At 42.4% G+C, this 47,235-nt stretch carries 41 protein-coding genes and 2 tRNA genes; 27 read left to right on the top strand and 16 right to left on the bottom strand.

All coding sequences use genetic code 11. The features are described 5' to 3' along the window. Positions 1 to 99 precede the first annotated feature (99 nt). Positions 100 to 176 (top strand) — tRNA-Met (locus tag ACVBIK_RS15765). 195 nt (positions 177 to 371) lie between these two features. Continuing rightward, positions 372 to 448: transfer RNA gene (locus tag ACVBIK_RS15760), tRNA-Met, on the top strand. 584 nt (positions 449 to 1,032) lie between these two features. On the opposite strand, the gene ACVBIK_RS15755 is transcribed toward ACVBIK_RS15760, so the two are convergent. After that, positions 1,033 to 2,391 (bottom strand): MATE family efflux transporter, encoded by a 1,359-nt coding sequence (locus ACVBIK_RS15755; protein ID WP_447170058.1) that lies wholly within the window; start codon positions 2,389 to 2,391, stop codon positions 1,033 to 1,035. Positions 2,392 to 2,423: 32 nt separating this feature from the next. On the opposite strand from ACVBIK_RS15755, the gene ACVBIK_RS15750 reads away from it, so the two are divergent. Next, positions 2,424 to 3,041: a riboflavin synthase subunit alpha gene (locus ACVBIK_RS15750; protein WP_447159358.1), complete on the top strand. Its 618-nt coding sequence runs from the start codon at positions 2,424 to 2,426 to the stop codon at positions 3,039 to 3,041. Positions 3,042 to 3,140: 99 nt separating this feature from the next. Here ACVBIK_RS15750 and ACVBIK_RS15745 read toward each other — a convergent pair whose 3' ends face one another. The 3 genes from ACVBIK_RS15745 to ACVBIK_RS15735 form a co-directional block, all read right to left on the bottom strand. Next, positions 3,141 to 3,341 carry a CPXCG motif-containing cysteine-rich protein gene (locus ACVBIK_RS15745; RefSeq protein ID WP_447159357.1) on the bottom strand — a complete coding sequence of 67 codons (201 nt, stop codon included), beginning with the start codon at positions 3,339 to 3,341 and terminating at the stop codon, positions 3,141 to 3,143. A gap of 2 nt (positions 3,342 to 3,343) precedes the next feature. Continuing rightward, positions 3,344 to 4,081, bottom strand: coding sequence for a pteridine reductase (locus ACVBIK_RS15740; RefSeq protein WP_447170057.1), 738 nt, complete (start codon positions 4,079 to 4,081; stop codon positions 3,344 to 3,346). Between the two features lie 169 nt (positions 4,082 to 4,250). Beyond that, positions 4,251 to 4,517 (bottom strand): hypothetical protein, encoded by a 267-nt coding sequence (locus ACVBIK_RS15735; RefSeq protein ID WP_447159355.1) that lies wholly within the window; start codon positions 4,515 to 4,517, stop codon positions 4,251 to 4,253. A 287-nt stretch (positions 4,518 to 4,804) separates the two neighbouring features. Between ACVBIK_RS15735 and thrS the strand changes: the two genes are divergently transcribed. The 5 genes from thrS to ACVBIK_RS15710 all read left to right on the top strand — a co-directional run bounded on the left by thrS (position 4,805) and on the right by ACVBIK_RS15710 (position 8,677). Continuing rightward, positions 4,805 to 6,733, top strand: a complete 1,929-nt coding sequence (gene thrS / locus ACVBIK_RS15730) for a threonine--tRNA ligase (RefSeq protein ID WP_447170056.1) — start codon at positions 4,805 to 4,807, stop codon at positions 6,731 to 6,733. A 3-nt stretch (positions 6,734 to 6,736) separates the two neighbouring features. Then, positions 6,737 to 7,279: a translation initiation factor IF-3 gene (infC, locus tag ACVBIK_RS15725; RefSeq protein WP_220764059.1), complete on the top strand. Its 543-nt coding sequence runs from the start codon at positions 6,737 to 6,739 to the stop codon at positions 7,277 to 7,279. 87 nt (positions 7,280 to 7,366) lie between these two features. Further along, the gene (rpmI, locus tag ACVBIK_RS15720; RefSeq protein WP_012155497.1) at positions 7,367 to 7,561 is read left to right on the top strand and encodes a 50S ribosomal protein L35; all 195 of its coding nucleotides are present in this window, start codon (positions 7,367 to 7,369) and stop codon (positions 7,559 to 7,561) included. An 18-nt stretch (positions 7,562 to 7,579) separates the two neighbouring features. Continuing rightward, positions 7,580 to 7,939: a 50S ribosomal protein L20 gene (gene rplT / locus ACVBIK_RS15715; RefSeq protein WP_012155496.1), complete on the top strand. Its 360-nt coding sequence runs from the start codon at positions 7,580 to 7,582 to the stop codon at positions 7,937 to 7,939. A gap of 153 nt (positions 7,940 to 8,092) precedes the next feature. Beyond that, on the top strand, positions 8,093 to 8,677 hold the full coding sequence (locus ACVBIK_RS15710) for a GNAT family N-acetyltransferase (RefSeq protein ID WP_447159353.1): 585 nt from the start codon (positions 8,093 to 8,095) through the stop codon (positions 8,675 to 8,677). A 277-nt stretch (positions 8,678 to 8,954) separates the two neighbouring features. On the opposite strand, the gene trxB is transcribed toward ACVBIK_RS15710, so the two are convergent. Further along, the gene (gene trxB, locus ACVBIK_RS15705; protein ID WP_447159352.1) at positions 8,955 to 9,905 is read right to left on the bottom strand and encodes a thioredoxin-disulfide reductase; all 951 of its coding nucleotides are present in this window, start codon (positions 9,903 to 9,905) and stop codon (positions 8,955 to 8,957) included. A 275-nt stretch (positions 9,906 to 10,180) separates the two neighbouring features. On the opposite strand from trxB, the gene ACVBIK_RS15700 reads away from it, so the two are divergent. From ACVBIK_RS15700 to ACVBIK_RS15690, 3 genes are read left to right on the top strand one after another with little or no spacing between them, the layout of a single operon-like run. After that, entirely contained in the window at positions 10,181 to 11,308 is a 1,128-nt protein-coding gene (locus ACVBIK_RS15700; RefSeq protein ID WP_447170055.1) for a M14 family metallopeptidase, read from the top strand. A gap of 23 nt (positions 11,309 to 11,331) precedes the next feature. Then, on the top strand, positions 11,332 to 11,649 hold the full coding sequence (locus tag ACVBIK_RS15695) for a zinc ribbon domain-containing protein (RefSeq protein WP_442529584.1): 318 nt from the start codon (positions 11,332 to 11,334) through the stop codon (positions 11,647 to 11,649). Next, positions 11,646 to 11,927 (top strand): YeaC family protein, encoded by a 282-nt coding sequence (locus tag ACVBIK_RS15690; protein ID WP_447170054.1) that lies wholly within the window; start codon positions 11,646 to 11,648, stop codon positions 11,925 to 11,927. Before ACVBIK_RS15695 ends, ACVBIK_RS15690 begins: the two co-directional genes overlap by 4 nt. 83 nt (positions 11,928 to 12,010) lie before the next feature. Here the strand turns inward: ACVBIK_RS15690 and ansA are convergent, their stop codons facing one another. After that, positions 12,011 to 13,027: an asparaginase gene (ansA, locus tag ACVBIK_RS15685; RefSeq protein WP_447170053.1), complete on the bottom strand. Its 1,017-nt coding sequence runs from the start codon at positions 13,025 to 13,027 to the stop codon at positions 12,011 to 12,013. A 216-nt stretch (positions 13,028 to 13,243) separates the two neighbouring features. After that, a complete protein-coding gene (sppA, locus tag ACVBIK_RS15680) occupies positions 13,244 to 15,085 on the bottom strand; it encodes a signal peptide peptidase SppA (RefSeq protein WP_447170052.1) in 1,842 nt (613 codons plus the stop codon). Positions 15,086 to 15,240: 155 nt separating this feature from the next. On the opposite strand from sppA, the gene ACVBIK_RS15675 reads away from it, so the two are divergent. After that, complete coding sequence (locus ACVBIK_RS15675; RefSeq protein WP_447170051.1) at positions 15,241 to 17,256, top strand: oxidoreductase; 2,016 nt, start codon at positions 15,241 to 15,243, stop codon at positions 17,254 to 17,256. Between the two features lie 589 nt (positions 17,257 to 17,845). Beyond that, positions 17,846 to 18,208 (top strand): NirD/YgiW/YdeI family stress tolerance protein, encoded by a 363-nt coding sequence (locus tag ACVBIK_RS15670; protein ID WP_447164536.1) that lies wholly within the window; start codon positions 17,846 to 17,848, stop codon positions 18,206 to 18,208. A 116-nt stretch (positions 18,209 to 18,324) separates the two neighbouring features. On the opposite strand, the gene ACVBIK_RS15665 is transcribed toward ACVBIK_RS15670, so the two are convergent. The 6 genes from ACVBIK_RS15665 to ubiG all read right to left on the bottom strand — a co-directional run bounded on the left by ACVBIK_RS15665 (position 18,325) and on the right by ubiG (position 25,137). Next, positions 18,325 to 19,212 carry a hypothetical protein gene (locus ACVBIK_RS15665; RefSeq protein WP_447170050.1) on the bottom strand — a complete coding sequence of 296 codons (888 nt, stop codon included), beginning with the start codon at positions 19,210 to 19,212 and terminating at the stop codon, positions 18,325 to 18,327. 243 nt (positions 19,213 to 19,455) lie between these two features. Continuing rightward, a complete protein-coding gene (gene yfaE / locus ACVBIK_RS15660) occupies positions 19,456 to 19,839 on the bottom strand; it encodes a class I ribonucleotide reductase maintenance protein YfaE (protein ID WP_447159344.1) in 384 nt (127 codons plus the stop codon). Next, positions 19,808 to 20,938 carry a class Ia ribonucleoside-diphosphate reductase subunit beta gene (gene nrdB / locus ACVBIK_RS15655; protein WP_447159343.1) on the bottom strand — a complete coding sequence of 377 codons (1,131 nt, stop codon included), beginning with the start codon at positions 20,936 to 20,938 and terminating at the stop codon, positions 19,808 to 19,810. Before nrdB ends, yfaE begins: the two co-directional genes overlap by 32 nt. Positions 20,939 to 21,009: 71 nt before the next feature. Further along, a complete protein-coding gene (gene nrdA, locus ACVBIK_RS15650) occupies positions 21,010 to 23,298 on the bottom strand; it encodes a class 1a ribonucleoside-diphosphate reductase subunit alpha (RefSeq protein WP_447159342.1) in 2,289 nt (762 codons plus the stop codon). A gap of 458 nt (positions 23,299 to 23,756) precedes the next feature. Next, positions 23,757 to 24,434, bottom strand: coding sequence for an HAD family hydrolase (locus ACVBIK_RS15645; RefSeq protein ID WP_447170049.1), 678 nt, complete (start codon positions 24,432 to 24,434; stop codon positions 23,757 to 23,759). Continuing rightward, entirely contained in the window at positions 24,427 to 25,137 is a 711-nt protein-coding gene (gene ubiG, locus ACVBIK_RS15640; RefSeq protein ID WP_447159340.1) for a bifunctional 2-polyprenyl-6-hydroxyphenol methylase/3-demethylubiquinol 3-O-methyltransferase UbiG, read from the bottom strand. The genes ACVBIK_RS15645 and ubiG overlap by 8 nt, the downstream gene beginning before the upstream one ends. A gap of 291 nt (positions 25,138 to 25,428) precedes the next feature. Between ubiG and gyrA the strand changes: the two genes are divergently transcribed. Continuing rightward, positions 25,429 to 28,155, top strand: coding sequence for a DNA gyrase subunit A (gyrA, locus tag ACVBIK_RS15635; RefSeq protein WP_447164535.1), 2,727 nt, complete (start codon positions 25,429 to 25,431; stop codon positions 28,153 to 28,155). Positions 28,156 to 28,320: 165 nt separating this feature from the next. Here the strand turns inward: gyrA and ACVBIK_RS15630 are convergent, their stop codons facing one another. Then, positions 28,321 to 29,478: a serine hydrolase domain-containing protein gene (locus ACVBIK_RS15630; protein WP_447170048.1), complete on the bottom strand. Its 1,158-nt coding sequence runs from the start codon at positions 29,476 to 29,478 to the stop codon at positions 28,321 to 28,323. Positions 29,479 to 29,870: 392 nt separating this feature from the next. Between ACVBIK_RS15630 and serC the strand changes: the two genes are divergently transcribed. Continuing rightward, positions 29,871 to 30,962 carry a 3-phosphoserine/phosphohydroxythreonine transaminase gene (gene serC, locus ACVBIK_RS15625; protein ID WP_447159337.1) on the top strand — a complete coding sequence of 364 codons (1,092 nt, stop codon included), beginning with the start codon at positions 29,871 to 29,873 and terminating at the stop codon, positions 30,960 to 30,962. A gap of 120 nt (positions 30,963 to 31,082) precedes the next feature. Here serC and ACVBIK_RS15620 read toward each other — a convergent pair whose 3' ends face one another. Beyond that, a complete protein-coding gene (locus ACVBIK_RS15620) occupies positions 31,083 to 32,276 on the bottom strand; it encodes an amino acid aminotransferase (protein WP_447159336.1) in 1,194 nt (397 codons plus the stop codon). A 428-nt stretch (positions 32,277 to 32,704) separates the two neighbouring features. On the opposite strand from ACVBIK_RS15620, the gene aroA reads away from it, so the two are divergent. From aroA to ACVBIK_RS15565, 11 genes are all read left to right on the top strand, one after another. Then, complete coding sequence (gene aroA / locus ACVBIK_RS15615) at positions 32,705 to 33,985, top strand: 3-phosphoshikimate 1-carboxyvinyltransferase (protein ID WP_447159335.1); 1,281 nt, start codon at positions 32,705 to 32,707, stop codon at positions 33,983 to 33,985. 178 nt (positions 33,986 to 34,163) lie between these two features. After that, a complete protein-coding gene (gene cmk, locus ACVBIK_RS15610) occupies positions 34,164 to 34,856 on the top strand; it encodes a (d)CMP kinase (protein WP_447159334.1) in 693 nt (230 codons plus the stop codon). A gap of 97 nt (positions 34,857 to 34,953) precedes the next feature. After that, a complete protein-coding gene (rpsA, locus tag ACVBIK_RS15605) occupies positions 34,954 to 36,621 on the top strand; it encodes a 30S ribosomal protein S1 (RefSeq protein WP_447159333.1) in 1,668 nt (555 codons plus the stop codon). Between the two features lie 72 nt (positions 36,622 to 36,693). Next, entirely contained in the window at positions 36,694 to 36,981 is a 288-nt protein-coding gene (ihfB, locus tag ACVBIK_RS15600; RefSeq protein ID WP_447159332.1) for an integration host factor subunit beta, read from the top strand. A 122-nt stretch (positions 36,982 to 37,103) separates the two neighbouring features. Then, positions 37,104 to 37,436, top strand: coding sequence for a LapA family protein (locus tag ACVBIK_RS15595; protein ID WP_447159331.1), 333 nt, complete (start codon positions 37,104 to 37,106; stop codon positions 37,434 to 37,436). 1 nt (position 37,437) lies between these two features. Next, positions 37,438 to 38,598, top strand: a complete 1,161-nt coding sequence (gene lapB, locus ACVBIK_RS15590; RefSeq protein ID WP_447159330.1) for a lipopolysaccharide assembly protein LapB — start codon at positions 37,438 to 37,440, stop codon at positions 38,596 to 38,598. A gap of 67 nt (positions 38,599 to 38,665) precedes the next feature. Next, entirely contained in the window at positions 38,666 to 39,361 is a 696-nt protein-coding gene (gene pyrF, locus ACVBIK_RS15585; RefSeq protein WP_447159329.1) for an orotidine-5'-phosphate decarboxylase, read from the top strand. Between the two features lie 75 nt (positions 39,362 to 39,436). Further along, positions 39,437 to 40,255, top strand: a complete 819-nt coding sequence (locus tag ACVBIK_RS15580) for an SDR family oxidoreductase (RefSeq protein WP_447164532.1) — start codon at positions 39,437 to 39,439, stop codon at positions 40,253 to 40,255. Between the two features lie 39 nt (positions 40,256 to 40,294). After that, complete coding sequence (locus ACVBIK_RS15575) at positions 40,295 to 40,837, top strand: DUF2058 domain-containing protein (RefSeq protein ID WP_447159327.1); 543 nt, start codon at positions 40,295 to 40,297, stop codon at positions 40,835 to 40,837. A gap of 253 nt (positions 40,838 to 41,090) precedes the next feature. Continuing rightward, complete coding sequence (locus ACVBIK_RS15570; RefSeq protein WP_447170047.1) at positions 41,091 to 43,361, top strand: collagenase; 2,271 nt, start codon at positions 41,091 to 41,093, stop codon at positions 43,359 to 43,361. Positions 43,362 to 43,576: 215 nt separating this feature from the next. Then, on the top strand, positions 43,577 to 43,927 hold the full coding sequence (locus ACVBIK_RS15565) for a DMT family protein (RefSeq protein ID WP_202722221.1): 351 nt from the start codon (positions 43,577 to 43,579) through the stop codon (positions 43,925 to 43,927). A gap of 167 nt (positions 43,928 to 44,094) precedes the next feature. Here the strand turns inward: ACVBIK_RS15565 and corA are convergent, their stop codons facing one another. Continuing rightward, the gene (corA, locus tag ACVBIK_RS15560) at positions 44,095 to 45,039 is read right to left on the bottom strand and encodes a magnesium/cobalt transporter CorA (RefSeq protein WP_447170046.1); all 945 of its coding nucleotides are present in this window, start codon (positions 45,037 to 45,039) and stop codon (positions 44,095 to 44,097) included. A 316-nt stretch (positions 45,040 to 45,355) separates the two neighbouring features. Here corA and ACVBIK_RS15555 point away from each other — a divergent pair, with 316 nt between their 5' ends. Next, on the top strand, positions 45,356 to 47,116 hold the full coding sequence (locus tag ACVBIK_RS15555; protein ID WP_447164530.1) for an acyl-CoA dehydrogenase family protein: 1,761 nt from the start codon (positions 45,356 to 45,358) through the stop codon (positions 47,114 to 47,116). The last annotated feature ends 119 nt before the right edge of the window (positions 47,117 to 47,235 follow it).

Below are 47,235 nucleotides of genomic sequence, written 5' to 3'. Positions count from 1 at the left end.
CTCGTCGGGCTCATAACCCGAAGGTCGTTGGTTCAAATCCAGCTCCCGCAACCAATTCTTTTATAACAGAATTAAAACAGTTATTAGCGTCAATATGGACGCGGGATGGAGCAGTATGGTAGCTCGTCGGGCTCATAACCCGAAGGTCGTTGGTTCAAATCCAGCTCCCGCAACCAATTCTTTTATAACAGAATTAAAACAGTTATTAGCGTCAATATGGACGCGGGATGGAGCAGTATAAAAGCTACTCGAACTCAACTCTTTATAAAAGAAGGGCGAAGGTCGTTGCCACGCTTTTGTAAAAAGTAATCCATCTTACGCAACCAATTCTTTTATAACAGAATTAAAACAGTTATTAGCGTCAATATGGACGCGGGATGGAGCAGTATGGTAGCTCGTCGGGCTCATAACCCGAAGGTCGTTGGTTCAAATCCAGCTCCCGCAACCAATTCTTTTATTGAAGAGTGACGTGATATGTAGGCCAGCGAAAGCTGGTTTTTTTGTGTCTGAAATTTGTAATTCCGTCTTCTTTTACACGCGTGAGCCAATTTATATACCTGCACGTTTTCTTTTGTTGGTGCCTATCAGTATAAAGATATGTTCGCTTTGCGAGAGTTCGCTTTACTGACCGGTCATTAATAGCTGATCGGTTCTACCATCCTCGGTCTCTGTATCTGCGTCACCGTACTTCAGGAATCGATTTATTCGTCTTGCATTAGTTTGCCAAAAATACTCTGATCAAATCACTTTCCCTATATTGATAGGAATTAGAGTAACTTCCTCAATAAAAGCGATAAGCTGAAGAGTGGCCGAATTAGACTGCAGTGCAGTCAATGCAGTGTTAATTAGCATAGGTTTGATGCATATTCTATGGCTTGTAACGCCTAGGTGCTTATAAGCATGTTTTACCTGATAAAACTTGCCCATAAAAAAACAGGCTAACTGCAATAGCGTTAGCCTGTTTCATTGTTATGGATAACCAGTGCTGGAACTTAATACTTAGCCATTAGGCTGATATTGTTGTCCTTCCGATTAGATCGCTGAGTGCACAACGCCCAATTTTTGAATGTATCTTAAGCGTGCGGCAAACATTATCGCTGCACTTGTAAGACCTGCAATAAGGCCTATCCAGAAACCTTGGGCACCCATATGCGGTACGATGATATCGGTACGCGCTAAGGTATAACCTAAAGTCATACCCACACCCCAGTACGAAACTAAGGTGATATAAAACGCGCTGCGAGTATCTTTATAGCCACGTAATGCACCTGCGGTAACGACTTGAACTGAGTCTGATAACTGATAGATGGCGGCATAGAACATTAAGCTACCAGCTAGTGCAACGACCTCAGGGTTATCATTATAGAGTAGGGCAATTTCATGTCTAAATAACACGGTAATGATTGCGGTACAGGCTGCTAAAGAAAACGAGATAATGAGTGCGAGTTTGGTCACTAGCGCTGCAATTACTGGTTTATCTTGACCTAGGTAATAGCCGACACGAATTGATACCGCGATACCGAGAGAAAGCGGTAACATAAACACAATCGATGAGAAGTTAAGTGCTATTTGGTGTCCTGCAACGACTGTTGCGCCCAATGGTGCAAGTAAAAGGGCGATGATTGCAAATAAACTCACTTCAAAAAACAGCGCCATAGCAATTGGGAAGCCATGTTTTGTCATTTCAAACATGACTTTGAAGTCTGGTAAGTGAAAAGATTTGAACGGAGCCAGTTCTTTAAACTTATCATGGAACTGCATGTAGATGATCATGGCGATAAGCATTGCCCAGAATACTAATGCAGTGGCAACACCACAGCCAGCGCCGCCCATTGCTGGCACACCAAAGTGGCCATAGATAAAAATGTAGTTAGCAGGGATGTTTACCGCTAAACCGACAAAACCTATGACCATAGTGGGTAAAGTATAAGAGATCCCTTCGCTACAACCTCTTAATACTTGATAAAGCACAAATGCCGGAACGCCCCACATAAAGCCATTTAAATAGCCAATACCGAGCCTTGCCATTTCGGGTTCAAGCTCCATCATGGTGAAAATATTCTCTGCAAATGAGAGGATAAGCACCACACCCACACTGCCAATTATGGCAATATAAGCAGCTTGGTAAGCCAATGGTTGAATTGCCTTTTGATTGTCGGCACCGTGATGGTGAGCAAATACGGGTGTAAAGGCCATTAATAAGCCTTGTACAAACAGTAAAGCGGGTAACCAAAGACTTGCTGCAATGGCAACCGCGGCCATATCTACGGCACTCACGCGACCCGCCATGACGGTGTCAATAAAGCCCATCATGGTTTGTGTTACTTGAGCAATTAGCACCGGTAGTGCTAACTGGATTAAACGTTTGGCTTGAAAGCCAGAATGGTTCATGAATACAGCCCTTAATACTAACGAGAGATAAAATGTTTACAGGTATAGTTCAAGCAACATGCGAAGTGTTGGCGATAGATAAGAAATTAGGCTTAAGCACGCTACAAATCGCAATTGGGCCGGATTTGCGCGAGGGACTTTCACTAGGGGCAAGTGTCGCAAATAACGGTGTTTGTTTAACAGTCACAAGAATAGATGATGATAGGGTGTTTTTCGATGTAATGGAAGAGACCCTTAAGCTAACTAACCTATCAAAACTGAGAGTCGGATCACAGGTTAACATCGAGCGTTCATTAACCTTCGGTAGTGAGATTGGCGGGCACATATTATCGGGCCACGTGCACACTCAAGCTGAGGTCGAATTTGTTAGTGCAACGGATGAGCATTACGATATTTGTTTGAAGGTTGAACCTAAGTGGATGAACTACATTCTTTATAAGGGTTTCGTTGGTGTTAACGGCTGTAGTTTAACGGTGGGTGAAGTGAAAGACACGAGCTTTATGCTGCATCTAATTCCAGAAACATTAAAGCTAACCAACTTAGATGGCTATGTTAAAGGTGATAAAATTAACATCGAAATAGATAGCCAAACCCAAGCGATAGTCGATACCGTTGAACGAGTACTCGCTAAGCGTTTTGAAAACCAATAACTTGACTCGTTACTGATGCGTTGTTGACTCTTGAAAAGCGCTAGCAGATCTAGACTAATACCCTGTGATATGGCCATCTACTGCCATAAGCTTGCTGGTTTAGTAGATCTGCTCGTCGTCTGAATCAATAAAAAACTCAATTTTATGCTGGGCTTCATCCAGGTGCAGACGCATATGGATGGGGTTACAGCACACCCGGCAATCTTCATAGTAATCTTGGTCACCACACGTTGCGTCTATATTAATGTGTTGGTGATGCCCGCAATGGGGACAACTAATCGTTTTGTTGATGAATCTCATGTTTACGCTCCCATAAAACCTACTGCGCTTCGTCCTCCATCTACAGCAATGACTTGGCCTGAGATATAAGACGAACTGACTAAGTGAGAAATAAGCTTGGCGATATCCTCTGGTTGGCCAAGCTTTGCTAACGGGATTGCACTTAACACTGCTTGTTGTGACTGAGTATCTGATTGTTCTGGCCATAAAATTGCACCAGGTGAGACACCATTTACGCGTACATCGGGTGCCAATTCTTGCGCCAGTGATAACGTTGCCATCTCAAGTGCAGCCTTTGATATAGAGTATAGTCCATGATCTTTTAATGGGCGCCGGCCATGGATATCGAGTAGGTTAATTATGCAGCCGTTATTCTTACTTAATATGGGATTCAGTGCTTCGGCTAATAAATAGGGGGTAATAAGGTTTGTCGCAAGCAATTGTTGTGCTTGTGCAAAGGTCGCCTCGCCAGTGGGTGTGGGGATAAAACTAGAAGCATTATTGATTAAAACTGACAAAGACAGTTGAGACGATTTAATTTGTAAGACTAGTTTATTGACAGCATCAGCTTGAGCTAAGTCGGCCTGCATGATAATCGCAGAGTCGGCGCGCTTAGTGTTTAGTTGAGTGCATAGAGCTTGGGCTTGTTTTGCTGATTGCCCATAGTGAATGACAATATTATGGCCTTCATCATGAAGATGAGTAGCGATAGTGCATCCAATCCGTTTTGAAGCGCCTGTGACTAATGCCCAAGTGGTCATATTTAATCCATCCATTGCTGAATAATGAGATGGCTATAACTTAACGAGCGTTAGCTATTAGCCTCTATCGTGACATGATAGCCACAGTAAATGGGTAATAGAAGACGAGTCTTAGTAATAAACTCAATAAAAGCCAACGGGATGCACATGCCAAGGTAACAAAGCTAAATTAATATCGGTCATAATTTTGTTCTCTATTTGTCAGTTTTGTACCATCGAGAGTGTTGATGTCAACTAACGCTTTTTGTCTCATTTGGTCATTTTGATACAAACTATCGGTAATGAGCGTTTTACTCATCAATAACAGTGCTTTGTTGAGCTCGATTTCAAGTTGTACGGCAACAGCCTGTTTATCAATAGAGTTTACCGCAACGTTATTGGGTTGGTTTATATCTGCTTGAAAAAGCACGGCTGCAAACATCAAAGTATTAATCATCACTAGCTCCTTATTAAGTTGTGCGTATGCTAACGGGCGAACGTGAATGAATTGTTACGGTAACCCTCTAGTTTTATTACACTTAACCTTAAATATTTTGCTCATTTAATAAGAAAAACTAATGTGATTGAAAACTTGCATCATACAGTGGCTATCACTTAGAATTAGCAGCTTGCGCGCTGGAAAACACAGACTCCAGTAAGGTCTAGTCCCAGTTGCGTAAACACACACTTAATTTTAAAACCAAGTGGCCCTACGTAGGGGTCACCACTGGAAAAGGAAAAATCATGCCTGTTATTACACTTCCTGACGGAAGCAAACGCGAGTTTGCTAACCCTGTTTCTACTTTAGATGTTGCTGCTGATATTGGTCCTGGTCTTGCTAAAGCGTGTATCGCTGGCCGCGTGAACGGTGAATTAAAAGACGCGTGTGACATGATTGACACAGATTCAGATCTGTCAATCATCACGGCTAAAGATGAAGAGGGTGTTGAAATTCTTCGTCACTCATGTGCTCACTTGCTCGGTCATGCAATCAAGCAATTGTTCCCTGAAACCAAAATGGCTATTGGCCCTGTTATCGATAATGGTTTCTACTATGACATCGACTTAGATCATAAGTTGACTCAGGAAGATATCGATGCGTTAGAAAAGCGCATGGCTGAACTTGCTAAAACTAATTACGCTGTTGATAAGCGTGTTGTTAGCTGGCAAGAAGCGCGTGATACTTTTGAATCACGTGGTGAAGTTTATAAGATGGCGATTTTGGATGAGAACATCCCGAAAGATTCAACGCCTGCGCTTTATCACCACCAAGAATATATCGACATGTGTCGTGGCCCACACGTACCAAACATGAAGTTCTGTCAGAATTTTAAGTTAATGAGTGTGGCGGGTGCATATTGGCGTGGTAACTCTGACAACAAGATGTTGCAGCGTGTATACGGAACAGCTTGGGCGGATAAGAAAGCACTTAAAGTGCACCTTAACCGTCTTGAAGAAGCGGCTAAGCGAGATCATCGTAAAATTGGTAAGCAGCTTGATCTTTACCATATGCAAGAAGAAGCGCCTGGTATGGTGTTTTGGCATAACGATGGTTGGAGTCTGTTCTTAGAGCTTGAGAAGTTTATTCGTCAAAAGCTAGGTCAGTACACTTACCAAGAAGTTAAAGGTCCATTAATGATGGACAGAGTGTTGTGGGAACGCAGTGGTCACTGGGACAAGTACTCAGAGGCTATGTTCACTACTAGCTCTGAAAACCGTGAATATGCGATTAAGCCAATGAACTGCCCTGGTCACGTTCAGATCTTTAACCAAGGCCTTAAGTCATATCGTGACTTGCCATTACGTATGGCTGAGTTTGGTTGTTGTCACCGTAATGAGCCATCAGGTTCATTACATGGCCTGATGCGCGTTCGTGGCTTTACTCAAGATGATGCACATATCTTCTGTACTGAAGAACAAGTACAGCAAGAAGTAAGCGCATGTATCAAAATGGTTTACGACACATACGAAACATTCGGATTTAGTAATATCGTTGTTAAGTTGTCGACTCGCCCTGAAAAGCGCATTGGTGATGACGATATGTGGGATCGTGCAGAAGAAGCGCTTAAACAAGCACTAACTGCAAATGATATCGAATTTGAAATTTTACCGGGCGAGGGCGCGTTTTACGGTCCTAAGATTGAATTTACATTGCATGATTGTCTAGACAGAGCGTGGCAATGTGGTACAGTGCAGCTCGATTACGCATTACCTGGTCGTTTGGGTGCAACTTATGTTGCTGAAGATAACAGCCGTCAAACCCCTGTTATGATCCACCGTGCGATTTTAGGTTCATTAGAGCGCTTCTTGGGTATTCTAATTGAAGAATATGCAGGCAAGTTCCCAGCTTGGTTATCGCCAGTTCAAGTTGTTGTAATGAATATTACCGATAAACAGTCCGATTATGTCGACAATGTCGTTAATTTATTCAAAGAACATGGAATTCGTGCAACTAAAGACTTGAGGAATGAGAAGATAGGCTTTAAAATACGTGAACATACTTTAAGGCGTGTGCCTTATTTACTGGTCGTTGGTGACCAGGAAATGGAAATTAATGAAGTAGCGGTGCGTACCCGTGAAGGCGTTGACTTAGGTAAGATGCAAATCGAAGAATTTGCTACTAAGCTCAAAAACCAGATTTCGCTCCGTAGTCTCAATTTGTTGGAGGATTAGGTCATAAAGATCAAAAAAACAGCAGGGCGCCAGGCGGCCCCGAACAGAATTAACGAGCTCATCGTTGGTGTATCTGAAGTCCGTCTAAACGGTTTAGATGGTGAGCAGTTAGGCATCTTAACAATTAAAGAAGCACAAGAAGTTGCTGATGAAGCCGGTGTTGATTTAGTAGAGATCAGTCCTAATGCTGAGCCGCCAGTTTGTCGTGTTATGGACTACGGTAAGTTCCTTTTTGACAAAGCAAAAGCTCAAAAAGAACAAAAGAAGAAGCAGAAAATTGTACAGGTGAAGGAAATTAAATTCCGTCCCGGTACAGACGAAAACGATTACCAGGTAAAACTACGCAACCTGACTCGTTTTCTAGAAGACGGCGACAAAGCGAAAGTAACGCTGCGTTTCCGTGGTCGTGAGATGGCTCACCAAAGCCTAGGTATGGATCTTTTGAACCGTATCAAAGCTGACTTGGAAGTTATAGCAGTAGTGGAGTCTTTCCCGAAAATGGAAGGTCGCCAAGCTGTTATGGTTCTCGCGCCGAAAAAGAAATAGTAAGGCAACCATAAAAGTAACAGGGGCCTATTAAGGTTTCCTGTTCGCCTTGCGTTTTATTAATTGTCCCAATGCGGAGTTTTAGCAATGCCTAAAATGAAAACAGACAAGGGTGTACAAAAGCGTTTTAAGAAGACCGCTAACGGTTTTAAGCGCAAGCAAGCCCATTTACGTCATATTTTGACAAAGAAGAGCACTAAGCGTAAACGTCACTTACGTGCAAAATGTCAAGTAGCTAAGTCTGATGTGCCAGCAATCGCACGTCAACTACCATACGCTTAATTAAAGGAGCAATGAACAATGCCTAGAGTTAAGCGTGGTGTAACCGCTCGTGCTCGTCACAAGAAAGTACTTAAATTAGCTAAAGGTTATTATGGCGCTCGTAGCCGTACTTACCGTGTTGCTGTTCAAGCAGTAACTAAAGCTGGTCAATATGCTTACCGTGACCGTCGTCAGAAGAAACGTCAATTCCGTCAACTATGGATTGCACGTATCAATGCGGCATCTCGTCAAAATGGTCTGTCTTACAGCCGTTTCATTAATGGTTTGAAAAAAGCATCAATCGAAATCGACCGTAAGATCCTGGCTGACATCGCTGTTTTCGATAAAGTTGTATTTGCAACTTTAGTTGAAAAAGCAAAAGACGCTTTAGCTAAGTAATTAGTTTAGAATCTTTTGAAAAAGGGAGCCTTAAGGCTCCCTTTTTTTATGCCCGTCATTTATTAAGGTATTCTCTAATACACTCTACGGATTAGTAAACCCTAGTTATCTAATCATAAGTCTGCAAACAAACTAAAAAGGATTTTCCAGCTAATGACAACCTTGACAACGGCCCGACTCATAATCTCACCCATGTCATTAGATGACGTTGATCTGCTATTTGAGTTAGATCAAGACCCACTCGTGATGAAATACATTAACGGTGGGCGAATAGTGACTCGTGAAGAAATAGAAAATGTATTTATTCCCCGATTTGCAAAGTTTTCAAACTTAGATAAAGGCTGGGGCTTATGGAAAGTGTTTGCAAAACCTACAACAGACAAGGGATCCAAACCGCTGCTGACTATAGCGCCGACGTTCGCTGGGTGGATTTTAATTAGACCCATGTATTATTTTACCGATGAGCCTTATTTTAATGATCTTGAGATTGGCTGGCGTTTTAAGCAAAGTACATGGGGAAAGGGTATTGCAACAGAAAGCGCTAACACCGTCGTTAAGCATCTAGCCGAGACGCAATTGAATATCGAAAGGTTCTCAGCTATTGCCGACGATAGAAATCTAGCTTCAATTAACATTATGACAAAGCTTGGTATGAGCTATGAGGGTAAGCTAGAACACCCTGATGCAGGCGATGATGTTGAGGTTGTTTTGTATTCTAAGCGTATAGCGCGTGACTAATTATTTGCTTATAGCGTATTCGAATGACCATAAATAAAGCATAAAACTATACTTATGCCAATGCTACTGGCTGAAGTAGTTGCTTTAGCGCTAATAGCTCAATCACTAGTACATTGAATTGTTTTTAAAGATTAAAGCTTGTGAAAGTTTGTAGCCTGTCATTACGTATCTATAAGTAAAAAAAGATAGGCAGTCTATACGAATTAATCCAATAAAAAAGCCAACTGATGCAGTTGGCTTATATTTTCTGATAAAGCGCGGGCTTTTTATCAGGTTATTAAAGTGCGTCTAAGTAACGCTCTGCATCTAAGGCAGCCATACAACCGGTGCCTGCAGAGGTAATGGCTTGGCGGTAATGTTGATCCATTACATCTCCAGCCGCAAACACGCCTTTAATGCTCGTTTGAGTTGCATTGCCGTTTAAGCCGCTTTCTACTTTGATATAGCCGTTGTTCATCTCTAATTGGCCTTCAAACATAGAAGTATTTGGCTTATGACCAATGGCAACAAATACACCAGCAACGTCTAGATCTGTGATTGCTCCGTCTTTAGTGCTCTTCATTTTTAGGCCTGTAACGCCCATCTGATCGCCAACGACTTCTTCAAGCGTGTTGTCTAAGTGAAGTACGATATTACCGTTCTCAACTTTATCCATAAGGCGCTTAGTTAAGATTTTTTCACTGCGGAATGTATCACGGCGGTGAATAAGGTGAACTTCAGATGCAATGTTACTTAAGTAAAGTGCTTCTTCAACAGCGGTATTACCACCACCAATAACGGCTACTTTTTGGTTACGGTAGAAGAAACCGTCACAGGTCGCACAAGCTGACACACCGCGGCCTTTAAAGGCTTCTTCAGACTCTAGGCCTAAATACATGGCTGATGCGCCAGTAGAGATAATTAGCGAGTCACAAGTGAATTCGCCATTATCGCCTTTAAGCTGGAAAGGGCGCACGTTTAAATTAACTTCATTAATGTGATCAAAGATAATTTCGGTTTCAAACTTCTCAGCATGCTTTTGCATACGTTCCATAAGTGCTGGACCTGTAAGATCTTCAGCATCGCCTGGCCAGTTTTCAACTTCAGTCGTGGTAGTTAATTGGCCACCTTGTTGAATACCTGTGATCAATACTGGCTTTAAATTTGCGCGAGCGGCATAAACTGCAGCTGTGTAGCCTGCTGGGCCAGAACCCAGAATAAGTAGTTCACAATGTCTAGCTTGGGTCATTAGTTTCTCCGTTCTTTAACGAATGCGGGACGACAAAGGGGAGCTGTTCCCTATTGTTTCAAGAATTGCTGCGATTGTATGGAATTTCCGGGGGCTGGTAAAGCTCTGTATTTGGGTTTAAGTACGGCGTTAGTTCACCTAGGCCGTGATATTTGGCGGTTTTTATTGGGTTTAAGCTGTTCCTTATCACATTTTGGTTTATTCTATAGCGCAAAGATTGGCATCAGGCTAATAAGCCGAGTCATAACGTAAAGCTAAAAGAAAAAGGAAGTGTTATGCGCATTACAGCGAATTTTGATAGTGGCAATATTGAAGTTATCAATCTAGATAACAAAGATGATGTTCAATTAGCGATCCGCCCTGATGAAGGTGGTGAATTTTTTCAGTGGTTTAACTTTAAACTTGAAGGGGTCGTTGGTAATCAATACACCCTTAACATCGTTAATGCCGGCAAAGCTTCATATACAAAAGGCTGGGAAGATTACCAAGCTGTTGCGACCTATGACAGACAAACCTGGTTTAGACTGCCTACTCAATACCAAGACGGTCAATTGAGTATTCAAGTTGATCTTGATTGTGACGCAATTCAAATTGCGTACTTTGCCCCTTATAGTTATGAACGCCATCAAGATCTGCTCGCTGCTGTACAAGTTCATCCACAAGTCAGCCTTGAGCATTTGGGTTTAACTCTTGATGGTCGCGACATGACGCTCGTTAAGATCGGTGATGGAGATGAAGATAAAGCTAATATTTGGATCACTGCACGTCAACACCCTGGTGAGACCATGGCTGAATGGCTAGTCGAAGGCTTGATGAATAACTTGCTTGATAGCGACTGCCCTACTGCGAAAGCACTTTTAGATAAAGCCAACTTCTACATAGTACCCAACATGAACCCAGATGGAAGTGCACGTGGACATCTACGTACTAACGCTGTGGGTACCAACTTAAACCGAGAGTGGAAAACCCCTTCACTAGAGAAAAGCCCTGAAGTGTTATACGTGGTCAATAAGATGAAAGAGACTGGCGTTGACCTTTTCTATGATGTGCATGGCGATGAAGGACTGCCATATGTATTCTTAGCAGGTTGTGAAGGCGTACCAGCATTTACAAATCAAGATGCTGAACGTCAGCAAGCGTTCGTTGATGCTTTATTGATGGCAAGTCCTGATTTTCAAAATGAATTTGGCTATGACAAAGATGAGCCAGGTCAAGCAAACTTAACCGTTGCATCAAATTGGGTTGCGCATACCTTTGGTTGCCTTTCAAATACACTTGAAATGCCGTTTAAAGATAATGCCAACATGCCAGATCTGATGGCGGGTTGGTCACCAGAGCGTTGTATTTATCTTGGTGAAGCGTCTTTGATTGCCATGAACGCTGTTGTTGATAAGCTTAAGTAATAGCAATAACTAAGAGGTAGCCAATGGCATTAGTTAACTGTCCTAGCTGTAACAAACGTATTTCGAGTATGGCTAAAAAGTGTAATCATTGTCAGGCGGCGATTTCGGCTGACAATGAAAGTCTTAAAGTCATCAGTCATATTAAGCGTTCAAATCAGTTAATGAATCAAAGCTTTTTAGCGTTAACTTTATTTATCGGTGGCGTGGTAACTTGGTTTTGGGGCGGTGAGCCAGCGGAAGGACTTAGAGCAAATATTGCACTGGGTGCATTTGCGCTGGGCTTTGTGGGCTACTTGATCACTAGAGTGCAAATCGTACTGCATAAACGGAAGAAAGTATGACAGATATAAATAAAGTCATCGACGAGATGCCTGATGAGGTCTATCAACGCTTACTTAGCGGTGTTGAGCTAGGTAAATGGCAAGATGGTACCGTTTTGACGCCTGGGCAACGGGCATCGACACAACAAGTTGTTATGCTTTATCAAGCAAGAAGGCTACAGCAAACTGATCATTTCACGATTAACAGTGAAGGTCAGGTTAATGAGTTGTCTAAGTCTGAACTTAAAAAGCAGTTTAAAGGCGAGTCGATTGCCGAGTTTAAACAAGACGAGCTTTAATTAACCGAGCTTAATTAAACATTCGTGCATAAAAGAGCCCCAAGCATCACTGCTATGGGGCTTTTTTATTATATACATCGTTGCTAGTCTGAGGTTAACTCGCCAGCGATAGAAATCTTCATTGCGGTGCGAATTTCTTCTGGTGACAGCTCGGTCGATAGTAAATAGTGCAACTTAGTCAGCGCCGCCTCAGTCGTCATATCATAGCCACTAATGACACCTGCCTCAGCTAAAGCATTACCCGTAGCGTAGCCGTCCATATTCACACGACCCTGCATACATTGGGTTAAGTTAACTAATACTATGCCACGCTCATGTGCATCTTTTAGCGTTTTAAGCAATGCAGGAGTTTGAGGCGCATTACCAACACCAAAAGTAAGTAGAATAAGTGCCTTTACCGGTTGCTGTAAAATATTGGCAAAGATTTCAGTATTAATTCCTGGGTAGAGTGTCACAACGCCAATGGGCTGTGGACTTATATTCGCCACATGTAATGGTATAGTGCTATCGATTTGAGCGCGCTTACCTGCATGCCAGCGGATCTTAATGCCTGCTTCGAGTAGAAGTGGGAAGTTAGGCGATGCAAACGCATTAAAGCCATCGGCATGAGCTTTAGTCGTGCGATTACCTCTAAACAGTTTGTTGTTAAAGAATAAACAGACTTCGGCTACTGGATAGTTGGCTGCAATATACAGTGCGTTAAGCAGGTTTGTTTGACCATCAGATCTAAGCTGCGCCAAGGGGATCTGCGAGCCCGTAACGATTACAGGCTTTTGTAGGCCTTGCAACATAAAGGATAGGGCTGAAGCGGTGAACGCCATGGTGTCGGTGCCATGGAGGATCACAAAGCCATCATATTTATCATAATTGGCTTTAATATCATCAGCGATCATCAGCCAATCGGTTGGCGCCATATTTGATGAATCAATTAATGGTGTGTATTCACTAATCACAAAATCTGGCATTTCATCATGGTAAAACTCGGGCATAGCTTTGACACAGCCTGTGAGAAAATCTGCAACAGGTGCAAAGCCTTGTTCGGTCTTTTGCATGCCAATGGTACCGCCTGTATAGGCGACATAGATAGATCGTTTAGTCATTTGATTTTGTTTTTTAGTTTTGGATTAAATCACGATGCAGGGATTATATACCCAAAGTGGTTACAGATGCAGGGGATAAGGGCAATTAGCTGAGGTAAGTGGGGGTTATATGTCAGTAATGAGAGCTGTTACAAAAGTTGGTAGTGATAAGCTTAAAATGAATAAGCCCTGAATCTACAGGGCTTATTTATGGTCTATACCCATGCTAAGCGGTATTTAGTTATTACAGGTATCGCAATACAGGTAAACACCGTTTGGATCATCAAATGATTTAAATTCATCAATCACAGTTGACCACTGCTTTAAAACGGATTCAAGCAAACTTGATTGAGCAAAACTTTGTGGCATATAGCTCGAAGCTGAGGCAAGCATTTCTTGGATGAACAGCTCTTGAGGAGAAAGCTCCTTTTCAATGATTTCGGTGTCATACTGCTCAAGTTTGGCCATTTGCGCTGCCTTTGTTACTGCATCTTGAAGCTCACCCAACCCATCTACAAGGCCTAGTTCTAATGCCTTTCGTCCGGTCCACACGCGGCCCTGAGCAATGCTGTCTACATAGTCTAGGCTCATATCACGCTCTGATGCCACGAGAGAGATAAAGTCTTGATAACCCCGTTCTATGTGGCGTTGAATAATGGCTTCAATTTGAGGAGAGAGACCTTTGGTTACTGAAAACCCTGCCCATTCGGACGTGCCCACACCATCGGTGTGAACGCCAATGCTTGCCAATGAGTCCTCGAATGTCGTGATCATACCAAAAATCCCGATAGATCCTGTTAACGTGGTTGGGGTTGCATAGATATAATCGGCGCTCGCAGAGATCCAATAACCACCTGATGCGGCATAACTGCCCATGCTGACAATAATTGGTTTGTTTGCAGCCTTTATCGCTAACACTTCTTGTCTAATTTCTTCAGAAGCGAAAGCGCTACCACCAGGACTATCAACACGCAGTACTACGGCTTTAACTGAATCATCAAAGCGGGCTTCTCTTAACAGCTCAGAGGTACTCTTGCCGCCAATTTGACCAGCAGGTTGCGAGCCATTAAGAATATTTCCTTTCGCGACAATAATACCCACTTTGTCGTTAAGTGATAGAGTTGGGTGAGTTTGCGTGACTGATAAATAATCATAGAAGTCGACATGTTTATAAGAGTCACCGTCTGCAGATTTACCAACGGCATCAACCATGGATAACCTAAACTCATCATAAGTTTTAAGCTCATCAACCCACTTCATGTTCAGCGCCATTTCGGCCGATTTACCGTTTGCCTTATCGAGCTGGGTAAGATAATCATCAGCACTGAGTGACAAGTCATGACTATCAATGCCTCGATTCGCCGCAACAGTATCAGAGTAGCTTTGCCACAAATCGTTTAAAAGTACCAAATTGGCTTCTTTAGCTGCATCTGACATATCGTCACGGATAAAAGGTTCAACCGCTGACTTGAAGGTGCCGACTCTAAAAACATGTGCGTTGATCTTGAGTTTCTCTAACGCCGATTTAAAGTACAGGCGATAACGGCCTAAGCCTTCAATTTCAACACTACCTTGCGGGTTGAGATAAACTTTATCGGCAAAGCTGGCAAGAAAATATTGATTTTGACTATACCAATTACCGTTTGCAACGACGGTTTTACCCTCAGCTTTGAAAGACTCTATGGCATTACCGATAGACTGAAGCTTACTGATCCCGGTGCCGTGTAACATGGCCAGATCTAATACCATCAGTTTTATTCGTGTATCCGTTGTTGCGTTTTCAATAACGGTTAGTACATCAGACAATAAAATCTCGCCGCTTCCGTCTGCCTCATTGCCACTTTTCATGGCAGCTTCTAACGGGTCAACTTGACGTTTTTGATCAACGATCACTCCAGATAGATTAAGTACCAGTGCAGTACCATCTTCAACTTTTACACCGTCATCGGCACTCAGGCTTACGATGATAATAGCAATCACGCCAAAGAATATAAGATTAAGAAAAAGCTTTCTTAATCCATTGACGGTATTCCATATAAGTAGGAATATCCTTTTAAATATTGAGGGTTTAGTGGACATTATCCACTCCTATATAGCTTAGTTAGCATAATGCTAACTGAAATCTCATCGGAAAGGAAAACTCAATTGTAAAGGAATCTGTTGTTTGGCTTATTGAGCTTATTGTTTACACAGGGTATGCTGGATTAAATCACTTGTTTAAAAAGGATGTTTGAATGTCGTTTCCGCATTTATTAGAACCCTTAGATCTGGGTTTTACCCAGTTAAAAAACCGTGTATTGATGGGCTCAATGCATACAGGTTTAGAAGAAGAAAAGGGCGGCTTTGAGAAACTGGCAGCGTTTTACAAAGAACGTGCACTAGGTGGTGTGGGCCTTATCGTTACCGGCGGTATTTCGCCTAACTTGCGTGGCCGCTTAGCGCCAAATGCCTGTCAGCTTAGTTTTCCGTGGCAAGTAAAGAAACACACTAAGGTCACTCAAGCTGTCCATGAGGCTGGCGGCAAAATTTGTATGCAGTTATTGCATGCTGGTCGTTATGGTTATCATCCTTTCTCTAGTGCGCCGAGTAAAATCAAATCACCTATCACCCCCTTCACTCCCTCAGCGATGTCGACAAGACAGGTTGCTGGCACTATCAAAGATTACGCAACCAGCGCAGCCTTAGCTAAAAAAGCAGGTTATGACGGCGTCGAAGTGATGGGAAGTGAAGGTTACCTGATAAATCAGTTTATTAGTTCTCGTACTAATAAACGTACTGATAAGTGGGGCGGGGCGTTTGAAAACCGTGCACAGTTTCCAATAGAAATTGTAAAACAAATACGCGCCAAAGTTGGCGCTGACTTTATTATTATCTTTAGATTATCGATGTTGGACCTTGTCGATAATGGCTCAACTTGGGAAGAGGTGGTCAAGCTTGCTAAGTGGTTAGAGCAAGCTGGTGTTACCATTATTAATACTGGGATAGGTTGGCATGAAGCCAGAGTTCCAACAATTGCGACCAGTGTGCCTCGCGGCGCATTTGCTTGGGTAACCGAGCGATTAATGAAAGAGATGTCAATTCCACTGATTGCGACGAACCGTATTAACACACCAGAAATTGCAGAGCATATTATTTCATCCGGTCAGGCTGACATGGTATCAATGGCGCGCCCTTTCTTGGCCGATCCGGACTTTGTTAACAAAGCGGCGGCGAATACGCCTGAACTTATCAATACCTGTATTGGCTGTAATCAGGCTTGCCTTGATCATACCTTTGCGCTTAAGCGTGCAACGTGTTTAGTGAACCCTAGAGCCTGTTATGAAACTGAGCTTAATTTTACACCCGCTCAAAATAAGAAACGCATTGCAGTGATGGGCGCAGGACCTGCTGGAATGGCATTTTCTATCTACGCAGCAAGTCGTGGTCACGAGGTTGTTCTGTTTGAAGCTAAATCTGAAGTCGGTGGTCAATTCAACTTAGCACGTAAGATCCCTGGAAAAGAGGAGTTTAATGAAACCATTCGTTACTTCCTTAATCAGATTAAGCTGCATAAGGTTGAATTACGCTTAAACGCTCGACTCGATGCCAGTGTGGTACGTGATGAGAAGTTTGATGAAATTGTTATTTCTTCAGGCGTGAAGCCAAGACCAATCGAGTTAGCCGGTTTTGATAGCCCTAAAGTGGTTGATTATCAGAAAGTACTCAATGGTGAAGTGCAGATTGGCCAGAAAGTCGCACTTATCGGTGCGGGTGGAATTGGCTTTGATATGGCGCATTACTTGTGTGAGTCAGAATCTTCAACCCTCGATTTAAACCGTTGGTTAAAACAATGGGGCATAGATAAAGACTATAAAGAGCCCGGTGGTTTGACAGAGCCCGTTCCTGAAACTGAGCATAGAGAAGTGTATTTACTGCAGCGTAAAGCGACCAAGATGGGCAAGGGGCTAGGAAAAACGACTGGTTGGATCCATCGCTCTGTACTTAAACAGCACGAGGTGTCGATGAAAACCGGTGTCAGTTACGAGAAGTTTGACGACCAAGGTCTACATATCAAAATTGATGGGCAAGACGAGGTGCTTGATGTCGATAATGTCATCTTATGTGCAGGGCAAGTGTCAAACACTGAACTCGTCGATGAGATGAAGTCCACCGGTATTCCCGTACACCTTATTGGTGGTGTAGATGTTGCTGCAGAACTGGATGCCAAGCGAGCTATTCGTCAAGGCGCAGAGCTTGCTATTGCGCTGTAATACCTAAGTCAATGGCTAATCAAAAAACCTGCTTACGCTTAATGCGTTAGCAGGTTTTTTATTACAGTTTCAACCACATGTCTTGGGGCGCCTTATCTTTGGTTATTAACTGATTGATATGTTGTTTAAAAATCCAGAACTCGCCGTTTACAGCCATAAATGTTTTTCTGCTGTATTTTGCTATAAATGAAATAAAAACAGTGAATTAGTCCTATTTTAAAGTCAGAATTCACACTTACTTCACGACCTCCAAGCTATGCTATTGAATAAAAGTCAGCAGTAGAAGTTACATGTACTATAGTATTGATTACTAATGATAACGATAGATATAGGCTAATGTTGCCAAATGAAAAGTGATTTGGTTTGTTTAAAAATCGTTTTGTCTATAAATCGCAGATCTTGAGTCTAGTTGAGTCGAGTTTTGAGACTAGCGTGCGCGATTTCGTCATTTTGAAGCACAACTAAGTAGACCTAATCAACTTACTTGCAAAAGGTTGAGTGCAAGGTAGTTCATCATGGACTTCGTTTGCGTGACTTAAAGCAATTCAATATAAAAGTGTTAATTACCGAACCATAGGGGAATTCTTTCATGAAAAAAGTACTACTAATGAGCGCACTGATATTTGCATCATCAAGTGTTTTCGCAGCCCAAACAAGTGATCCAAAGGGCGGATTTATTGGCCCGAGTAATGTCAGCGTGAAGACAGTCGCTGTTGCTTTAGGCGCCAAGGATGACACTCCAGTAATATTAACGGGTTATATCGTGGCAAGTTTGGGAGATGAAGCTTACAAATTTAAGGATGATACAGGGGAAGTCATCGTTGAGATTGACGATCGTGACTGGAATGGCGTTGAAGCGACGCCTGAAACTAAGGTTGTCCTTGAAGGTGAGGTTGACAGCAGTTGGTCTTACACACAAATTGATGTGGACTCGGTTAAATTAGCAAAATAGAGTTGAGTACAACGCTAACACCCAATTAGACCAGTAGTACTTACTACTGGTCTTTTTATTTTAAAGCTTGATGTGATCTAGTGAAGCTCATGTTCAATACTAGGTTTTTAGAAGTACTAGAGCAGCTGTTGCTCCGTAAAGAGCACTTGCTGACAGTATGCTAGTCGGTGCCTTATGGCATCTAAGTACTGAGATGCTTGATTATCAACTAAATACCAAAAAGAGTTTGCTTGCTCTGGGGTTTGGTTGAAGAACATGAGCTCACAATCGAGTAGTTTTTCTTGGCTTGAATGGTGTAACCAGGTTTCGATGGGGCTTGTTGCTAAGTAGTTCAGTAAACAGAGGTTATCTGGCGTCGAGTTTTCATCTGCCACACTTGATTTAGACTGTGCCTGGTTATGTATTTTTTTGAGCAATAGAAAAGGGCAGTGAGCTATGTGGCGCTCCTTATGCTGCTCGTCGTTAAGGACCTGAACGGGCAATAGCTCCGGCTTGGGCAACATCAATTCAGGCCAGTCAAAACTTGCAAGTAAACCTAATGCAATACGACGTTCCCCTAACCAGTTGTGGACCATACAAGCTAAGTGTTCTTCACTTTGCATGGTCAATTGACGTTTAAGACTTGGCAGTAACGACATACGTTTAACTGTTAATTGGCAAGAGAGCTTTGTCATTAGTACCGCGGTCACCAATCCTGTTGATGGCCAGCAGTGAAGCTCTTTTTCTAATGACTCTGCTGTTTCAATAAGCTGCTGTGTTAATAATGCCAGCTCAGTATCAGTAAAATGGCCTGAAACAACAAAGGGTCTCTTTGAGCCAACAAATGGACCGTTAGAGATATTGATCAGCGTACTGGTTATTGGATCTTGTTTGTCTTGAGATGTTGTACCGTTAAAAATGAAGGTCGCTCCACTCGATGGGATCTCCCACTTTCCGTTTGCATTACCGATAATGGTGACTTTACTTAGTATGCTTAATAGCTTAGTAGGACTAACTGTCTGCATTCTCGCCTTCAGATTAAAATTTGTTTGCGCCTATAATAGCAGTCAATTTAACAAAATAACCCAGCTGACCTTGATTGTTTAGCATTTGTATCGCCGCTAGCATGTGGTTATATAGCATTTATGTTGAAAGTAGAATGCACTATAAGCTGACATTTACAAACAACCAGTGTTGGTAGCGCTGTTAAGGCAGATATTAAAAGCCAAAAGGTATGAAGGAAGCTGTGACGAAGTGAAAAAGTGTAATTAAATTGCTTTTGTTGTCGGGGATTGTTGAGCTGGTGCACGTACAACGACTTCAGCCCCTTCGGCAGAGAGTACTAAATCGATATCTTCCTCAGGGATGCAGCAGCAAGGAAGACACTCATCTTGTTCCAGTGTAACAAGTGGTTCACGAAAGTAGCTAACCTTACCGCTTTTTACTTTAGTTTTACACTGTCCACAAAAGCCACTGCGACATTCAGAGAAGATTTTGACTTTCTTTAGCTCTAATGCTTCAAGCAAGCTGATGTGTTGCTCAGTAAACAGCAACACAGGCATGCCTTGAAGGCTCACAATCGGAGCCTTCTTAAAGCGAGCTTGACTAAAGTTTTGTGACTTAAAGGTCAAAGTCAGAGAACTCATCATCATCGATAGAAGAATCGATTTGGCCAACAAGATAAGAAGAGACTTCTACTTCTTGTGGGGCTACTTGTACTGAATCACTTTCTAACCAGTTCTTCATCCATGGAAGAGGGTTGGTTTGCTCTGGATATGGCGATGCAAAATTAACGGCTTTCATGCGCTCGTTGGTGATGTATTCAACATACTGGCACAGAATATGTTCGTTTAGCCCAATCATTGAACCATCTTTGAATAGGTATTTAGCCCACTCTTTTTCTTGCTCAGCGGCTTTGATAAAGATATCGATAGCCGTCTGCTCGCACTCTTTAGCGATTTCAGCCATTTCAGGGTCGTCTTTACCAGCGTGCATGATCTTCAAGATATGCTGAGTGCTGTTTAGATGCAGGGCTTCGTCACGAGCGATAAGACGAATGATTTTCGCATTACCTTCCATGACCTTACGCTCTGCAAATGCGAACGAGCAAGCAAAGCTGACATAAAAACGGATAGCTTCAAGTACGTTGACCGATACCATACATAGGTAAAGGGCTTTTTTGATTTCACGTTTAGTGACTTCAATGATCTCACCATCAATTTCGTGACTACCTTCGCCCAACAAATGATAAGCCTGGCTCAGCTTGATCAAGTGATCGTAGTAGTTAGCGATATCACTTGCGCGCTTTAAAATCTCATCATTTTCAACGATGTCATCAAACACAACTGAAGGATCGTTAACGATATTACGAATAATATGAGTGTAAGAGCGCGAGTGAATAGTCTCAGAAAATGACCAGGTTTCAATCCAAGTCTCTAGCTCAGGTAGTGATACCAATGGCAAGAAGGCAACGTTTGGCGAACGACCTTGGATTGAATCAAGTAGTGTTTGATACTTAAGGTTCGAGATGAAGATATGCTTTTCATGCTCTGGTAGTGCCGCGTAGTCGATTTTGTCACGGCTGACATCGACTTCTTCTGGACGCCAGAAGAACGAAAGCTGCTTTTCGATCAGCTTTTCAAAAACTTCATATTTCTGTTGATCATAACGCGCTACGTTAACTGACTGCCCAAGAAACATAGGCTCTAGCATTGCGTTGTTAGGAGTTTGACAAAATGTTGAATAGGCCATTTTTCTATCTTCCGATAATGGGGGCTAAGCCCCCTTAAATTAACGTTTAATACTAATGATTAACTCTTGGGTTAAATCTTACATGCGCCGCCAGCGCAACTGTCATCTTCTTTCTCAATGGCAGTGATATCGTCATGACTATCTGAAGCCCCATCACGAGTATTGTGATAGTAAAGTGTCTTCACACCATATTTGTAAGCGGTTAATAAGTCTTTCAATAGTACCTTCATGGGTACTCTGCCACCCTCAAATCGAGTCGGGTCGTAGTTAGTGTTAGCTGAAATAGACTGATCGACAAATTTCTGCATCAATCCTACCAACTGCAAATAACCATCGTTATTAGGCATTTGCCATAATAACTCGTAGCTATACTGATATTTTTCAAAGTCAGGTACAACTTGCTTTAGCTGGCCATCTTTACTCGCTTTAACACTAATTAAACCGCGTGGTGGCTCAATACCGTTAGTAGCGTTAGAGATCTGTGAAGAGGTCTCTGATGGCATTAGCGCTGACAGGGTAGAGTTACGTAGACCGTGTGTCTTGATCTCTTCACGTAATGTTTCCCAGTCTAGATGTAATGGCTCGTCGCAGATCTTATCTAGATCACGCTTGTAGGTATCAATCGGTAAAATACCCTTAGCATAAGTTGTTTCATGGAACGAGGGGCAAGCACCTTGTTCTTGAGCAAGCTTCATAGAGGCTTTCAATAAATAGAATTGAATCGCTTCAAAAGTCTTGTGGGTAATGCCGTTAGCAGAACCGTCTGAGTAACGTACGCCTTCTTTTGCTAGGTAATTAGCGAAGTTAATTACGCCAATACCCAGTGTGCGGCGGTTCATCGATGCTTTTTCAGCAGAGATGATTGGGTAGTCTTGATAATCAAGTAAGTTATCGAGTGCACGCACGGCAAGATCAGCTAGTGGCTCAAGCTCCTCTAACTTCTTAATAGCACCTAAGTTCAATGCTGATAGTGTACAAAGTGCAATCTCACCGTCTGGATCGTTAATGTTATTTAACGGTTTAGTTGGCAAGGCAATTTCAAGACACAAGTTAGACTGACGTACAGGCGCAACCTTAGAGTCAAATGGACTATGAGTATTGCAGTGGTCAACGTTTTGAATGTAGATCCGGCCAGTCGAAGCGCGCTCTTGCATCATTAATGAGAACAGCTCTACAGCTTTTATCTGTTTTTTACGAATGCTGCTATCAGCTTCATATTTAAGGTACAGACGTTCGAACTCTTCTTGATCTTCAAAGAATGCATCGTACATTCCAGGCACATCTGATGGGCTAAATAAGCTGATCATGCCGCCCTGAATTAGGCGCTGATACATCACCTTGTTGATTTGAACGCCGTAGTCTAAGTGACGAATACGGTTATCATCAACACCACGGTTATTCTTTAATACCAATAGTGATTCAACTTCAAGATGCCACATTGGATAGAATAGGGTCGCTGCACCACCACGTACGCCGCCTTGAGAACAAGACTTAACCGCTGTTTGGAAGTACTTATAAAATGGTAAGCAACCTGTGTGGAAAGCTTCACCACCGCGAATAGGGCTACCTAGTGCGCGAATACGGCCTGCATTGACACCAATACCAGCACGTTGAGATACATACTTAACAATTGACGATGAGGTCGCGTTAATTGAATCTAGGCTATCGCCACATTCAATTAGAACGCATGAACTGAACTGACGAGTTGGCGTACGTACACCTGCCATGATAGGTGTAGGTAGCGAAATTTTAAATAATGAAGTTGCATCATAAAAGTCTTTAACGTACTTAAGGCGCGTCTCTTTGGGATACTTTGCGAATAGGCAAGCTGCAACCAAGATATACAGGAACTGAGCACTTTCATAAATTTCGTGGCTAACACGGTTTTGTACAAGATACTTACCCTCAAGCTGCTTTACAGCGGCATAAGAGAAGTTCATGTCTCGCCAGTGATCGATATAGGTATCAAGAATTTCAATCTCTTCTTGAGAGTAATCTTCAAGAATGTGAGCATCGTACTTACCGAGCTCAACTAAATTGACCACGTGGTCATAAAGCTTAGGAGGTTCAAACTGGCCAAAGGCTTTCTTACGTAAATGGAACACAGCAAGTCGTGCAGAAAGGAACTGATAATCAGGTGCTTCTGGTGAAATTAAGTCAGCTGCTGCTTTAATGATAGTCTCATGGATGGCTTCAGTTGCAATGCCGTCGAAAAATTGCAGGTGAGAACGGAGTTCTACTTCTGATACAGAGACATTATTAAGTCCCTTTGCCGCCCATTCAATAACGCGATGGATTTTGTCGAGATCGATAGTCTCACGTTCGCCACTACGCTTTGTGACTGTCATATTGCTATTCATTAAAGATAGACCTTGATTTTTATATTTATGAAAGTGACCAGTTCAGGTTCACCCTACGTTTCCCTGTAAACAAACAGTTTTTAACCGTAAAAACGGAGAGTTCCTTTTTGTTGACACAAACGACTTAATAGTGCCTGTTATTGTCACTCACACACAATATATGGTGTTTTGAGATTCAATAGCTACAAGATAGTGAGGTTATGGTATTTTTGCAAGTGGGAATTTATTGGACAAGTTGTGGATATCTTGGGGGTAATTGAACCTGTTAGTAATGGCTAACCCTTAAAGCTTGTTTTGATTTGATTTCCTCGGTGAAGAGTAATATTTGAGCAAATAAAAATGATCCATAAGATCGCTGCTAACTTGTGCGATCCTAACCGATCATTTGAGTACTTTTTTATGACGCTTAATAACTTAATTAACAAAGATTTTAAAGCAGCATATAAAGGGTGAATACGCTAGCGCTTATAGCAAAAAAAATCGGCTAAGCTGTCACCGTTTTCAAAACTTAAGTCAGCAGGCCAAAGACTCGGTTCGTCATCTGGTCCGATATACCCCCAGACCGCTAAACCTGAGATCATATTCGCCGCCTTAGCAGCGATAAGATCACGTTCAGCATCGCCTAAATAAAGAATATGCTCAGGTAAAACCCTAAGCTGCTGTGCTGCTAACAGCATAGGAGCTGTATGGGGCTTTGAATGTTGAGTGGTATCGCCGCTGACCACAGCAGGCATTTTTGCTGTTAAACCGAGTTTATCTAATAGAGGCCTTGCAAAGCGCGCTGGCTTGTTGGTGACGACCCCAAAGGGGATGGAAAGCTGGCTAAGCGTGTCCAGTAACCTATCTAACCCCTTAAATAAATCGCAATTATCTCCGTTAATCAGCTCATAATTGTCGAAAAGAGATTGCTGTAATGAAGGAATGCTTGCGTCATCAATGGCGGGGATGGCAGCTTTAATCATTGCGACACTGCCATGTGAGGCGCTCGCTCTAATGGCTTCAAATGGCACACGACTGTGACCATTCGCGGCTAAAGCCATATTAAGTGCCTCAATCATTTCTGGTGCCGTATCAGCGAGTGTGCCATCTAAATCAAATAGCACACCTTTAATAGTAAGTGCCTGTGCTTTAGTCATTTTTAACCGTAGCTATCATGTAGTTAACTTCAAGGCTCTTGGTGTATCTGAAGATGTCAGTAATAGGGTTATAGGTAATACCCACAGCATCTGTACAAAATAGCTCGGCGTTATCAGCCAAACCAATTAACTCTGATGGTTTGATAAATTTATTATGATCATGTGTGCCAACAGGCAACATCTTTAATAGGTATTCAGCACCTAGAATGGTTTCAACATAGGCACGGATGTTGCGGTTAATGGTTGAGAAAAACACAAAACCACCTGGTTTAACCATATCGGCGCAAGCTTGAATAACAGAGCTAGGGTCAGGAACATGCTCAAGCATTTCCATGCAAGTGACGACATCATAATGACCACGGTGTTGGTCTCTGTGTGCTTCAGCGGTATTTTTTACATAGTTAATCTCGACGCCTGTTTCTAGTGCGTGAAGTCTGGCGACATCAAGTGGTTCATCACCCATGTCTAGGCCAGTTACGTTAGCGCCAATTTTTGCCATGCTTTCAGACAAAATTCCGCCGCCACAGCCGACATCGAGAATTTGTTTACCAAAAATACCGCCTGCTGTTTGGTCAATATAGTTAAGGCGAAGTGGATTTAAGTTATGCAGTGGCTTAAATTCGCCGTTAGGGTCCCACCAAGTGGCGGCCATTTTCTCAAACTTCGCGATCTCTTGTGGATCAACATTATTATGTGTTTGCACTTAAATTACCTCAGAGCGAAAAATCTGTCTTTGGGCCACATTATAATGAATAGCACCAAGAAACAAAGCAGTTATGGAGCTGTTTGTTACTTATTGAACAAACTGAACAATTAATGCGCCTATGTCTTGATTTTAATCAAGTGAATTAGCTTTTTTGGCTTATTTAAAATGAATCGATATTTGGGTCTAGCGCCATAAAATAACTGTGTTAGAATGCCAAATCACGTTTTCAAGCATAGCTATTCTAGGAAATAGGAATAGCACGCTAAATTTCAGGGGATCGAGCAGTTTATGACTGATCTGGCTTCATCTATAACACCAATTAATATTGAAGACGAATTAAAAAATTCATACTTAGATTACGCTATGAGCGTAATTGTTGGCCGTGCACTGCCTGACGTTCGTGACGGTTTAAAACCGGTACATCGCCGCGTATTATTCGCCATGAGCGAATTGAAAAACGACTGGAATAAGCCTTATAAAAAGTCTGCCCGTGTCGTAGGTGATGTAATCGGTAAATATCACCCACATGGTGATACAGCGGTATATGACACAATCGTTCGTTTGGCCCAGCCTTTCTCTATGCGCTATCCACTTATTGACGGTCAAGGTAACTTCGGTTCAGTTGACGGCGATGCGGCGGCAGCAATGCGTTATACCGAAATCCGTATGGACAAGGTGGCACATCAGCTTTTAGCCGATCTAGAGAAAGAGACCGTTGACTTTGTGCCAAACTACGATGGCACCGAGTTTATTCCTGCTGTTTTACCTACACGGATCCCAACACTGCTGGTGAACGGTTCGTCAGGTATTGCTGTTGGTATGGCAACGAACATTCCTCCGCATAACATAAGCGAAGTGATTGCTGGTTGCTTAGCGCTAATCGAAGATCCTGCCTTATCTATTGAACAGCTGATGGACTACATTCCGGGTCCTGACTTCCCAACGGCTGCAATCATTAATGGCCGCAAGGGCATTATCGATGCATATAAGACAGGCCGTGGCCGCGCAGTGATGCGTGCACGTGCAGATATTGAAGAAGAGAATAGTCGTGAGCGTATTATTGTTCACGAAATTCCTTATCAAGTTAACAAAGCGCGTTTAATTGAAAAAATTGCCGAGCTTGTTAAAGATAAGAAAATTGAAGGTATCAGTGGCTTACGCGACGAGTCTGATAAAGACGGTATGCGTATTGTTATCGAAATCAAGCGTGGCGAAGTGGGTGAGGTTGTACTAAATAACCTTTATGCACAGACCCAAATGCAGTGCTCTTTTGGTATTAACATGGTTGCACTGACCAATGGTCAGCCTAAACTATTTAACCTTAAAGAGATGCTAGAGTGCTTTATTCTTCACCGTCGTGAAGTGGTAACGCGTCGTACGGTATTTGAACTGCGTAAAGCACGCGAACGCGCTCACATCCTTGAAGCGTTAGCGGTTGCATTAGCTAACATCGATCCAATTATTGCGTTGATTAAAGCCTCTCCAACGCCTGCTGAAGCAAAAGTTAAACTTGTTGCACAAGGCTGGGAGCTTGGACATGTTAAAGGCATGCTTGAAAAAGCAGGCGATGACGCAGCTCGTCCAGAATGGCTTGAACCAGAGTTCGGGATCCGTGACGACCAGTACTACCTGACTGAGCAGCAAGCTCAAGCGATCCTTGAACTACGTTTACACCGTTTAACCGGTCTAGAACATGACAAGATCATTGCTGAATATGAAGAGCTTCTAGAAATTATTGCTGCACTACTATTTATTCTTGGTAGTCCACAACGTTTGATGGAAGTGATTAAAGAAGAGCTTGAAGAAGTATTAACAAACTTTGGTGATGAGCGACGTACTGTTATTAACGCTAACGAAGTTGATATGAGTCTTGAAGATCTAATCAATGAAGAAGACGTTGTTGTGACGCTTTCTCACTTAGGTTATGCCAAATATCAAGTACTGTCTGATTACCAAGCCCAGCGTCGTGGTGGTAAAGGTAAAGCTGCAACTAAAGTGAAAGACGAAGATTTCGTTGAGAAACTATTGGTTGCTAACACCCATGATACCATCTTGTGCTTCTCTGATTTTGGTAAGATGTACTGGCTTAAAGTCTATCAATTACCATTGGCAAGCCGTACAGCTCGTGGTCGCCCAATCGTTAACCTATTGCCATTGGCTGAAGGTGAGCGTATTACTGCAATTCTACCTGTACGTGAATATGCTGAAGATAAGTACATTATCATGGCAACATCACACGGTACGGTTAAGAAAACTGCACTAACGGCTTACAGCAATCCTCGTGCAAACGGTATTATTGCGGTTAACCTAAAAGATGGCGATCAGCTGATTGGTGTTGATATTACCGATGGTAATGACGATATCATGCTGTTCTCTAACGAAGGTAAAGTTGTCCGTTTTAACGAGAAGGCTCGTAGCTCTGAAACTGGTGAAGTTAAGATTGATCCAGAAACAGGCGAAGAGGTTGTTGCGCTACGTGCTATGGGACGTACTGCAACGGGTGTGCGTGGTATTAAGCTGGAAGATGGCCAAACGGTTGTATCGCTAATCGTACCTAAAGGCGATGGTGCAATCTTAACGGTAACTGAAAACGGTTACGGTAAGCGTACTGATCTATCTGAGTACCCAGCGAAGAGCCGCGGTACTAAAGGTGTGGTTTCAATTAAAGTTAGCGAACGTAACGGCGCCGTAGTGGGTGCAGTACAAGTTGGCGGCAATGATGAAATCATGTTGATCAGTAACAAAGGTACCTTGGTAAGAACACCTGCTGAAGGTGTATCGACCATTGGCCGTAACACCCAGGGCGTTACTATCATCCGTACAGCGGAAGATGAAAAAGTCGTGGGCCTACAGCGTATCGATGAAATTCAAGTTCCTGAAGTTGAGCTAGATGAAGAGGGAAACCCAATCATCACTGAAGCGACTGCAGAAACTGAAGGTCAAGCTGATGTAAGCACTACTGATGTATCAGATGCAGCAGCGCAGAGCGATGAAACGCCAACAACTGAAGACTAATATCAAACAATTTGATGATTAATCTCAATAAAAAAGGATGCTATTGGCATCCTTTTTTGTTTTCGGCATCAACATAAATACAGGGGGACTTTTTAGAATCAAAGCTCTGCAATATACATCCCTTGAGTATTCTATATTGCTCTATTTATAGTATTAAATGAGGCGTCAATTACCTGCTTTATCGGCTTGCTTAAAAGCATCACGCCAAAACTCAGAGCTTAATTTCGCAATAACTCGTGACTCGCCATTTAATAACATAGCCATACCGATATTTAACTCTGGAGAGTAGGAAACTTCAGCGACATAACCAGCAACCCAGCCCGCATGATAAATAAGTGGTCGACCGTCAAACTCATATACGCGCCAGCCTTTGCCGTAATGGGCGCTATTAAGATACGCTCGCCAATCACGACGATGCAACTCTTTGGTGGTCTTGACCCCTGGGGTGGTTACATCTAGCAGTACCGTTTCACTGAGCACCTCAGGATTTTGGCCTAAATTTGCTATAAGCCATTTTGATAGATCAGTAATACTGGCATTAACACCTGCGGCGGGAGCCAGTTGATAATAATTTGATTTTACCTTTACTTGTTTAAAGCCATATTTTGTTTTGATATGAGGCTCTGCGCGATTGCTGGTTTGTTGAAAAGCGTTAAAGCCAACCGATGCGGTGTCCATCGCTAACGGCGAGAAAATGCGTTGTTGCAGTAAGTCTGAGTAACTGGATGCAGATTGCTGCTCAATTGCGGTTTGGATAAAGGAGAACGCGACATTTTGGTAGCCATAACATACGCCGGGTTTACAGATAGGGGTTAGCTCATCAAACTTGCTGATGATTTTAGTCACCTTGACGTTACTATCGACTAGGTTGTCATAACTATTGGGCATTAAGCCTGTGCTGTGGCCGATTACGTGGCCGAGATTAATTTGCTTAGCCATCTGCTGTTTAGCTAAAGTGAATTCGGGTAAATAGTTCACTATAGGTTGTTGCCAGTCTAACTTATTTTCTTCAACCAATATGCTCGCTAACGTACCTGCAAAGGTTTTAGAAACAGAAGCGAGTCTAAACACGGTATTAGCATTAACATTTTTGTTGCTGCCTTTGCTGCGCTTGCCATAACTGCTTAATTTGATCACTTTGTCAGCATCAACGATGACAAAAGCGCCGCCGGGCACTTTATTGACTTTTAACTCTCGATGGAAACGTTGTTTGAAGCTATCAGCAAGCGCCGTATATTGAGAGGGGGCGGCATAGGCATGATGCAGAGTAAAAGTCGCACCGATTGATAATGTGCCGATAACCAACATCGATTTAAAAAACATGGACAGATCCAATATGCCGTTAAAACGGTCTGTTTAGTATATTCGTTGCAACTTAACCAACTAACAATGCATGTTTATGCTGATTGCTATCTGTTATTGTTAAGTACAAAATATTAGGCTACTCGTTGTGTGAGTAAGTGGTGTATCTAAGTGAGTGGTGTCATCAATACTCACAATTCGCTACCCACAATTCGCTACTCACATCTAGCCTAGGTATTATTTTAACGATAATGCTAACAAAAGCAGTTATTAAATTTATAAATAGTGACTTGCTTACATCAACGTTAAGAGTGATTTTATTTTTATGTTAGCTTCTAAAGCGTTGGGATATAATGCTAAAAAGAATGCTAATACTCCACTATTTCTACTGATAATAATAGAAGGACAATACTGTGAGCGCGATTTTTAACTTCTGTGCAGGCCCTGCCATGTTACCCGCACCTGTAATGCAAAAGGCTCAGAAAGAGCTATTGAACTGGAATGACCAAGGTGTTTCCGTTATGGAGGTGAGTCATCGAAGTAAAGAATTTATCGCGTTAACTGAACAAGCTGACACTGATTTACGTCAGTTAATGGATATACCGGCCAATTATCACGTGTTGTTTATGCATGGTGGTGGTCGCGGCCAATTTTCGGCTGTTGTGAATAATTTTTTAGGCAACAATGGAAAAGCACTCTATTTAGTCGATGGTAGCTGGTCTCAGGCGGCGGTTGAAGAAGCAAAAAAAATAGCCGGTGAAGACAATGTTGATGTTATCGACATTGTCAGTGTTGTAGAGGGAAAGAAACAGATCTCGCTTCCTGACCTGACTCAAATTGATAAAGATTACCGATATGTACACTACTGTCCAAATGAGACCGTTGATGGTATCGAAATTTTTGAAAGCATTAACAGTCCTTGGCCTGTTATTGCTGATATGTCATCTAATATTTTGTCACGTACAATCGACGTGAGTCAGTTCGGGCTAATTTATGCTGGCGCGCAAAAGAACATTGGTCCATCGGGCTTAAGTATCGTTATTGTGCGTGATGATATGCTTTCTTTATCGAGCTTGCCGCAATCGTCAATTATGGATTATCGCTTAGCGGTTAAACATGACTCCATGTACAACACGCCACCGACGTTTGCTTGGTATTTGGCCGCAGAAGTCTTTAGCTGGTTGAAAAGTGTTGGTGGTGTTTCCCAGATGGAACAGATCAATATTGAAAAGGCTGCGCGCCTATATCAGTGTATTGATGAATTAGGTTTTTATGTCAGTGACGTTGCAAAACAAAATCGAAGCCGCATGAATGTCACTTTTAAACTGACAAATGCTGATTTAGATTCGAAGTTTCTAGAGGATGCAAAAGCTGCAGGCCTCGTAGCCTTAAAAGGTCATCGAAGCGTTGGTGGTATGCGGGCTAGTTTATACAATGCTATGCCATTGGCCGGTGTAGATGCGTTAGTTAACTTTATGAAAGCGTTTGCTGCGAAACATAGCTAGACATCGTTTAAAACTAAATCAAAAAAGCCGATAATAGCGATATTATCGGCTTTTTAGTTATTGTTCTAATGAGGTTCACGTTAAATTTAATCAAGCTTGAACGAATCGTTTACCTCTATACTAAGAAATCACTTTCGCAATTGATTCTGCGAGGTAATCAATATTCCCAGTTCCAATGCCTGCAATACTAATCCGGCTTGAGTCTACCATGTAGACGCTATAATGCTCTTGCAGTTCAGCAACCTCTGTTGGGGTTATCCCAAGAAAAGAGAACATGCCTTTTTGCTTGGCGATAAAGTCAAAGTTACGTTGAACGCCTTTCTCTTTAAGCTTATTAACCAGCATTACACGGTTACCGTTAATACGCTCACGCATTACGGTTAATTCGTTTAACCATTCTTGTTTTAGTGTGTCTGAACCTAAAATGGTTTCGACAATAGCAGCGCCATGAGCTGGCGGCATTGAGTAGATACAACGTACTACGTACAAAAGCACTGAAAATGCGATATCTGCGCGTATTGCATCACTGCCGATAATTGAGCAGGATCCAATTCGTTCACGGTATAAGCCAAAATTCTTAGAGCAAGAACTACACAGGATCATATTGTTAACCGCTGCAGCCATTTTACGCACGCCATAGGCATCTTCATCAACACCATCACCAAAACCCTGGTAAGCCATATCGATAAGAGGAGTGAAACCTTGTCGACTGGTGAGTGAAATAATCTCATCCCACTGTGATGGACTTAAGTCCATACCACTTGGGTTATGACAGCATGCATGCAGTAGCACAACATCTTCTTCGCTCACCTTGGCCAAGGCGGCTTTCATCTCGTCAAACTTGAGTGACTTTGTATCGTAGTTATAATAGGGATAGGTTTTAACTGTGATCCCCGCCGCTTCAAACAGGCCAGTATGATTTGCCCAAGTAGGATCGCTAACCCAGAGTATGGCATTTGGATTGCATCGCTTGATAAAATCAGCAGCAACTCGAAGTGCCCCAGTACCGCCAGGGGTCGACACTGTACGAACTCGGTTGGCTAAAATAACCGGGTTATCTAAACCAAAAGCGAGCTCAGTAATTAACCTGTTGAAATCACCTGAACCTGTAGGGCCGATGTAAACTTTAGTTGACTCTGTCTCTAATCTAAACTTTTCTGCTTTTTTAACACAAGACAAAATTGGGGTGTGACCCGACTCATCTTTATAGACTCCAACACCTAAGTCTACTTTTTGGCAATGGTCATCTTCACGATATTTAGTCAGTAACCCAAGGATTGGATCGGCAGGCATAGCGGTCAATTTGTTGAACATGGCTCCATTTACCTTCTCTGTTGTTGGCTGTTTTATTGATCATTATCTTTATTAACTTAGAGTAACGTATATAACCTAGCGATGAACAGTATTGCGGTATATTTTGATCCTGAAAGTTGTTGGAATATTATGATTCCACTTAAAGTTAATAGGTAATAATTGGCTGTTGTAAGCCGAGTGAAACTGTGAATTATTACTACTTGAGTATAATTTGTCTTGTAAAGGATGATTTTTATAAAAAAGTGTTGAATCCTGCGCAGCAATGAGTAACTTTATATCTACGAAGTTCAAACAAACGCGTAGACGGCTGTCATTTTGTCGTGATGACCTTAAATCCTATCAAATTAGGAGTAATGCTGTCTTGCATGAACATCTACTGTTAACCCGCAGGCGAGTTTGACTCCTGCAGTAATAATAAGAAGTACGCAATGAATCAATTACGTTTAGAGCCGATAAAAAAAGTATCAGGTACGGTTAATATTCCTGGTTCAAAGAGCATTTCAAATCGTGCTTTATTATTGGCGACTCTCGCTAGTGGAACCACGACACTCACCAATTTACTCGACTCAGACGATATTCGTTATATGTTGGCCTCACTTAAGCAACTCGGCGTCAACTATCGTTTATCGAATAACAATACCGTGTGTGAATTAGATGGCTTAGCCGGTACTTTAAACGCGAGTGAGCCGCAAAGCTTGTTTTTAGGAAACGCAGGTACAGCAATGCGCCCATTATGTGCTGCACTAACATTAGGCCAAGGTGAGTTTACGTTAACAGGTGAGCCGCGTATGGAAGAGCGTCCTATTGGCGATCTGGTCGATGCGCTGCGCCAACTCGGTGCCGAAGTGAGTTACCTTAAAAATGAGGGTTTTCCGCCACTGCATATTACCTCAACGGGGTTAAATGGTGGCAATGTTGAGATAGCTGGCGATCTGTCCAGCCAGTTTTTAACCGCACTGCTGATGGTTGCACCGCTAGCTCAAGACGATGTAAATATTCAAATTAAAGGTGAGCTAGTCTCAAAACCTTATATCGATATTACCTTAGCCTTAATGGAGCAGTTTGGCGTTAAGGTTACAAATAACGACTACGCTTCATTTGAGATCAAGACTGGTCAACGTTATGTCTCTCCAGGCAAAGTACTGGTTGAAGGTGACGCGTCATCGGCTTCTTATTTTCTTGCCGCCGGTGCGATTCAAGGTGGAGAAGTTAAGGTCACAGGTGTAGGCAAGCTCAGCATTCAAGGTGATGTTAAGTTTGCAGACGTACTCGAAAAAATGGGGGCTGAGATAGAGTGGGGCGATGATTATATTATTGCTCGTCAAGCTAAGCTAACAGCAGTTGATCTTGATATGAACCATATACCAGACGCAGCAATGACAATTGCGACGGCGGCACTGTTTGCGACCGGTACAACCCGTATTCGTAATATTTATAATTGGCGGATTAAAGAAACCGACCGTTTAGCGGCAATGGCAACTGAACTGCGAAAGGTCGGTGCTATAGTCGATGAAGGACATGACTATATCAGCGTAACGCCACCCGCTAAGCTAAATACTGCAGCAATTGATACCTATAATGATCACCGAATGGCGATGTGTTTCTCTATGATGGCGTTTGCGGATTGCGGGATCACCATTAATGAGCCTGAATGTACCTCTAAGACATTCCCAGATTATTTCAAACAATTTAACGCGCTTGCTAGATAAGCGTTACCCCAACAAGCAGTAATACGCTTCAGGTTAACCTTGGCTAACCTGAAGATTTGCTGAACCAAGTTCCCGAATATTTGAATTTTTTGCCGCTTTCTAAACTTACATGGTTTATAATGCGCGCGCTCATTTTTCGGTTATATCAAGGAAGATGGAATTTCTTGTGGAGGATTTTATGTCAGAAAGGGCGCCTGTTGTCACTGTTGACGGCCCAAGCGGTGCGGGAAAAGGTACTATTAGTCAGTTACTTGCTGAGCGATTAGGCTACAAGTTACTCGATAGTGGTGCGATTTACCGTGTATTAGCCTTAGCCGCTATTCATCACAACGTAGAACTAGATAATGAAGAGTCGTTAACCTTACTTGCCGCACATTTAGATGTGCAGTTTGTGACGGGTAATGAAGCTAAAGGGATTAAAGTCGTTTTAGAGGGTGAGGATGTATCAATAACCATCCGCAGCCAAGAATGCTCTAACGCGGCATCAAAAGTTGCGGCATTCCCACGAGTTAGGGAAGCGCTATTGCGTCGTCAGCGTGCATTTGCAGAAGCACCAGGCTTGATTGCTGACGGCCGTGATATGGGAACGATCGTATTTCCAGCTACGCCAGCTAAATTGTATTTGACAGCAACGGCGGAAGAAAGGGCGCAAAGGCGCTATAATCAGTTGCAGGACAAGGGCTTCGATGTTAATATCGATCAACTTTTGTCTGAGATAAAAGAGCGTGACGACCGCGATATGAATCGTAGTGTCGCTCCTTTGGTACCTGCCGAAGACGCACTGATTATCGATACGACTAACATTAATATTGAAGATGTGTTGGACTTAGCACTAACGCATATTCATCAAAAGCTCCAAGTACCAGCGTAAGCGGGTACTTAACTATTCGTCACATGGATGAGATGAATTATTATACTGACTCCACGTCCAGGATGGTCCGTGGTTTATTAAAGAAAGTAACTTAAACATGACTGAATCTTTTGCTGATCTATTTGAACAATCCCTTGAAACTCTAGAGTTCCGTCCAGGTTCTATCGTACGTGGTGTAGTTGTAGCCATCGAAAACGGTATGGTACTTGTTGACGCAGGTCTTAAGTCTGAAAGCCCAATCCCAGCTGAACAGTTCAAGAACGCTCAAGGCGCTCTAGAAATCGCAGTTGGCGACGAAGTTGACGTAGCACTTGACTCTGTAGAAGATGGTTTCGGTGAGACTCAACTTTCTCGTGAGAAAGCTAAGCGTCACGAAGCTTGGATCGTTCTAGAAAAAGCGTACGAAGATGCTGAAACTGTAATCGGTATCATCAATGGTAAGGTTAAAGGCGGTTTCACTGTTGAATTAAACGGTATCCGTGCATTCCTACCAGGTTCTCTAGTTGACGTTCGCCCAGTTCGCGATACAGCTCACCTAGAAAACAAAGAATTAGAATTCAAAGTTATCAAGCTTGACCAGAAGCGTAACAACGTTGTTGTTTCTCGTCGTGCAGTTATCGAATCAGAAAGCAGTGCAGAGCGTGATGCTCTTCTTGAGAACCTTCAAGAAGGTCAAGCAGTTAAGGGTATCGTTAAGAACCTTACTGACTACGGTGCATTCGTTGATCTTGGTGGTGTTGACGGTCTTCTACATATCACTGATATGGCTTGGAAGCGTGTTAAGCACCCATCTGAAATCGTTAATGTTGGTGACGAAATCAACGTTAAAGTTCTTAAGTATGACCGTGAGCGTACACGCGTATCACTAGGTCTTAAGCAACTTGGCGAAGATCCATGGTTAGAAATCAGCAAGCGCTACCCAGAAAACACCCGTTTGACTGGTCGCGTAACTAACCTAACTGACTACGGTTGTTTCGTTGAAATTGAAGAAGGCGTTGAAGGTCTTGTTCACGTTTCTGAAATGGATTGGACTAACAAGAACATCCACCCATCTAAGGTTGTTAACCTAGGTGATGAAGTTGAAGTTCTAGTTCTTGACATCGATGAAGAGCGTCGTCGTATCTCTCTTGGTCTTAAGCAATGTAAAGTTAACCCATGGGATGATTTCGCTGAGCGTTTCAACAAAGGCGACAAGGTTTCTGGTAAGATCAAGTCAATCACTGACTTCGGTATCTTCATCGGTCTTGACGGCGGCATCGACGGTCTAGTTCACCTTTCTGACATTTCTTGGAACGGTACTGGCGAAGATGCAGTTTCTGAATACAAGAAAGGCGATGAAATCCACGCTGTAGTTCTTTCTGTAGACCCAGAGCGCGAGCGCATCAGTTTAGGCGTTAAGCAAACTGAAGACGATCCATTCAACGCATACCTTGCTGATAAGAAGAAAGGTGTTGTAGTAAATGGTGTTGTTACTGCAGTTGACGCAAAAGGTGTTACAATTGAACTAGCTGAGACTGTTGAAGGTTACCTTCGCGTTTCAGATATCTCTCGTGAGCGTATCGAAGATGCATCAACAGTTTACTCTGTAGGTGACAAAGTCGAGTCTAAGTTCATGGGTGTGGATCGTAAGAACCGCACTATCAGCCTATCTATCCGTGCGAAAGATGAAGCTGAAGAGAAAGAAGCAATGGCTAGCTTGAACAGCCAAGATGACGCTGTAATGAGCAGCGCTATGGCTGAAGCGTTCAAAGCAGCTCGTAAATAATCGCCTTGACGTTCAGGGGTGCTTGCACCCCTAAAAGGTGACTGTATTTGGCTTGATAATAGAGGGTATAGGATGACTAAGTCCGAGCTAATCGAAAAACTTGCCACTAGGCAGTCGCAGCTGTCTGCGAAAGAAGTGGAAGCCGCTATCAAAGAAATGTTGGAGCAAATGGCTGATACATTGGAAACTGGAGATCGTATAGAGATCCGTGGATTTGGTAGTTTCTCACTTCATTATCGTGCACCACGCACTGGCCGTAACCCAAAGACTGGTACTTCAGTCGAATTGGAAGGCAAGTATGTACCGCACTTTAAGCCAGGCAAAGAACTGCGCGAACGTGTTGATGCAATCAACGCGTAATTTACATCGTATTAAAAGCCTCCATTAGGAGGCTTTTTTATACCTAAAACTTAGGTATAACTAGCTAGTTTACTCATTTTCTTAGATAATCAAAGCTTACCAACGCGTTCATGGAGCTTAACGTGAAGTCATTTATCATTGCCTTTTTAGTCGCTGCATTTTTTTTCTTAGCGCTTATTTTTGGTGCTCGTAACGAACAAGTCGTGACAATTAGTTACTTTGTTGCTCAAGGTGAATTTAGATTACCTGTGGTTCTTGCATTTGTGTTTTTAGCTGGCTTTCTAGTGAGCTGGATATTTGCCATGTACCATATCGCGGGTCTTAAATTAGCCCTACGTCGTGCGAATAAAAAGTTGCACAACGCTCAAGAGAAACAAGAATTAAATCAAGCAACTGAATCTAAAGTTAAGACCATGGTTGTTAATCCAAGCGCAGACAAAGAAGTAGACGCTTAATATGTTAGAGATCCTCTTTCTGCTTCTTCCTATAGCTGCCGGGTATGGTTGGTATATGGGACGCAGAAGTGTCAGGCAAAAACAGACAAATCAAAGAAAGCAGCTAAGTCGTGACTACTTCACAGGGCTTAACTTTCTTTTGTCGAACGAATCAGATAAAGCGGTTGATTTGTTTATCAGCATGCTTGATGTAGACGATGACACTATTGATACCCATCTCTCCTTAGGTTCGCTATTTAGAAAGCGAGGCGAAGTAGATCGCTCGATCCGCATTCATCAAAACCTTATCGCAAGACCAAGCCTCACCACTGAGCAACGAGATCTAGCCATGATGGAACTGGGTAAGGATTATCTCGCTGCAGGTTTTTATGACAGAGCAGAAGAGATCTTTATCAATCTCGTTAATCAGGACGATCATAGTGAAGAAGCTGAAACTCAACTGATTGCTATCTATCAAGTGACCAAAGATTGGCAAAAAGCGATAGATATTATCAAGAAGTTGAAGCGTAAACGTCAGCACGACCTTAAACACGATACTGCGCATTTTTACTGTGAACTCGCCGACGAGACTGAAGATGTCGCATTAAAACTTAAGAACCTTCAGCTAGCGATTAAGCAAGATAGTCGATGTGCACGAGCCTTGTTAGCACTTGCGGAGCAATACTTAAAGCAAGAAGAGTTTAAGGCATGCAAGCAAAGCATAGAGAAATTGCTCACCACTGATATCGATTTTTTGCCTGATGCATTAGCAATCGCAAAACAAGCCTACTTAGTGACCAATGATAGCAGCGGTTATCAAGAGCTTCTAAGAGAAGCAATAGAGAATGGTGCTGGTGCCAGTATAACCATAACCCTTGCTCAGCACATGATTGAGCAAGGTCATCCCAAAGACGCAGAAAAATTAATCATGGAAGGCCTGATTAGGCATCCGACGATGAAAAGCTTTCAGCACCTTATGAAAATGCATCTACAGCAAGCTGAAGAAGGACAAGCCAAACAGAGTTTGACCATGCTTGAGCAGTTAGTAGAGCAACAGATTAAATATAGACCTGGATATCGCTGCAGAGAATGTGGCTTCCCATCCCATAGGCTATATTGGCATTGCCCCTCATGTAAGCATTGGGGGAGTATAAAAAGGATTAGAGGCCTAGACGGTGAATAACCGTTAGTGCTGCTGATTGACCAACAAAAAATAATACAACTTACACCGCAAAGCGATTGGAGAAACAATGACTGACAAGCCTATTTTAGTTGCCCTAGACTACGATAATAAAAATGATGCTTTGCAGCTTATCGATCAATTAGACCCGGACATGTGCAGACTGAAAGTCGGCAAAGAGATGTTTACGCTGTTTGGCCCACAATTAGTTACTGACATTCATAATCGTGGCTTTGATTTGTTCCTGGATCTTAAGTTTCACGACATACCAAACACAGTCGCTAAAGCGGTAACTGCAGCTGCAGAGCTTGGCGTTTGGATGACGAACATCCATGCATCAGGTGGACTCGCAATGATGCAAGCTGCTAAGCGTGCACTAGAACCCTACGGTGATAACGCGCCTTTGTTAATCGCTGTGACGGTATTAACATCAATGAGCGATGAAGAGCTGAAGCTACTTGGCATCAATGTACCGGCTTCAGAACATGTTTTACGCTTAGCGGCGTTGACTAAACAAGCTGGTCTTGATGGTGTAGTTTGTTCAGCACAGGAATCTAGCATATTAAAGGCTACGTTCGGTGATGACTTCAAACTCATCACACCGGGTATTCGCCCTGCGGGTTCTGACAAAGGCGATCAACATCGAGTGATGACACCCGCTGAAGCGCTTGCTGCAGGTTCTGATTATTTAGTGATTGGCCGTCCAATTACAAAAGCAGCAGATCCGCTTAAGGCATTGCAAGCAATCTATCAAACGATTGCATAATTAGCTTTCGCCTTGTAGGTTAGTTTCAAATTGTTATTTACTGGTTTGAAATAAACTTAATGAGGAGAAGTGACCATGTTTAGCTATCAAGGAAAGAATGTTGTCGTTGTTGGCGGTACCAGTGGCATAAACTTAGGTATCGCTATTCGCTTCTCTCAAGCCGGTGCAAATGTGGCAGTGGCGAGTCGCAGCGCAACTAAAGTCGATGCCGCTGTTGAGCAATTAAAACTCGCTAATCCAGAAGGAAAGCATTTCGGTGTTTGTTTTGACGTAAGAGATCTCGAAGCATTGAAACTGGGCTTTGCTGTAATTGCTGATACATTTGTTCATATTGATGTCTTAGTCAGTGGCGCTGCGGGTAACTTCCCATCATCGGCAGAGAACCTGTCAGAGAATGGTTTTAAGTCAGTCATGGACATAGACCTTTTAGGTAGCTTTCAGGTGCTTAAGCAAGGCTTTGCACTGATTAAAGAGCAGGGCGGCGCCATCATTCAGATCTCTGCACCACAAGCTTATGTACCCATGCCAATGCAGGTGCATGTTTGCGCGGCTAAAGCTGGGGTCGATATGCTGACCAAGACATTGGCGATAGAGTGGGGCTGCAAGGGCATTAGGATCAACTCAATTGTTCCTGGGCCGATTGCAGGAACGGAAGGCTTTGATAGGTTAGCCCCTACCGCCGAGTTACAAGCTCATGTTGCTAAAGGCGTGCCTTTAAGACGTAACGGCAGTTGTGATGATATTGCCAATGCGGCACTATTTCTAGCATCTGACATGGCGTCCTACATTACGGGTACCGTTTTACCTGTTGATGGTGGATGGTCTCTAGGTGGTGCGGGCGCGGCTATTGCCGAGATAGGGCAATTAGCTAAACGCAATTATGTAAAAGAATAAGTCGATTAAGAGTAATCGTTAAATTAGAGATTTATAGTTATGGCAAATCCATTTCAAGAGCAGTTGTTAAAAGCTGGCTTAGTCAGTAAGCAAAAAGTTAGAGATACTAAAACTCAGAAGCGTCGCGATAGAAAGGCTAAAGTCGACGATGGCTCTGATACACTGAAACAAGAAATAGCAGCTAAAAAACAAGCTCAGATTGATAAAGATAAGCAACTGAACGAGCAACGTTTTGCAGAAGCGTCTGAGAAAGGTTTAGTACGTGGATTAGTAACAGAATTTAGAAATTGTGTTATTAAGCCGCCAAAAGATGCTGAAATTAAGTTTAACTTCACTTTTGAAAATAAAATCTTCTCACTTTATGTAAATGAGAAAATGCAAAGTGAATTGCTTAACGGCCATTTAGGTATTGTCAGACACGAAGAGGTGAGTTACTTAGTACCGCATAAGCTGGCTGAACGAGTGAACCTTCTTGTACCTACTTGGATTGGCTACTTATGGTCTCAAGAAGATAATACAGAGATTGTAGAAGAAGATGATCCGTATGCAGATTATGTTATTCCAGACGATCTTATGTGGTAAGCATTACTGTATATTTACCCATTGACATAGCCTCGTTCATTTAAAGGTCGCAATTTTTCGTTGCGGCCTTTTTTATGTCTGATATTTGCCTATTTACTTCAATTCAAGTTGAAATTGTTTCACTTTGAATACTGTATATCATTTGTTACATTTTTGTTACATTTTTGTTGCGTTAAGCGTTTCAAATAGCTGAAAGGGTATTTCATCTATTCAAACAGCCATCAAAAAAATAAAAACAGTGTTAGGAGTGGATATGAACCATAGTTACCAAACAAGGAGTGTTAGCCGCACCCATATTTTAAAACCATTAAGTTTAGTGGTTGCACTTAGTTTATCAGCTTGCGGTAGTGATCCTAAAGACGAAGTGTTAGAACTCATTGAGCCAAGCCCGGCACCAGTTGAAACCATTATCGGCGAAGCGTTAACGTTAGATTCTGTAAAAGAGCATATTAATACCAACGAACCGCTTTCTTTTTATGTTGATGTTGAGACCGCTGCTCCAACATTGTTGATCAGCTTATTTAGCGGTATTGAAAATGAGAATTTAGGCGATCCAGATATTTATGTTCGTTACGAAAGCACTGCAACTACAGGTGAGAATGGCGAGTTTGACTGTGTTTCTTACAATGCTTCAGATTATAACGAAACGTGCATAATCGATGATATTCAACCTGGTCGTTATCATATTGTTGTTGATGCTAATTCAGATAAACCGACAGTCGATGCATCCATTCTTGCTACAGCATCATTATTTCAGCATAGCCTTTTGTGTAACGAGTCAGTCAGGATCCGCAGCCAAAATTTAACAGCAACACAAGTACAAGAAGCATGTGAAATTGTGACTGAAACTAAGCAAAAATTCGACACTGTACTGGGCGCTAACATTGCCCCAGAGTTTGGTATACCGGTAGATAATGATTTGAATGAAGTCACTAACATTAATATATTTAGTAGCTTATCAAATTACGCCGCTTGGGCAGAGCATCTATTTGATACGAGTAACTCAAGCGGGATTTATTTCGAAACCTCTCCAACTGAGTGGTGGCATGACTCAACTATTCTCACTTTTAACGCGCTAGAGTGGAGCGGTGGACGTAATGTTATTCGCTCTTTAAGCCATGAGTACATTCATGCGTTAGATGCCCGGTATAACAAAGAAGGCGCATATAAATCAGATATGGCGTGGTGGAGCGAGGGCTTAGCTGAATACATAGGTACCTTCTATCAAAAACAATACCAAAGTATTGTAACTGCCAATGAAGACACGACTTACACTTTACAACAGATCTTTGACGGTGAGAGTAATAGCTATTCGTGGGGTAAATTAGCCGTAGCCTTTTTGATTGAAACCCAGCCTGCTCGTGTTACCTCTATGCTCACTGAAATGCGTGCGGGTAACTGGGAGGCATTTAATACTTTATTGCAAGAAATTGCCAGTAGTCACCAGCAAGAGTTCGTGACTTGGTACCAACAAACACTCACTGAACAATTTGCCGCCAGTGATACTGCATTATCACTAGGTGAATATGCCTCGATTAACGGTCGAGGAGGCTGGTTATACTCAGTTGAGGTTGCAGGTGGAACAGACTCACTCAAGTTCAGCACCCAAGGCGGTTCGGGTAATGTTGATATGTGGGTTAACTATGCTTCTGCTGCACACCCAAGTTTAACTTCACAAGTCACTTGTCGTTCTGAAACGGCTGACTCGAATGAAGAAACTTGTATTATAGATTCCCCTGATGCCGGTCAGTATTTTATTACCATTGGTTCTGACTTTGTGGGCGGTGATATTGTTGACCTATATCTTTCAGCTTGTGCAGGAAATGATTGCAGTGTTTCGTTGCCGGAGCAGCAGCCTTTAAATGCAATTGAAGAACCTTATTTACTACATTGGCCAGAGAAGGGAATACTCGGCACTTGTAGTCTGGCAGAAACCTACCGTACTTCTTATGATTATGCTGAAGACGTGGCGATAACAAATACTACCGATACAGAAGTTAAAGTGTATTGGTTAAGTACCACAAAAGCTGATAAATCAGGTGGTTCATACATGACGCTAGCACAAGGTGATAGCTTTACACCTGAATACTGGTACATTGGCGAGAGGGTGATGTTAACCGATAAGACTGATAACTGCCTCAGTGTGGCGATTTTAAATGATGAAAATAACCAATTCGAAATTAAAGCTGAGCATGTGGTGGGAGCTGTTGATGAAGTCGAGATCCCAGCTGCTACTGCAGAGATAGGCAGTTGTGATCTTGCTGTGCCATATACTAGAGAGTCTGAATATGCTCCGGAGTTTATCGTAGCAAATACGTCAACAACGCCTTATAACTTATACTGGGTAGACTATGATTCTGGTCAACCAAACTTAAGTAATAACTATACGACACTTGGCGAAAATGAAATGTACACAGCAGATTTCTGGACGATTGGTGACCGAATGATGGTAACGGATAGTGAAAATCAATGCATTGGCGTGCTTAGCTTAAATGACAGTAGCAACATCTTTGTTCTAGATTAATTATTGAGATCTAACTTTAAACGTTAAGCCCGGGTGTAACCGGGCTTTTTTATGTGCCAAAAATGTAGGTTGCAGGAGCTTTACCTTCGCTTTTCAGTAGATTTAACAAATAAAGATTTACGTCTTAAATGCCTATCAGTAGAATGCGCCATCATTTTCAGTCCCCCTCATCAGTGATGTCAATTGATGAGCCTATAGCGTGAGTCTAATCGGCCATGAACCCCATATTTATCAGTATCTCTTTGCTTGTTTGCAGCAATATTTTTATGACATTTGCCTGGTATGCTCACTTAAAAGAGCTGAACAATAAACCATGGATTATTGCTGCACTCATTAGCTGGGGAATTGCGCTGTTTGAATACTTACTTCAAGTTCCAGCTAATCGAATTGGCTATACGGAGTTAAATGTCGGACAGTTAAAAATTCTGCAAGAAGTGATTACCTTGATGGTATTTGTCCCGTTCTCGGTATTTTATTTAAGAGAGCCATTAAAGTTAGATTATCTATGGGCAGGGCTTTGTTTAGTCGGAGCCGTTTACTTTGCTTTCAGAAGTAAGTTTGCTTAATACTTGGAATAATTTGGCGAGTTTCATCTCCAGTCATCGCTGCAGTTGTTACAATTCATGCCACTAGCTGATAACACTAGCCTTTAACGCCACCATTAAACGTGGCGTTTTTGCATCTAAAAACAATGATTTTAAACGTGATTCTTTACAATAAAGCGACAAAAATATTATAGCCAACGCTTTATCTTAAAAAACCAAAAGGTTGCAGCCGCACTGGCAAACATAAGCGCTATGGACCAGGGGTAGCCATAATGCCAATGTACCTCAGGCATATTGTCAAAATTCATACCATAGGTACTTGCTATCAATGTTGGCGGGAGAAACACTACCGCGGCAACGGAAAATATTTTACTGATTTTGTTTTGCTGCAAACCCGTAAAGCCCATAGCAGCATCCATCAAAAAGTTTAGCTTTTCAAAAAGAAACTGAGTATGCGGGATCAATGAAGATATATCAGACAGCATATTACCGATGTCTTTAGTTTCTTCACTAGACAGGTTTTGTTGGTAAACACGCAGTATGTAATTCAGTGCACGTTGAGTATCAAGTAAATTCAAACGAACTTTACCATTAGTGTCTTCTCTTATAGTGATCAGTTTAAACACCTCATCGATACGGTCTTTTTCGAAGACTTCATGGCCAATATTTTCCAAAGCGCTGTAAGTATCTTCAATGAGATCGGCTAAATGGTCGACTTTCATTTTAAATAACTGAATGAATAATTGCTGGGGTGTAACAGGGACGGAAGACTTTTGAAGGTTTGTGGCTAATGAGTCTATCAAACGCTGATCATCATCTCTGATGGTGATCAATAAGTCTGCTCTAAGGTTAAAATAAATATTAATAGAGCTTAGTGTCTGTGCAGACTTTTGACTAAATAATGAGTTAACGTGTAAACCATCTTTATTTTGGTAAAAACGTGAAGAGTCCTCAATTTCATTCCTATCTTCTCTATCTGGTACCTCGTCAGTAGAAAAGCTAGCCAACCAAAGTCTTTCTGCTTCAATGGGTCGATAAATGTCTAACCATATTGTTGTTTCTGGTAAAGGCTCGTCAATATTAAGAGTTGTTGTAGTGACTTGCTGTTGTTGGTAGCAATACGCTGTGATCATGTTGGCTCCATCGCAAAAAGTATGTATTAGTCGAAACCGATAATTAAATATTAGTCAATGATTGCAAAGATATAGTATTTAGATATGGAATGATATTTGTCTCATAAAAAGCTGAAGCAAATTGTACAGTCGCAATACAAGAGGTGAAATATGTCGACCTTTAATGTTTACTCTCAGTTGTCGATAAAACTAAGGTGACAAATAAGGTAAATACGAATGCAAGTAAGCTAAAAGATTTACGCTAAAAGGGTGTCATTTGCTGCGACTTCTGATAGATTTGAAACAACTGTTTAAATCCATTGTTTAAGAGTCCGATATGAACCCGTATAACGCCCCATTAGCAGAAATGCGTTTTCTTCTTGAGAAAGTCTTTGACGCCCCAAAAACGTGGTCTGAGATGCCAGCAATGGCCGAGACTGTCGATATGGATACTGCAGCAGCAATTTTAGATGAAGCAGATAAGATTAGCCGCGAATTAATCCATCCTATTAACCGTAGCGGTGATGAGCAAGGTGTTCGGCACGAAGCTGATAGGGTGATCACACCTGATGGCTATAAAGCGGTATATGACCAATACGCTGAAGGTGGCTGGGTAGGGCTATGTGGTGATCCTGAGCTAGGTGGCATGGGCATGCCTAAGATGCTCGGTGTACTAGTCGATGAAATGGCTTATAGCGCATGTAACGCGTTTACTCTATATGGTTCATTAACCGCTGGTGCAGCACTAGCTATTCATGCCCATGGCAGCGAAGAGATTAAGCAGCAGTATCTGCCTATGCTATACAGCGGCGAATGGTCTGGCGCCATGGATATGACAGAGCCTCAAGCGGGATCAGATCTGCGGAACATTAGAACTAAGGCTGTTCCTAATGATGATGGCAGCTATCAGATCACGGGTAGCAAGATTTTCATTACTGGTGGAGATCATGATTTAACTGAAAACGTTATTCACTTAGTACTCGCCAAATTACCCAATACCAGTGGCATTTCATTGTTTTTAGTGCCAAAGATTAAAGTGAATGCGGACAATACTCTAGGTGAAGCCAATGGCGTGACTGTCGGTTCAATCGAACACAAGATGGGGCTTAAAGGTTCTGCAACGTGTGTGATGAATTTTGACGATGCAGAAGGTTACCTTATCGGCAGAGCTAATCGTGGTTTAGTATGCATGTTCACCATGATGAACTATGAACGTTTGGCTATTGGTATACAAGGTTTAGGGACGTCACAAGCGGCTTACCAAATGGCTGCTGAATACGCTAAAGAGCGCACCCAAGGTGTAGCGGCTGGTGGCTCGCCGACAGGCGCTGCAAGCGACCCTATTATTGTTCACGGTGATGTCAGGCGAATGTTGTTAACGATCCGTACGTTAACTGAAGCGGGACGTGCATTATCTGTATATACCGGGCAACAACTCGATTTAGCCAAGTATTCAGATGATAGTGATGCTAAGGCGAAGGCTAGTCGTTATGTTGGATTGTTAACACCAGTATCAAAAGCGTTTTTAAGTGATCGAGGTCTTGATGCTGCGATTATGGCGCAACAGGTATTTGGTGGCCATGGTTACATCCGTGAGACAGGCATTGAACAATTAGTGCGTGATACCCGAATTGCCCAGATCTACGAAGGCACCAACGGCATTCAAGCGATTGATTTCTTAGGTCGTAAAGTAACGGGTGATAACGTCGCCGCTTTATCTGAATTTGTTGCAGAGCAGATCGCTAAAATTAATGGGTATGCTCATGTTGCCGATGGCGATAAAGCAACACTATTGGCATTACTCGAACAGCTACTAGAGGTGGCGAATCAAGTTAATGACAATAAATTAAGTCAACCAGCTTTGATTAACTCATGTGCAGTCGATTACCTCGACGCATTTGGTTATGTCCTTTATGGCTGCTTCTGGTTAGCGATGAATGATGCGGCACATGATCATGAAGATGAAAACTTTAAGCTACAAAAAGCACATCTTGGGCGTTTTTACTTTGATAAGCTATTGGCTAAGGCCGAGTATCATTTATCACAGGTGAAGACAGGGGATGCGTCGATAATGCAAATAGATGAAAGCTTGTTCTAAATAAGACGATTTCTAACTTCGAATAAAAAACGCCACTTAACGTGGTAATGCCGATCATTTAGCAGTTTATTGATCGGTTGACCGATCTTTATAAGATGGCAAAATCCGAGTGTTTTTAA

It is taken from the genome of Shewanella sp. 125m-1 (assembly GCF_052977065.1).
The sequence above is the reverse complement of the archived record's forward strand: the minus strand, read 5'-3'. Positions and strand labels throughout refer to the sequence as shown.

Bases quoted from the DNA above. Each gene is read 5' to 3' on its own strand.
- ACVBIK_RS15755 (WP_447170058.1), bottom strand. From the start codon at position 2,391: ATGAACCATTCTGGCTTTCAAGCCAAACGTTTAATCCAGTTAGCACTA.
- ACVBIK_RS15750 (WP_447159358.1), top strand. From the start codon at position 2,424: ATGTTTACAGGTATAGTTCAAGCAACATGCGAAGTGTTGGCGATAGAT.
- ACVBIK_RS15745 (WP_447159357.1), bottom strand. From the start codon at position 3,341: ATGAGATTCATCAACAAAACGATTAGTTGTCCCCATTGCGGGCATCAC.
- ACVBIK_RS15740 (WP_447170057.1), bottom strand. From the start codon at position 4,081: ATGACCACTTGGGCATTAGTCACAGGCGCTTCAAAACGGATTGGATGC.
- ACVBIK_RS15735 (WP_447159355.1), bottom strand. From the start codon at position 4,517: ATGATTAATACTTTGATGTTTGCAGCCGTGCTTTTTCAAGCAGATATA.
- thrS (WP_447170056.1), top strand. From the start codon at position 4,805: ATGCCTGTTATTACACTTCCTGACGGAAGCAAACGCGAGTTTGCTAAC.
- rpmI (WP_012155497.1), top strand. From the start codon at position 7,367: ATGCCTAAAATGAAAACAGACAAGGGTGTACAAAAGCGTTTTAAGAAG.
- rplT (WP_012155496.1), top strand. From the start codon at position 7,580: ATGCCTAGAGTTAAGCGTGGTGTAACCGCTCGTGCTCGTCACAAGAAA.
- ACVBIK_RS15710 (WP_447159353.1), top strand. From the start codon at position 8,093: ATGACAACCTTGACAACGGCCCGACTCATAATCTCACCCATGTCATTA.
- trxB (WP_447159352.1), bottom strand. From the start codon at position 9,905: ATGACCCAAGCTAGACATTGTGAACTACTTATTCTGGGTTCTGGCCCA.
- ACVBIK_RS15700 (WP_447170055.1), top strand. From the start codon at position 10,181: ATGCGCATTACAGCGAATTTTGATAGTGGCAATATTGAAGTTATCAAT.
- ACVBIK_RS15695 (WP_442529584.1), top strand. From the start codon at position 11,332: ATGGCATTAGTTAACTGTCCTAGCTGTAACAAACGTATTTCGAGTATG.
- ACVBIK_RS15690 (WP_447170054.1), top strand. From the start codon at position 11,646: ATGACAGATATAAATAAAGTCATCGACGAGATGCCTGATGAGGTCTAT.
- ansA (WP_447170053.1), bottom strand. From the start codon at position 13,027: ATGACTAAACGATCTATCTATGTCGCCTATACAGGCGGTACCATTGGC.
- sppA (WP_447170052.1), bottom strand. From the start codon at position 15,085: ATGTCCACTAAACCCTCAATATTTAAAAGGATATTCCTACTTATATGG.
- ACVBIK_RS15675 (WP_447170051.1), top strand. From the start codon at position 15,241: ATGTCGTTTCCGCATTTATTAGAACCCTTAGATCTGGGTTTTACCCAG.
- ACVBIK_RS15670 (WP_447164536.1), top strand. From the start codon at position 17,846: ATGAAAAAAGTACTACTAATGAGCGCACTGATATTTGCATCATCAAGT.
- ACVBIK_RS15665 (WP_447170050.1), bottom strand. From the start codon at position 19,212: ATGCAGACAGTTAGTCCTACTAAGCTATTAAGCATACTAAGTAAAGTC.
- yfaE (WP_447159344.1), bottom strand. From the start codon at position 19,839: ATGATGATGAGTTCTCTGACTTTGACCTTTAAGTCACAAAACTTTAGT.
- nrdB (WP_447159343.1), bottom strand. From the start codon at position 20,938: ATGGCCTATTCAACATTTTGTCAAACTCCTAACAACGCAATGCTAGAG.
- nrdA (WP_447159342.1), bottom strand. From the start codon at position 23,298: ATGAATAGCAATATGACAGTCACAAAGCGTAGTGGCGAACGTGAGACT.
- ACVBIK_RS15645 (WP_447170049.1), bottom strand. From the start codon at position 24,434: ATGACTAAAGCACAGGCACTTACTATTAAAGGTGTGCTATTTGATTTA.
- gyrA (WP_447164535.1), top strand. From the start codon at position 25,429: ATGACTGATCTGGCTTCATCTATAACACCAATTAATATTGAAGACGAA.
- ACVBIK_RS15630 (WP_447170048.1), bottom strand. From the start codon at position 29,478: ATGTTTTTTAAATCGATGTTGGTTATCGGCACATTATCAATCGGTGCG.
- ACVBIK_RS15620 (WP_447159336.1), bottom strand. From the start codon at position 32,276: ATGTTCAACAAATTGACCGCTATGCCTGCCGATCCAATCCTTGGGTTA.
- aroA (WP_447159335.1), top strand. From the start codon at position 32,705: ATGAATCAATTACGTTTAGAGCCGATAAAAAAAGTATCAGGTACGGTT.
- cmk (WP_447159334.1), top strand. From the start codon at position 34,164: ATGTCAGAAAGGGCGCCTGTTGTCACTGTTGACGGCCCAAGCGGTGCG.
- rpsA (WP_447159333.1), top strand. From the start codon at position 34,954: ATGACTGAATCTTTTGCTGATCTATTTGAACAATCCCTTGAAACTCTA.
- ihfB (WP_447159332.1), top strand. From the start codon at position 36,694: ATGACTAAGTCCGAGCTAATCGAAAAACTTGCCACTAGGCAGTCGCAG.
- lapB (WP_447159330.1), top strand. From the start codon at position 37,438: ATGTTAGAGATCCTCTTTCTGCTTCTTCCTATAGCTGCCGGGTATGGT.
- pyrF (WP_447159329.1), top strand. From the start codon at position 38,666: ATGACTGACAAGCCTATTTTAGTTGCCCTAGACTACGATAATAAAAAT.
- ACVBIK_RS15580 (WP_447164532.1), top strand. From the start codon at position 39,437: ATGTTTAGCTATCAAGGAAAGAATGTTGTCGTTGTTGGCGGTACCAGT.
- ACVBIK_RS15575 (WP_447159327.1), top strand. From the start codon at position 40,295: ATGGCAAATCCATTTCAAGAGCAGTTGTTAAAAGCTGGCTTAGTCAGT.
- ACVBIK_RS15570 (WP_447170047.1), top strand. From the start codon at position 41,091: ATGAACCATAGTTACCAAACAAGGAGTGTTAGCCGCACCCATATTTTA.
- ACVBIK_RS15565 (WP_202722221.1), top strand. From the start codon at position 43,577: ATGAACCCCATATTTATCAGTATCTCTTTGCTTGTTTGCAGCAATATT.
- corA (WP_447170046.1), bottom strand. From the start codon at position 45,039: ATGATCACAGCGTATTGCTACCAACAACAGCAAGTCACTACAACAACT.
- ACVBIK_RS15555 (WP_447164530.1), top strand. From the start codon at position 45,356: ATGAACCCGTATAACGCCCCATTAGCAGAAATGCGTTTTCTTCTTGAG.